The sequence below is a fragment of the Cupriavidus sp. 05N38 genome (assembly GCF_056397345.1).
This window is the reverse complement of sequence record NZ_JBFTNF010000052.1, coordinates 1-50,117: the sequence shown is the minus strand read 5'-3', so window position 1 is coordinate 50,117 and position 50,117 is coordinate 1. Positions and strand designations below refer to the sequence as shown.

At 68.6% G+C, this 50,117-nt stretch carries 54 protein-coding genes; 17 read left to right on the top strand and 37 right to left on the bottom strand.

Translation table 11 applies throughout. The annotated features are described in order from the left end of the window. The 3 genes from AC1DK4_RS29720 to AC1DK4_RS29710 form a co-directional block, all read right to left on the bottom strand. A partial coding sequence (locus tag AC1DK4_RS29720) for an acyl-CoA dehydrogenase family protein (RefSeq protein ID WP_441621202.1) occupies positions 1–208 on the bottom strand: 208 nt, incomplete at its 3' end. A gap of 45 nt (positions 209–253) precedes the next feature. Continuing rightward, a complete protein-coding gene (locus AC1DK4_RS29715; RefSeq protein WP_441650321.1) occupies positions 254–733 on the bottom strand; it encodes a PaaI family thioesterase in 480 nt (159 codons plus the stop codon). A gap of 116 nt (positions 734–849) precedes the next feature. Continuing rightward, on the bottom strand, positions 850–1,287 hold the full coding sequence (locus AC1DK4_RS29710; protein ID WP_441621205.1) for a MerR family transcriptional regulator: 438 nt from the start codon (positions 1,285–1,287) through the stop codon (positions 850–852). Between the two features lie 215 nt (positions 1,288–1,502). Between AC1DK4_RS29710 and AC1DK4_RS29705 the strand changes: the two genes are divergently transcribed. Next, a complete protein-coding gene (locus tag AC1DK4_RS29705; protein WP_441650322.1) occupies positions 1,503–2,576 on the top strand; it encodes an MBL fold metallo-hydrolase in 1,074 nt (357 codons plus the stop codon). 33 nt (positions 2,577–2,609) lie between these two features. Here AC1DK4_RS29705 and AC1DK4_RS29700 read toward each other — a convergent pair whose 3' ends face one another. The 5 genes from AC1DK4_RS29700 to argS form a co-directional block, all read right to left on the bottom strand. Continuing rightward, positions 2,610–3,446 carry a helical backbone metal receptor gene (locus tag AC1DK4_RS29700; RefSeq protein ID WP_441650328.1) on the bottom strand — a complete coding sequence of 279 codons (837 nt, stop codon included), beginning with the start codon at positions 3,444–3,446 and terminating at the stop codon, positions 2,610–2,612. Positions 3,447–3,454: 8 nt separating this feature from the next. Next, positions 3,455–4,255, bottom strand: coding sequence for an SDR family oxidoreductase (locus AC1DK4_RS29695; RefSeq protein WP_441650323.1), 801 nt, complete (start codon positions 4,253–4,255; stop codon positions 3,455–3,457). A 155-nt stretch (positions 4,256–4,410) separates the two neighbouring features. Further along, positions 4,411–5,049, bottom strand: a complete 639-nt coding sequence (locus AC1DK4_RS29690; RefSeq protein ID WP_441621211.1) for a thiol:disulfide interchange protein DsbA/DsbL — start codon at positions 5,047–5,049, stop codon at positions 4,411–4,413. Positions 5,050–5,128: 79 nt separating this feature from the next. Then, the gene (locus AC1DK4_RS29685) at positions 5,129–5,899 is read right to left on the bottom strand and encodes an SPOR domain-containing protein (RefSeq protein WP_441650324.1); all 771 of its coding nucleotides are present in this window, start codon (positions 5,897–5,899) and stop codon (positions 5,129–5,131) included. 124 nt (positions 5,900–6,023) lie between these two features. Continuing rightward, entirely contained in the window at positions 6,024–7,817 is a 1,794-nt protein-coding gene (argS, locus tag AC1DK4_RS29680) for an arginine--tRNA ligase (RefSeq protein WP_441621215.1), read from the bottom strand. A 214-nt stretch (positions 7,818–8,031) separates the two neighbouring features. On the opposite strand from argS, the gene AC1DK4_RS29675 reads away from it, so the two are divergent. Beyond that, on the top strand, positions 8,032–8,352 hold the full coding sequence (locus AC1DK4_RS29675; protein ID WP_441621217.1) for a DUF1840 domain-containing protein: 321 nt from the start codon (positions 8,032–8,034) through the stop codon (positions 8,350–8,352). A gap of 272 nt (positions 8,353–8,624) precedes the next feature. Here the strand turns inward: AC1DK4_RS29675 and AC1DK4_RS29670 are convergent, their stop codons facing one another. From AC1DK4_RS29670 to AC1DK4_RS29655, 4 genes are all read right to left on the bottom strand, one after another. Then, positions 8,625–9,221, bottom strand: coding sequence for a ferritin-like domain-containing protein (locus AC1DK4_RS29670; protein ID WP_441621219.1), 597 nt, complete (start codon positions 9,219–9,221; stop codon positions 8,625–8,627). 159 nt (positions 9,222–9,380) lie between these two features. Next, on the bottom strand, positions 9,381–9,818 hold the full coding sequence (locus tag AC1DK4_RS29665; RefSeq protein ID WP_441621221.1) for a glycine zipper domain-containing protein: 438 nt from the start codon (positions 9,816–9,818) through the stop codon (positions 9,381–9,383). A 92-nt stretch (positions 9,819–9,910) separates the two neighbouring features. Next, positions 9,911–10,072, bottom strand: coding sequence for a DUF1328 domain-containing protein (locus AC1DK4_RS29660; protein ID WP_020206329.1), 162 nt, complete (start codon positions 10,070–10,072; stop codon positions 9,911–9,913). A gap of 85 nt (positions 10,073–10,157) precedes the next feature. Then, complete coding sequence (locus tag AC1DK4_RS29655) at positions 10,158–10,331, bottom strand: DUF1328 family protein (RefSeq protein ID WP_441621223.1); 174 nt, start codon at positions 10,329–10,331, stop codon at positions 10,158–10,160. Between the two features lie 312 nt (positions 10,332–10,643). On the opposite strand from AC1DK4_RS29655, the gene AC1DK4_RS29650 reads away from it, so the two are divergent. Then, complete coding sequence (locus AC1DK4_RS29650; RefSeq protein ID WP_441621225.1) at positions 10,644–12,113, top strand: CHASE3 domain-containing protein; 1,470 nt, start codon at positions 10,644–10,646, stop codon at positions 12,111–12,113. Positions 12,114–12,280: 167 nt separating this feature from the next. Here the strand turns inward: AC1DK4_RS29650 and AC1DK4_RS29645 are convergent, their stop codons facing one another. The 6 genes from AC1DK4_RS29645 to AC1DK4_RS29620 all read right to left on the bottom strand — a co-directional run bounded on the left by AC1DK4_RS29645 (position 12,281) and on the right by AC1DK4_RS29620 (position 18,412). Next, on the bottom strand, positions 12,281–12,424 hold the full coding sequence (locus AC1DK4_RS29645) for an entericidin A/B family lipoprotein (protein WP_441621227.1): 144 nt from the start codon (positions 12,422–12,424) through the stop codon (positions 12,281–12,283). A gap of 116 nt (positions 12,425–12,540) precedes the next feature. After that, complete coding sequence (locus AC1DK4_RS29640; protein WP_441643557.1) at positions 12,541–12,948, bottom strand: response regulator; 408 nt, start codon at positions 12,946–12,948, stop codon at positions 12,541–12,543. Positions 12,949–13,060: 112 nt separating this feature from the next. After that, on the bottom strand, positions 13,061–13,693 hold the full coding sequence (locus tag AC1DK4_RS29635) for a response regulator (RefSeq protein ID WP_477131951.1): 633 nt from the start codon (positions 13,691–13,693) through the stop codon (positions 13,061–13,063). Positions 13,694–13,959: 266 nt separating this feature from the next. Beyond that, entirely contained in the window at positions 13,960–14,301 is a 342-nt protein-coding gene (locus AC1DK4_RS29630; protein WP_441650325.1) for a hypothetical protein, read from the bottom strand. 239 nt (positions 14,302–14,540) lie between these two features. Continuing rightward, positions 14,541–17,288, bottom strand: a complete 2,748-nt coding sequence (gene metH / locus AC1DK4_RS29625) for a methionine synthase (protein ID WP_441650326.1) — start codon at positions 17,286–17,288, stop codon at positions 14,541–14,543. 35 nt (positions 17,289–17,323) lie between these two features. Continuing rightward, the gene (locus AC1DK4_RS29620; protein ID WP_441621237.1) at positions 17,324–18,412 is read right to left on the bottom strand and encodes a homocysteine S-methyltransferase family protein; all 1,089 of its coding nucleotides are present in this window, start codon (positions 18,410–18,412) and stop codon (positions 17,324–17,326) included. Positions 18,413–18,590: 178 nt separating this feature from the next. On the opposite strand from AC1DK4_RS29620, the gene AC1DK4_RS29615 reads away from it, so the two are divergent. Next, entirely contained in the window at positions 18,591–18,983 is a 393-nt protein-coding gene (locus tag AC1DK4_RS29615) for a rhodanese-like domain-containing protein (RefSeq protein ID WP_441621239.1), read from the top strand. Positions 18,984–19,120: 137 nt separating this feature from the next. Here the strand turns inward: AC1DK4_RS29615 and AC1DK4_RS29610 are convergent, their stop codons facing one another. From AC1DK4_RS29610 to AC1DK4_RS29595, 4 genes are all read right to left on the bottom strand, one after another. Then, on the bottom strand, positions 19,121–19,378 hold the full coding sequence (locus tag AC1DK4_RS29610; RefSeq protein WP_017227282.1) for a BTH_I0359 family protein: 258 nt from the start codon (positions 19,376–19,378) through the stop codon (positions 19,121–19,123). A gap of 239 nt (positions 19,379–19,617) precedes the next feature. Beyond that, on the bottom strand, positions 19,618–20,460 hold the full coding sequence (locus AC1DK4_RS29605) for an alpha/beta fold hydrolase (protein WP_441621241.1): 843 nt from the start codon (positions 20,458–20,460) through the stop codon (positions 19,618–19,620). A 66-nt stretch (positions 20,461–20,526) separates the two neighbouring features. Beyond that, on the bottom strand, positions 20,527–21,603 hold the full coding sequence (locus tag AC1DK4_RS29600) for a DUF3108 domain-containing protein (RefSeq protein WP_477131953.1): 1,077 nt from the start codon (positions 21,601–21,603) through the stop codon (positions 20,527–20,529). Then, on the bottom strand, positions 21,563–22,399 hold the full coding sequence (locus AC1DK4_RS29595; RefSeq protein WP_441621243.1) for an IclR family transcriptional regulator: 837 nt from the start codon (positions 22,397–22,399) through the stop codon (positions 21,563–21,565). Before AC1DK4_RS29595 ends, AC1DK4_RS29600 begins: the two co-directional genes overlap by 41 nt. A 344-nt stretch (positions 22,400–22,743) precedes the next feature. Here AC1DK4_RS29595 and AC1DK4_RS29590 point away from each other — a divergent pair, with 344 nt between their 5' ends. The 7 genes from AC1DK4_RS29590 to rfaE2 all read left to right on the top strand — a co-directional run bounded on the left by AC1DK4_RS29590 (position 22,744) and on the right by rfaE2 (position 29,792). After that, positions 22,744–23,700: a Bug family tripartite tricarboxylate transporter substrate binding protein gene (locus AC1DK4_RS29590; RefSeq protein WP_477131952.1), complete on the top strand. Its 957-nt coding sequence runs from the start codon at positions 22,744–22,746 to the stop codon at positions 23,698–23,700. 67 nt (positions 23,701–23,767) lie between these two features. Further along, the gene (locus AC1DK4_RS29585) at positions 23,768–24,751 is read left to right on the top strand and encodes a fumarylacetoacetate hydrolase family protein (protein ID WP_477131950.1); all 984 of its coding nucleotides are present in this window, start codon (positions 23,768–23,770) and stop codon (positions 24,749–24,751) included. Positions 24,752–24,933: 182 nt separating this feature from the next. Continuing rightward, the gene (locus AC1DK4_RS29580) at positions 24,934–25,791 is read left to right on the top strand and encodes an enoyl-CoA hydratase/isomerase family protein (protein ID WP_441621247.1); all 858 of its coding nucleotides are present in this window, start codon (positions 24,934–24,936) and stop codon (positions 25,789–25,791) included. Between the two features lie 114 nt (positions 25,792–25,905). Beyond that, positions 25,906–26,817 (top strand): PhaM family polyhydroxyalkanoate granule multifunctional regulatory protein, encoded by a 912-nt coding sequence (locus tag AC1DK4_RS29575; protein WP_441650254.1) that lies wholly within the window; start codon positions 25,906–25,908, stop codon positions 26,815–26,817. A gap of 40 nt (positions 26,818–26,857) precedes the next feature. Further along, the gene (locus AC1DK4_RS29570; protein WP_441650253.1) at positions 26,858–28,108 is read left to right on the top strand and encodes a patatin-like phospholipase family protein; all 1,251 of its coding nucleotides are present in this window, start codon (positions 26,858–26,860) and stop codon (positions 28,106–28,108) included. Between the two features lie 225 nt (positions 28,109–28,333). Continuing rightward, positions 28,334–29,197 carry a ferritin family protein gene (locus AC1DK4_RS29565; RefSeq protein WP_477131949.1) on the top strand — a complete coding sequence of 288 codons (864 nt, stop codon included), beginning with the start codon at positions 28,334–28,336 and terminating at the stop codon, positions 29,195–29,197. A 100-nt stretch (positions 29,198–29,297) separates the two neighbouring features. Next, the gene (gene rfaE2 / locus AC1DK4_RS29560) at positions 29,298–29,792 is read left to right on the top strand and encodes a D-glycero-beta-D-manno-heptose 1-phosphate adenylyltransferase (RefSeq protein ID WP_441621323.1); all 495 of its coding nucleotides are present in this window, start codon (positions 29,298–29,300) and stop codon (positions 29,790–29,792) included. A gap of 275 nt (positions 29,793–30,067) precedes the next feature. On the opposite strand, the gene AC1DK4_RS29555 is transcribed toward rfaE2, so the two are convergent. The 3 genes from AC1DK4_RS29555 to AC1DK4_RS29545 form a co-directional block, all read right to left on the bottom strand. Further along, on the bottom strand, positions 30,068–30,817 hold the full coding sequence (locus AC1DK4_RS29555; protein ID WP_441650252.1) for an SPOR domain-containing protein: 750 nt from the start codon (positions 30,815–30,817) through the stop codon (positions 30,068–30,070). A gap of 67 nt (positions 30,818–30,884) precedes the next feature. Continuing rightward, positions 30,885–31,748, bottom strand: a complete 864-nt coding sequence (locus tag AC1DK4_RS29550; protein WP_477131948.1) for a type III pantothenate kinase — start codon at positions 31,746–31,748, stop codon at positions 30,885–30,887. Beyond that, on the bottom strand, positions 31,745–32,623 hold the full coding sequence (locus AC1DK4_RS29545) for a biotin--[acetyl-CoA-carboxylase] ligase (protein ID WP_441650250.1): 879 nt from the start codon (positions 32,621–32,623) through the stop codon (positions 31,745–31,747). The genes AC1DK4_RS29550 and AC1DK4_RS29545 overlap by 4 nt, the downstream gene beginning before the upstream one ends. A gap of 253 nt (positions 32,624–32,876) precedes the next feature. Here AC1DK4_RS29545 and AC1DK4_RS29540 point away from each other — a divergent pair, with 253 nt between their 5' ends. From AC1DK4_RS29540 to AC1DK4_RS29520, 5 genes are all read left to right on the top strand, one after another. Continuing rightward, positions 32,877–34,004, top strand: a complete 1,128-nt coding sequence (locus tag AC1DK4_RS29540) for an MlaE family ABC transporter permease (protein WP_441621324.1) — start codon at positions 32,877–32,879, stop codon at positions 34,002–34,004. Then, the gene (locus AC1DK4_RS29535; protein WP_441621261.1) at positions 34,001–34,855 is read left to right on the top strand and encodes an ABC transporter ATP-binding protein; all 855 of its coding nucleotides are present in this window, start codon (positions 34,001–34,003) and stop codon (positions 34,853–34,855) included. The genes AC1DK4_RS29540 and AC1DK4_RS29535 overlap by 4 nt, the downstream gene beginning before the upstream one ends. Further along, entirely contained in the window at positions 34,855–35,796 is a 942-nt protein-coding gene (locus AC1DK4_RS29530) for an MlaD family protein (protein WP_477131947.1), read from the top strand. Before AC1DK4_RS29535 ends, AC1DK4_RS29530 begins: the two co-directional genes overlap by 1 nt. A 108-nt stretch (positions 35,797–35,904) precedes the next feature. Further along, positions 35,905–36,468: an ABC-type transport auxiliary lipoprotein family protein gene (locus tag AC1DK4_RS29525; RefSeq protein WP_441621326.1), complete on the top strand. Its 564-nt coding sequence runs from the start codon at positions 35,905–35,907 to the stop codon at positions 36,466–36,468. A gap of 10 nt (positions 36,469–36,478) precedes the next feature. After that, positions 36,479–37,705: a VanZ family protein gene (locus tag AC1DK4_RS29520; RefSeq protein ID WP_477131946.1), complete on the top strand. Its 1,227-nt coding sequence runs from the start codon at positions 36,479–36,481 to the stop codon at positions 37,703–37,705. A 94-nt stretch (positions 37,706–37,799) separates the two neighbouring features. Here AC1DK4_RS29520 and pcp read toward each other — a convergent pair whose 3' ends face one another. The 9 genes from pcp to AC1DK4_RS29475 all read right to left on the bottom strand — a co-directional run bounded on the left by pcp (position 37,800) and on the right by AC1DK4_RS29475 (position 45,618). Then, on the bottom strand, positions 37,800–38,483 hold the full coding sequence (gene pcp, locus AC1DK4_RS29515) for a pyroglutamyl-peptidase I (RefSeq protein WP_477131945.1): 684 nt from the start codon (positions 38,481–38,483) through the stop codon (positions 37,800–37,802). Between the two features lie 13 nt (positions 38,484–38,496). Continuing rightward, positions 38,497–39,447 carry a DUF979 domain-containing protein gene (locus AC1DK4_RS29510; protein WP_441650247.1) on the bottom strand — a complete coding sequence of 317 codons (951 nt, stop codon included), beginning with the start codon at positions 39,445–39,447 and terminating at the stop codon, positions 38,497–38,499. A 3-nt stretch (positions 39,448–39,450) separates the two neighbouring features. Next, on the bottom strand, positions 39,451–40,197 hold the full coding sequence (locus tag AC1DK4_RS29505; RefSeq protein ID WP_441650246.1) for a DUF969 domain-containing protein: 747 nt from the start codon (positions 40,195–40,197) through the stop codon (positions 39,451–39,453). Between the two features lie 113 nt (positions 40,198–40,310). After that, the gene (pxpA, locus tag AC1DK4_RS29500) at positions 40,311–41,051 is read right to left on the bottom strand and encodes a 5-oxoprolinase subunit PxpA (protein ID WP_441621273.1); all 741 of its coding nucleotides are present in this window, start codon (positions 41,049–41,051) and stop codon (positions 40,311–40,313) included. A gap of 77 nt (positions 41,052–41,128) precedes the next feature. Beyond that, positions 41,129–42,151, bottom strand: coding sequence for a 5-oxoprolinase subunit C family protein (locus tag AC1DK4_RS29495; RefSeq protein WP_477131944.1), 1,023 nt, complete (start codon positions 42,149–42,151; stop codon positions 41,129–41,131). 43 nt (positions 42,152–42,194) lie between these two features. After that, positions 42,195–42,845: a 5-oxoprolinase subunit PxpB gene (gene pxpB / locus AC1DK4_RS29490; protein ID WP_441621277.1), complete on the bottom strand. Its 651-nt coding sequence runs from the start codon at positions 42,843–42,845 to the stop codon at positions 42,195–42,197. A gap of 479 nt (positions 42,846–43,324) precedes the next feature. Beyond that, positions 43,325–44,320, bottom strand: coding sequence for a lipoyl synthase (gene lipA, locus AC1DK4_RS29485; protein ID WP_441621279.1), 996 nt, complete (start codon positions 44,318–44,320; stop codon positions 43,325–43,327). A gap of 43 nt (positions 44,321–44,363) precedes the next feature. Next, entirely contained in the window at positions 44,364–45,095 is a 732-nt protein-coding gene (lipB, locus tag AC1DK4_RS29480; RefSeq protein ID WP_441621281.1) for a lipoyl(octanoyl) transferase LipB, read from the bottom strand. 163 nt (positions 45,096–45,258) lie between these two features. Further along, entirely contained in the window at positions 45,259–45,618 is a 360-nt protein-coding gene (locus AC1DK4_RS29475) for a DUF2917 domain-containing protein (protein ID WP_441621283.1), read from the bottom strand. A 219-nt stretch (positions 45,619–45,837) separates the two neighbouring features. Between AC1DK4_RS29475 and AC1DK4_RS29470 the strand changes: the two genes are divergently transcribed. Then, complete coding sequence (locus AC1DK4_RS29470; RefSeq protein ID WP_441621285.1) at positions 45,838–46,803, top strand: transcriptional regulator GcvA; 966 nt, start codon at positions 45,838–45,840, stop codon at positions 46,801–46,803. Positions 46,804–46,809: 6 nt separating this feature from the next. On the opposite strand, the gene AC1DK4_RS29465 is transcribed toward AC1DK4_RS29470, so the two are convergent. From AC1DK4_RS29465 to rodA, 3 genes are all read right to left on the bottom strand, one after another. Further along, a complete protein-coding gene (locus AC1DK4_RS29465) occupies positions 46,810–47,907 on the bottom strand; it encodes a tyrosine recombinase XerC (protein ID WP_441621287.1) in 1,098 nt (365 codons plus the stop codon). Between the two features lie 39 nt (positions 47,908–47,946). Then, on the bottom strand, positions 47,947–48,615 hold the full coding sequence (locus AC1DK4_RS29460) for a DUF484 family protein (protein ID WP_441621289.1): 669 nt from the start codon (positions 48,613–48,615) through the stop codon (positions 47,947–47,949). 192 nt (positions 48,616–48,807) lie between these two features. Next, positions 48,808–49,950: a rod shape-determining protein RodA gene (rodA, locus tag AC1DK4_RS29455; RefSeq protein ID WP_441621291.1), complete on the bottom strand. Its 1,143-nt coding sequence runs from the start codon at positions 49,948–49,950 to the stop codon at positions 48,808–48,810. Between the last annotated feature and the right edge of the window lie 167 nt (positions 49,951–50,117).

Here is a 50,117-nt window from a genome sequence, read left to right as displayed (position 1 = left end):
TGTTGGCGCCGCCGTATTCCTCGGCCACCGTGATGCCCAGCACGCCCAGGTCGCCCATCTTCTTCCAGGCGTCCATCGGGAACTGGTCGGTGCGGTCGATCTCGGCGGCGCGCGGGGCCAGTTCGGCCTGCGCCCAGTTGCGCACGCTCGCGCGCAGCATGTCGATGTCTTCGCCGAGGCGGAAATTCAGGCCGGGCAACTCAGTCATGGCGGTCTCCTTGTCGTTATCCGTGCGATCCGTTGTGTCTTGATCTCATACGTGGCCGAGCGTGCGAACGACGCACAGCGTCATCAGCATGGTGGCCACCTGCTTGCGCACGCCGCCCTTCTCGCAGAAGACTTCGCCCTGCGCCACGATCAGGGTGCGGCCCGGCTTGAGCACGCGGCCCACGGCGATCAGGCGCTCGCCCTGCGCGGGCGACAGCAGGTTGATCTTGTACTCGGCGGTGAGGCCGGCCTCGCCGTCGGCCACCATCGACAAGGCCGCGTAGCCGCAGGCACTGTCGGCCAGCGCGCCCACCGCACCGCCATGGAAAAAGCCATGCTGCTGGGTCACGCCCTCGGACCACGGCATGGCGATCTCCACCTCGCCGCGCTCGACCCGCGTCAGCGCCGCGCCGAACGCGGTCATCAGGCCCTGGCGCGAGAAGCTGGTGGCGATGGCGTCCATGCGGGCGGCGCCGAGCGTTGTTTCCGAAGCGTGATCGATGGTGGGGTCGGAGGCTGCGGGCATGGATTCTCCTCTGTTTTGCCGGGGCATTGCCGGTGCCGGGCGGGTTGCGAAGCTATTTTATTTACGTTTACGTAAACGTCAACTAAATCCGGCGGCAGCGCCGCGAAAACAGCGCATCAGGCACTTTTCACACCGATTGCTGCGTCGTCCGCACCGGACTGGGCGGCGAGCAAGGCGCGGCATTGCTGCTCGTGCTGGTCGATCTCGGCCAGCTGGGCCTGCAGGTCTTCGAGCTGGCGCTCCAGCGTGCCGCGGTGCAGGGCCAGGGAATGCAGGAAGCGCTCGAGCTGCGGCGCGGTGTCGCGCGGCGATTCGTACAGATCGAGGATCTCCCGGATCTCGTTGAGCGTCAGGCCGAGGCGCTTGCCGCGCAGCGTGAGCTTGAGGCGGGTGCGCTCGCGGCCGTTGTAGACACGCTTGCGCCCGCCCGGCCCTTCGCGCTCGGGCGAGAGCAGCCCCTGGTCCTCGTAGAAGCGGATGGCGCGGGGCGTCACATCGAACTCGCGGGCAAGATCGGTGATGGTGTAGGTCGGCGTGGCTGGCGAAGCTGGCATGGGGGCCCGGTAAAAAGTGAACGATCGTTCGGTGCAGAATGAAGTTTTCGCTTAAGATGGCAGAAGCCCGTTTTGGTTGACGTTAACGTTAGCGTCAATCAAATCGGCTGGCAACCATGCCGTGCGGCCGACCTCCGCGGCTGCCGGCACGACGACAAGAAAGCCCGCCTGCGCGCCGCGCCGCGCGCACAGGGCTTCGGACCAGAGAGACTCCCATGAACGCACTCGAACACCAGCTCCAATACCCGTTTGGCGAAGCCATGCCCACTGCCGGCTCCCGCATGGAAGTCGCGCCCGGCGTGTTCTGGCTGCGCATGCCGCTGCCTTTTGCCCTGGACCATATCAACCTGTGGCTGCTGCGCGACCGGCTCGACGGCCGCGAGGGCTGGACGGTGATCGACTGCGGCATCACCAACGACACCATCAAGGCGCACTGGGAAACCATATTCGCCAACGAACTCGAGGGCCTGCCCGTGCTGCGCGTGCTGGCGACGCACTGCCACCCGGACCACATCGGCCTGGCCCACTGGCTGTGCAAGCGCTGGGACGTGCGGCTGTGGATGAGCCTGGGCGACTACATGAACGCGCGCGTGATGGGCAGCGGCACCGGCGCCGGCTCCAACGCCGGCGGCGACTTCGCCGCCAGCCATTTCGCCCGCCACGGCCTGACCGACCCCGACAGCCTGGAGAAGCTGCGCGCGCGCAAGAGCTACTACCCGTCGCTGGTGCCGGACCTGCCCACCCAGTACCGCCGCCTGATGGAAGGCGACACCGTGCATATCGGCACCGACGCGGCGCGCTCCGGCTGGCGCGTGATCACCGGCTTCGGGCACGCGCCCGAACACGTGGCGCTCTACAACGCCGCCAGCAACGTGCTGATTTCCGGCGACATCGTGCTGCCGCGCATTTCCACCAATGTCAGCGTGTTCGACATGGAACCGGAAGCCAACCCGCTCAAGCTGTATCTGGATTCGCTCGGCAAGTACGAGCCGCTGCCCGAAGACGTGCTGATCCTGCCTTCGCACGGCAAGCCGTTCCGCAACCTGCACACCCGTATCCGGCAACTGCGCGAGCACCACGTGGACCGCCTGGCCGAAACGCGCGCGGCGTGCGCGCAGAAGGCATGCAACGCGCATGACATCGTCGGCGTGATCTTCAACCGGCAGTTCGATATCCACCAGATGACCTTCGCCATGGGCGAGGCGCTGGCGCACCTGCACCTGCTGTGGCATGCCGGGGAGGTGCGCAGGGAAACCGGCGACGACGGCGTGGTGCGCTTCAGGGCCTGACGCCATGCCGCCGGGCCCGGCCGGGCGGGCGCGCTAGCGCTGCCCGGCCAGCTCCGTCAGATAGCGCACGCCGTCCACGGCCCGGCTGCCGTACCAGGACACCATCTCGCCATCCACCAGCAGGACCTCCTTGCCGAGCTGGCGCTCCAGCGCATCGACATGCGCCTCGGTGAAGCGATAGGGCTCGGTGGACAACAGCACCAGGTCGGTCTCGCGCACCAGCGCGTCGCTCCAGCGGAAGCTCGGATAGCGCGTCCCGGGCGCATTGGGCCGGCTGCAGTCGCCATCCACGCAGGCTTCCGGCAGCGTGTCGGCCGCAGGCCAGGTCTGCCAGTTGACCAGCGCCAGCATCCTGCTGATATAGGTATCGCGCGACACCGTCATCCAGGGGTCCTGCCAGATCGCGTAGAGCACCCGGCGCGCGGGCCATTGCCTGGCCTGCACCTGCGCCAGCACCGACCGCAGCGCGCCGCACAGTGCTTCGGCTTCGGCGGCGCGGCCGAAGATGCCGCCCAGCAGCCGGTACAGCGCGAGGTTGTCCTCGGGCGCGCACGGGTGGGTGACGATCACGCCGGGCACGAAGGCGCGGATCTCGTCGACCGTCTCGCGGCGGTTCTCGTCGATATTGACGATGACGTGGGTGGGCGCCAGCGCACGCAGGCGCTCGAGCCTGACGTCCTTGGTGCCGCCCACCTTGGCGACGGCGCGCACGGCCGGCTCCGGGTGGATGCAGAAGCCGGTGCGCGCCACCATCTGCGGCCCGAGCCCGAGCGCGAACAGCAGTTCGGTCACCGACGGCACCAGCGAGGCGATGCGGGCCTCGCCGCCGGCCGCGCCGTGCCATGCGCCGGCGGCGTCCTGCCAGGCGATGGCTGGGGTCACGGCTGGCGGCCCTGCCCGCGCGGCTTGCGCGGCGCGCGGGCGAACAGCGCGTCGTACAGCCAGCGCGGCATCAGGTGCAGGATGGAGGCGACCACGCCCATCTGCCACGGCACCACGGCGAAGCGCCGGCCCGCGGCGATGGCGCGCACGGCCTTGCGGGCGAAATCGTCGGCATCCATCAGGAAAGGCATGCGATAGGGATTGTGCTCGGTCATCGGCGTGCGGATGTAGCCGGGCGCAATGGTGACCACGCGGATACGCTCGCGGCGCTGTTCCAGGCGCAGGCTCTCCAGCAGCTTGATGACGGCGGACTTGGACGCGCTGTAGGCGCCGCCCCCGGGCAGGCCGCGCACGCCAGCCACGCTGGCGATGCCGACCAGCGTGCCGCGCCAGCCGCCGGCGCCGGGCTCGCGCGCGCGCATGGGCTGCATGAAGGGCTGGAAGGTGGTGAGCACGCCGAACCAGTTGGTGTCCATCACCATGCGGAAGGCTTCGAGATCCTCGCGCTCGCTGGCAACGGTACCCACCGATACGCCGGCGTTGGCGATCACCACGTCAGGGCAGCCGAAATGATCGAGGAAATCCTGCGCGGCCGCCCGCATGGAGGCGGCGTCGCGCACATCCGCGGCATAGACGCGCACCGCATTGGGATTGGGCAGGCTGGCGGCCAGCTCGCGCAGCGCGTCTTCGCGCCGGCCAACCAGCCCGAGGATGGCGCCTTGCGCGGCGTACTCGCGCGCCAGGGCCTGGCCGAGTCCGCTCGACGCGCCGGTGAGGAAGACTTTCAATGCTCGCATCGGGATGGGGAGGGGTCCAGGGAAAACCGCAACATCGTCATGCCGGCAGACCCGCCCCGACGCAGTCCGGACGCCGTTGCGCCAAGCCGGCGCCGGCGCTGCCGGTCGAACGCGCGGCGCGCCGGCCGCCTGGCCCGCGCGCGCCGCAACGGGTATTACAGTTTCTTGTCGCGCACCTGGCCGACCAGGAAGTCCATGGTCTGGATGGCGGCGGCCTTGGTGCCGGCGACGGACGGCGAGGTCACGTACTTGCCCTGCACGACCACGGTCGGCACGCCGTCGATCTTGTAGGCGTCGGCGATCTTGTTGGCGCGCTGCGTGTTGGTGGTCACCGAGAACGAGTTGTAGGCATCGAGGAAGGCCTTGCGGTCGATGCCGTTCTTGGCCATGAAGTCAGCGATCTCGTTCGGGTCGAGCATGCGCTTGCGGTCCACGTGGATGGCGCTGAAGACCTTGCCGTGCATGGCGTCGAGCTTGCCCATGGCTTCCAGCGCGTAGAAGATCTTGGTGTGCGGCAGCAGGTCGTCGCGGAAGGCGACCGGCACGCGCTTGAACACCACGTCCTTGCCCTGCTTGCTCACCCATGCCTCGAGCTCGGGTTCGAAGTCGAAGCAGTGCGGGCAGCCGTACCAGAAGAATTCGGTGACTTCGATCTTGCCCTGAGTGACGGGCTGCGGTGCCTTCAGGACCTGGTATTCCTTGCCCGCGGTGGGTGCGGCCGCCTGCGCGGGCGCGTTCATCAGGAAACCGGTCACGGCGACCAGCGTGGCGAACAAGGTGGCGAGTTTCTTCATATGACGCGACTTTCGAGGATGGGCGATGAGCGTATGACAGCGGCGGGGCGTTCCGGTTCAGCGGACGCCCCGGGTTGTATTACTGCTTGGTAAAGCGGATGACCGACGCTTCGAAACCCGACGATTGCAGGCGGTCGCGCGAACGGTTCATGTCTTCGATCTTGTTGAACGGCCCCAGGCGCACGCGATACAGCTTCACGCCGTTGACATCGCGCTCGGTGACCTTGGCTTCGAAGCCCTGCATGGCCAGGTTGGCCTTCTGGCGGTCGGCGTCGTCCTGCGAGCGGAAGGCACCCACCTGCAGCAGGTAGCCCACCTTGTTGGCATCGGCCTGCGCGATCTCGGCGATGGGATCGGCGACCGGCTTCTCGGCGGGTTTTTCCGCCGGTTTGTCGACGGGCTTCTGCGCAACCTTGTCGGCCGGCTTCTCGGCGGGCCTTTCAGCCGGCTTGTCGGCGGGCCGCTCGGCGGGCTTGTCGGCCGGACGGGTCGCGACCACGGGCGGCTGCGGGCGCTCGGCCGGCCTGGCCGTGGGCGCCGGCCCGGCGGGCTGCTCGGGTTCGGCGGCGGGGCCGACCGGCTTGGCCGGCGTCTTGCTCCACAGCGGCTTGTTGGGATCGCTCGGCGCGTCCTGCGCCGGCGTGGGCAGGCTGCTGACGACATTGCCGGGGTCGGCCGGCTTCTGTCCGTTCTTCTGCTGGAATGGCGCGGGGGAGCGGGTGATGTACAAGGCGACCACCACCGCGATCGCCAGGCCGATGATCAGGCCCAGCACCAGTCCCAGGAACGTACCTCCGCGCTGCGGCGCGCGGCTGGCATTGCGCGGGGCGCGCTTGCGTTGCTGTTGCATGAATTCCTCTAGCGTGATGGCGCGATTATAGAGCCTGCGCCGGTCCGCGCATCACTGTCTGTGGTCAGGGCGACACGCGTGGCCACGCCGGGCGGTGCCCGGCGCGGCCGCGGTCCGCGTGCGCTTACATGCGCTGCGGCGCGGAGACGCCGATCACCGCCAGACCGTTGCGCAGCACCTGGCGCGTGGCGGCCAGCAGCGCCAGGCGCGCCAGCTTGACCGGTTCGTCATCCACCAGCACGCGGTCAGCGTTATAGAAGGCATGGAAATCCCCGGCCAGGTCGCGCAGGTAGAAGGCGACCGCATGCGGCGCCAGCTCGGTTGCCGCCGCGGCCAGCATGTCAGGGAAGTCGGCCAGGCGCTGCCCCAGGGCGAGCGCCTGCGGGCTTGCGCCGGCGCCCGTCACCGGCGCCAGGTCGGTGCCGGCCAGCGTGGCGAGCTTCGCTTCCCAGTCCGCGCCGCCCCACGATTCGAAGATCGAGCAGATGCGGGCGTGCGCGTACTGCACGTAGTACACCGGGTTCTCGTCGTTTTGCTTGAGCGCGAGGTCGACATCGAACACGAACTCCGTATCCGCCTTGCGCGACAGCAGGAAAAAGCGCACCGCGTCGCGCCCGCGCGTGAAGTGCGACGGCCAGTCGGCCACGCCCGCGTCCAGGCAGCCGCGGATGGTCTCGCCGCCCTCGGCGCCGTTGCTCCACTCGATCAGGTCGCGCACGGTCACGTAGGAGCCGGCGCGCTTGGAGATCTTGACCTCCTCGCCGTTCTTCATCACGGTGACCATCTTGTGCAGCACATAGTCGGGGTAGCCCGCCGGAATGCCGATCTCCAGCCCCTGCAGGCCGGCGCGCACGCGCGCGATGGTGCCGTGGTGGTCGCTGCCCTGCACGTTGATGACCTTGGCGAAGCCGCGATCCCACTTGGTGGTGTGGTACGCCACGTCCGGCACGAAGTAGGTGTAGGTGCCGTCGCCCTTGCGCATGACGCGGTCCTTGTCGTCGCCGTCGTCGGTGGTGCGCAGCCACAGCGCGCCTTCGTTCTCGTAGGTCTTGCCCTTGGCGATCAGCGACTGCACGGCGGCTTCGACCTTGCCGTCGGTGTACAGCGACGATTCCAGGTAGTAGCGGTCGAACTTGACGCCGAAGGCGCGCAGGTCGATGTCCTGCTCGTTGCGCAGGTAGGCCACGGCGAACTTGCGGATCGAGTCGATATCCTCGGCGTTGCCCGATGCCGTCACCTCGTCGCCATCGGACGCGCGCACGCGCTTGCCGGCCAGGAAGTCGGCGGCGATGTCGGCGATGTAGTCGCCGTTGTAGGCCGCTTCGGGCCAGCCGGCGTCGCCCGGCTTGACGCCGCGCGCGCGCGCCTGCACCGAGACCGCCAGGGTCTGGATCTGCACGCCGGCGTCGTTGTAGTAGAACTCGCGGTGCACGTCGAAGCCCTGCCAGTCCAGCAGGTTGGCCAGGGCGTCGCCCAGCGCCGCCTGCCGGCCGTGGCCCACGTGCAGCGGGCCGGTCGGGTTGGCCGAGACGAACTCCACCAGCACCTTGCCGTGCACGCCCTGCTCCTGGGCGCCGTAGCGGTTGCCCTGCTCCAGCACGGCGCGCAGCACGTCGGCCTTGGCCGCCGGTGTCAGGCGCAGGTTGATGAAGCCGGGGCCGGCGATCTCCATGCCGGCCACCAGGTCCGCGGTGCGCGCATCGGCCTTGACGGCATCGACGATCTGCTGGGCCAGCTCGCGCGGGTTGCGCTTGAGCGCGCGGGCAACCTGCATGGCCAGGTTGCAGGCAAGGTCGCCGTGGGCGGCGGACTTGGGGCGCTCGAAGGTCACGGCGGGCAGCGTGGCGTCGGCCGGAGCGAGGGCGCGCACGGCGTCAAGGAACGCAGCGGCGAGATTGGAGGTCTGAACAGGCAGCATGAATGTCGTGGCCCTGGGGCGGTTGTCCGGCGCCGGCGCGGCATGTGGATGCGGCGTCGCGTGGCAGGCAATGAATTGCAGAACGCGGAATTTTATCAGGTGCTATGCTGACATCATGCAGCGAGCCCGAAACCGGCCGTTGCGCGCCCCCGCCCGAATCCCGGACATGCCGCGCGATCTTGTCACTTCGCTGTAGTCAAGGAAAGGAAATATCATGCTGATCACCTTCAAATCCCATGCGGCGCAAGACCTGATCATGATGAGGGATCTGGCTGTCACGCTCCTCGGGATTATCGGCAAGCACCTGGGAGAGCGCGGGGTGATCACCGCCGAAGAAATGCCGCGCGCCATCCACAAGCTCGAAGCCGCCGTGACGGACGCCAAGCGGGTGCACCCGGCCGAATCGTCGGTAACGCCGGGCAAGCAGGACGAAGAGGAGGACGAGCCGCTGCACCTGGGCCAGCGCGCCTATCCTTTCCTCGATATGCTGCGCGCCTCCCAGCGCGAGAACACCGATGTACTCTGGGGCGTCTAGCGCGCCCCGCCCGCCGCGCAAAGCCCGCTGACGCGGGCTTTGTCGCATCTGGCCGCAGCCGACGCGGCCTGCCGCGGCCCAGGCCGGGACGCCGGAGCCCCGCGGGGATGCCCCGCACGTCGGCGGGCCAAAAAAAGAGCCCGGCGAGGATGCCGGGCCTGCCGGATCAGGGAGGGGATCCGCAAGGGGGAGAAATCAGCTTCGGTGCGGACAAGGAAGGCGCCGCCGCCACACGACGTGCTGCATGCGGCACTTTCATCCCGGCGCCGGGTTCAGCCCTTTTCCAGCATGTCCGACAGTTCGTCGGCATGCTCTTCCTCGACGGCGAGGATGTCTTCCAGCATCCGGCGCGTGGTCGGGTCGCGCTCGCCGATGTACTGCACCATTTCCAGGTAGCTCTCGATCGCGATCCGCTCGGCGACGAGGTTCTCCTTGATCATGTCTGTCAGCGACTTGCCTTCGACGTACTCGGAATGGCTGCGCGCCGACAGCGTGTCCGGCGCGAAATCGGGCGCGCCGCCAAGCTGCACGATGCGCGCGGCGATGCGATCCGCGTGGGCCTGCTCTTCATCGGAATGCACCTTGAATTCCGCGGCGACCGGCTCGGCGTGGATGCCCTTGGCCATGAAGTAGTGGCGGCGGTAGCGCAGCACGCAGACCAGCTCGGTGGCCAGCGCTTCGTTGAGCAGCTTGAGCACGGTGGCGCGGTCGGCGTCGTAGTTCTGCGTCACGGCGCCATCCTCGATGTGCTTGCGCGCGCGGTCGCGCAACGTCTTCACATCCGTCAGGAAGCCGCCGCTGGCGCCTTGCTCGTTGCGGGCCGGTGCCGCGCCCTTGCCGGCGGGTCTCTCGGTGACAGGGGTGTCCATGACTGTGATGCTCCTGTGGGAATGCGGCTGTGGGAAAGCGCGAAGGGGTCGAAGGGCTATTTGCGGCGGGCCTCTGCCTGGCGGCAACTTGCCGGCGCGCCCGCGGGCCCGAGGAAACAACGGCCGCCCCGCCAGGCGCAGGCGGCCGCGCGGGTAGCCTCAGTCGTTCCTGGCGCGGCCGTTGACCGCCAGCAGCAAGCCGACGAAGGCACCGACCGCCGCCGCGATGCCGACCGCCTTGAGCGGCGACTCCACTACGCGCTGCTGCACGCCTTCCACGGCGAAGTCGACCCGCTCGCGGGCGCGGCTGGCACCGTCGAGGGTGGCCTGGCGCAGATGCTCGGCCAGCGCGCGGGTACGATCCTGCAGCCGTCGTCCCGCCTGCACGGCTTCGGAAGACCCTTCGCGGCCAAGCACCTCCATGGTGTGCTCGAGCTGCGCGATCAGGGACCGCACCTCCTCGGCCACGGGACTGGCAGCATCGCGGGCGGCGCTGCGGGTGTCGCGCGCGGCGAGCCGCATCTGGCGCACCGTGTTCCCGGCGCTGTCGGCCAGGTGCGTGAATTCTTTCTTCACCTTCGGGTTGTGGGTCAGCATAGGTTTATCTCCATGTCTGTCTTCATTCACGGTTTCATCTCCGGTCCGGTCCGGCCCGCGGCCAGCCGGCCGCGGCACCGCCCGGTTCTCGGCTATCGCCTGACCAGGCTGATCACGAAGGTCACGAGGGCGACCACCAGGAAGATGAAGAACAGGATCTTGGCGATCTCCACCGCCCCCGCGGCAATGCCGCCGAAGCCGAACAGCGCGGCGATCAGGGCGATGACGAAAAATACGAGTGCGTAGTGCAACATGATGGCAACTCCCTAGATTGGCTTGCCTGTCGCGCCAGCGGGCGCAGCGCGCCGGCAGCAGCAGGACCCCGGCGATGGCGACCGGCTATTTCACCGCCTTGAACACGGTCGCGCCCAGGACAAGGAACAGCACGAACAGCACCAGGAAAATAAAGAACAGGACCTTGGCGATGCCGGCCGCGCCAGCGGCAATACCGGTAAAGCCGAGCAGGCCGGCAATCAGGGAAACCACGGCAAAAATCAGCGCCCATTTGAGCATCGACGTTCTCCTCTCGTTTCGCTGGCTGACTTGCGCAGGGGGCGCAAGCTCGTGACTAGCTGATGGCTCAATGGTAGAAACCGGGTCACGGGGCAGGCACCGCTGGCCCACCGATTCAGATGTCAGTGGATTCCTACAGCACCCGCGCGGGCCCGGGCTGGCGGGCGCCGCCGGCCGTGCCGCAGGTTGACCGGGGGCCGCCGATGTGCTTCCATCGTCGCAGACAGGGTGCGCGACAACCGGCCCCATCGCATGGCGCCGCGACGTGGCCGGCGAGCGGTGTCGGACCGCGCCCCACATCGGGAACTGACAATGCTCAAGCAATCCATGTTGCGCTCCACGCTGCTGCTGGCGGGCGGCATCTTGCTGACGGTGGTGGTGCTGATGGCATCCGAGGCAGGCAACATCCGCCTGCGCCAGGGTTATACGCAAGTGATCCAGTCGCAGCAGGTACAGGGCCAGATCACTTCGCTGATCGGCGAGCTGGTCAATGCCGAGGCCGGCCAGCGCGGCTTCCTGCTGACCGGCAAGGAAAGCTACCTGCAGCCGTACTACCAGGCCTTGCCGCATATCAATGCGCTGATGGCCGCGCTGCGCAGCCGCTATGCCGACGACCCGGAAGCGCTCAAGCTGTTCACCGCGGCATCCATCGCGGTCAACCGCAAGCTCACGGAAATGGACCTGACGCTGATCTATGGCAAGCGCGACGTGGAAGTGGCGCTCGACCTGGTGCGCACGGACTTCGGCAAGCAGACCATGGACAACGCCCGGCGCGGGCTCGAATCCCTGCTCGCACGCGAATCCGGCTCCGTGTCGCGCAGCCTGGAGTATGCCGACCGCGACCTGGCGCTGTCGCGCTACGGCATCGGCCTGCTGACCGCGATCAATATCGTGCTGCTGATCGTGGTCGGGCTGCAGCATTCGCGCCGCATGGCGGTGTCGGAAGCCGCGCGCAGCGAGCTCGAAGAAGAAAGCGCCCGGCTGGACCGCATGGTGCGCGCACGCACGCGCCAGCTGTCCGCACTCGCCTCCCACCTGCAGCGCGTCACCGAGGATGAGAAGACGCGCCTGGCGCGCGAGCTGCACGACGAACTCGGCGCCATCCTGACGGCCACCAAGCTCGACATGCACTGGGTGCGCCGCCGCGTGGAAGACTCGCATCCCGACGTGAAGGAAAAGCTCACGCGCATCATGCTGCATGTGGACCAGGGCATCCAGATCAAGCGGCGCCTGATCGAGGACCTGCGGCCCACGGTGCTGCTCAACCTGGGCCTGAAGGAAGCCATCGGCCAGCTCGCCGAGGAGGTGGCGGCGCGCAACCAGTGGGAGGCCGACGTACGACTCGGCGAGACGGTACCGCCGCTGCGCGACGACGCCGCCATCGCGCTCTACCGCATCGTGCAGGAATCGCTGACCAATGCCAGCAAGTACGCCGAAGCCCGGCTCGTGACCATCACGCTGGACAATATGGACGGCGTGCTGACGCTGCAGGTGAGCGATGACGGCCGCGGCCTGCCGCCCGATTTCGAAACACGCCGCGCGGTGGGACATCATGGCCTGCTGGGCATGGAGCAGCGCGTGATTGCGCTCGGCGGCACGATCGACATTGCATCCGAACCCGGCGCCGGCGTGACCATCCGCGTGGAGGTGCCGCTGACCGACGCCATCGTGGCGCCCGAGCGCCATGACGATGAGGCATCCGGCGACGCCCCCGCGCAAGTGCCGCCCCCCGCGGGCGAGGTCGCGCCGCCGCCCGCCGGGACGCCGAGCGGGCAAGGCTAGGCCCGCGCGACCGGGCCAGGCGACAGCGCAGGCACGAACGGAAACGGCGGACGTGCTTGCGTCCGCCGTTTCCGTTTACTCGTCCGCGGCAAAAATGCTGCGGTGAAAAGGCCACGGAAGCCGCGCGGGAGACGCCCTGGCGCCCGCCGCGACGGCACCGGCATGGCTTACATCTTCTGCTTTGTATCCTGGGCGGCACCCTGCATTTTTTCGCCGCCGCGTTCGATATCCTTGCCTGCGCCCGATACTGTGTTGCAGCCTGTCACCAGGACGACACCCGCCAGGCAAAACAGCGCCATTAGCTTTCTCATGTTTCTCTCCTTGCTCTAGGTTGACGCGGACTCGCCGCGGGAGGAACTGCTGGTAAAACGGTACGGCCGCCCGGGGCGGCCGGCCCCGCAAGCGATGACCGGAAGCCATGACAAGCTCAAGCGCCCGCTTGCGCGTACTCCTCGATCACGCGAAACACCTGCTCCAGCTCGAGTGACTTGTCGAAAAAATAGTCCGCCCCGGCCTCGGCGCACTGGCGCCGGTAGGTCGGCACCTGCGCATGGTTGGTGTACACGATGCGGATGCCCGAGGGCTCGGACTTCCGCATGCCGCGCAGCACATTGATGCCATTGCCTTGCCTGAGTTGCAGGTCGACGATGACGACCTCGTACCTGCCCGCCTCATAGAGGCGCAGTGCCGAGCTTTCGGTGTCCGCCCAATCCACGACCTCGACAAACGGAAACGCGTTCAGGTACTCGAGCAACATACCCCGCAGGACCGCCGAGTCCTCTATGAGCAGGACCCGCAGCGCACGATACGAGGGGGCCGCAGCTTGATCCAACATGATTCAATGGTAGCAACCGAATATAGAAACAGACTATCGGGGTCCGTCCTACAGGCGTGTCGGGCAATCGGCGTTTTCTCGCCGCGCTGGCCTCCCCGGCGCCTTGACCAAGTTACTCCACCAACCCGTTCTTGATCGCGTAGTAGGTCAGGTCCGCGTTGGTCTTCATGCCCATTTTTTCCAGGATGCGCGAACGGTACGTGCTGACCGTCTTGACGCTGAGGAACAGTTCATCGGCGATCACCGACACCGACTGCCCGCGCGAGAGCTTGCAGAAGATCTGGAATTCCCGCTTGGACAAGGTCTGGTGCAAGGGCTGGTCGGTGGGCTTCTCCAGCCCGCCGATCAGCAGGTCCGCGACCGTCGCGCTGACATAGCGGCGGCCCTGGGCCACGGTGCGAATCGCCTTGACCAGGTCGTCGGGCGCGCTCTCCTTGGTCAGGTAGCCGGAGGCGCCCGCGCGGATCAGGTTGATGGYGTACTGCTCTTCGGGGTACGTGGACAGGATCAGCACCGGCAGGGCGGGATGGCGCTGGCGCAGCATCTTGAGCACGTCGATGCCGTTGCGGTCGGGCATCGAGATATCGAGCACGATCACGTCGAATTCGCGCTCGCGCAGCCGGGTCATCACTTCATCGCCGCTGGCAGCCTCCCCTTCCACCCGGATATCGGGTTCATCGGAAATGAACTGGCGCAGACCGGCGCGCACGATCTGGTGATCGTCGGCGATCAGAACGCGAATCATGGTATCTCCCTGGGCTTGGATGCGCCGCTCTCCGGGAGGGCGGGCTGGCCCACTGGGCCAGTGGACAAAAACATTGTAGTGGTTACAAAGCCGCGAGACTGTCGGTGTAAGACTGACATGGCGCGGCTCTGGGGCAAAAGAAAAAAGGGACGGGGTGAAACCCGTCCCTTCGTCGCGTCGCCCCGTGGGCAGGTCCGCGCGCCGGCGTGGCCGCCGCAGACTGGCCAGCCGCGCGGGCTGGCCGGTCGCGCCATGCTTGCCGGTCCTTACTGGACCTTGGCCGCCGCGCCGGTGTCCGCTGCAGCGCTGGTGTCAGCGGCAGCCCCGCCCTTCTTCGCCTTGGCATGGCTGGCGTGCTTCTTGGTCTTGGCGGTGGCCTTGGCCTGCGCGTCGGCGCCAATCTTGGCATCCGCACCCGTGTCAGCGCCCACGCCCGCGTTCACACCTGCGCCGGCCGCTGCACCCTTGTCTGCGGGCGCGCTCATCGCGGGCGCCGCCATGGCGCCGGTGGCGCCTGCCTTCGCATCGACTCCGGTGCCTTGCGCCATGGCCAGCGAGGAAGCGGCAGCGATCGAGAGAGCGGAAAGGGAGATCAGCAGTTTGTTCATGGAGAGGCTCCTTGCAGTTAGCTCCGCGGCGAAACATTCGCTGCGGCGTTCACTTGATGTGAGCCCCCAGTCTATGGACGCGGCGCCGCGCGGTCTGTTAGGAGATGTAATGCCTTGTAAGGAGTAGTGAAGAACTTACAAAGCCGCGCGGTGCTGCCCGGCAGGCCGTTTGCCCTGCGTACCCAACGGCTTGCGGCGGCGCGGCAAGGCAAATTGCCGCCGCCGCCGGCCAGATGCGGTTACAGGTTTGGCGCGAGCGCGCGCTCGAGCACGCTGCGTTCCTCGCCGCGGCGCTCGACCATGTCGTCGAGCTGGTCCTGGCCGATCTTGCCCACCGAGAAATACGTCGACTCGGGATGCGCAAGATAGAAGCCGCTCACCGAGGCGGCCGGCGTCATGGCCAGCGAATCGGTGATGCCCATGCCGATCTCGGCGGCATTGAGGTACTCGAACATCGGCGCCTTGACCGTGTGCTCCGGACAGGCCGGGTAGCCCGGCGCCGGGCGCACGCCGCGATAGCGCTCTTCGATCAGCTGGTCGTTGGTGAGCACCTCGCCGGCGTCGTAGCCCCACAAATCCTTGCGCACGCGTTCGTGCAGGCATTCGGCGAAGGCTTCGGCCAGGCGGTCGGCGAGCGACTTCAGCATGATCGCGCTGTAGTCGTCGTGGTCGGCTTCGAACTGCGCTTCCTTCTTGTCCACGCCGATACCTGCGGTGACCGCGAACACGCCGATGTAGTCGGCGATGCCGCTGTCCTTCGGCGCGACGAAATCGGCCAGGCAGCGGTTGGGCCGCATCACGCCGTCGATCACCGGGCGCTCGCTCTGCTGGCGCAGGTTGTGCCAGGTCAGCGCGACCTGGCTGCGGCTCTCGTCGGTATAGATCTCGATATCGTCGTCGTTGACGGTATTGGCCGGCAGCAGGGCCAGCACGCCGTTGGCGGTCAGCCAGCGGCCCTGGATCAGGCGCGCCAGCATGGCCTTGCCGTCCGAGAACACGCGGCGCGCGGACTCGCCGACGATCTCGTCGTTGAGGATGTCGGGGAATTTGCCGGCCAGGTCCCAGGTCTGGAAGAACGGGCCCCAGTCGATGTAGTTGGCCAGCTCCGCCAGGTCGTAGTTGCGGAAGATGCGGCGGCCGACGAACTTGGGCCTGGGCGGCACGTAGGCGCTCCAGTCCACCTTCGTCTTGTTGGCGCGCGCCTGCGCCAGCGTCACCATCGGCGTGGCCTTCTTGTTGGCGTGCTGGTGGCGGATGCGCTCGTAGTCGGACTTCAGCTCGTCGAGGTAGCGCGCCGCGCCTTCATCGGACAGCAGGCTCGACGCCACGCTCACCGAGCGCGAGGCGTCCGGCACGTAGACCACCGGGCCTTCGTAGTGCGGCGCGATCTTGACCGCGGTGTGCACGCGCGAGGTGGTGGCGCCGCCGATCAGCAGCGGGATCTTCTTGATGCGGAAGTAGTCGTCGCGCTGCATCTCGGAGGCGACGTAGGCCATCTCCTCGAGCGAGGGCGTGATCAGCCCGGACAGGCCGACGATGTCCGCGCCCTCGACCTTGGCGCGCGCCAGGATCTCGTTGCACGGGACCATCACGCCCATGTTGACCACTTCGAAGTTATTGCACTGGAGCACCACCGACACGATGTTCTTGCCGATATCGTGCACGTCGCCCTTGACCGTCGCGATGACGATCTTGCCGCGCGCGCGCACGTCGCCGCCGGCCTCGGCCAGCAGGCGCTTTTCTTCCTCGATGTAGGGCAGCAGGTGCGCCACCGCCTGCTTCATCACGCGCGCGCTCTTGACCACCTGCGGCAGGAACATCTTGCCGGCGCCGAACAGGTCGCCCACGATGTTCATGCCGTCCATCAGCGGGCCTTCGATCACCTCGATCGGACGGCCGCCGCGCGCCTCCACGATCTGCCGCACTTCTTCCGTGTCTTCCACGATGAAGGTGGTGATCCCGTGCACCAGCGCGTGGGAAAGGCGGTCGCCCACCGGCACCGGGTTCTCGGGCGTGCCGCGCCACAGCAGGTTCTCTTCCTTCTTGGCGCCGCCGCCCTTGAAGCGGTCGGCGATTTCCAGCAAGCGGTCGGTGCTGTCCTCGCGGCGATTGAGCACCACGTCTTCCACGCGCTCGCGCAACTCCGGGTCAAGCTGGTCGTACACGCCGAGCTGGCCGGCGTTGACGATGCCCATGTCCATACCGGCCTTGATGGCGTGGTACAGGAACACGGTGTGGATGGCCTCGCGCACCGCGTCGTTGCCGCGGAACGAGAACGATACGTTGGACACGCCGCCGCTGACCTTGGCGTACGGCAGGTTCTGCTTGATCCAGGCGGTGGCCTCGATAAAGTCCACCGCGTAGTTGTTGTGCTCCTCGATGCCGGTCGCCACCGCGAAGATGTTCGGGTCGAAGATGATGTCTTCGGGCGGGAAGCCGACTTCATTGACCAGGATGTCGTAGCTGCGCTTGCAGATCTCGGTCTTGCGCGCGAAGGTATCGGCCTGGCCCTTCTCGTCGAAGGCCATCACCACGGAAGCCGCGCCGTAGCGGCGGATCAGCCCGGCGTGATGGCGGAACTGTTCCTCGCCTTCCTTGAGCGAGATCGAGTTGACCACGGGCTTGCCCTGCACGCACTTCAGGCCGGCCTCGATCACTTCCCACTTGGACGAGTCCAGCATGATGGGCACGCGCGCGATATCGGGCTCGGAGGCGATCAGGTTGAGGAACCTCACCATGGCGGCCTTGGAGTCCAGCATGGCCTCGTCCATGTTGATGTCGATGATCTGCGCGCCGTTCTCGACCTGCTGGCGCGCCACCACCAGGGCCTCGTCGAACTGGCCGTTGAGGATCATGCGGGCGAAGGCCTTGGAGCCGGTGACGTTGGTGCGCTCGCCGACGTTGACGAAGAGCGTGTCCTCGTCGATGGTGAAGGGCTCGAGGCCGGACAGGCGCATCGGGCGCGGCGGCAGGGTATCGTTGGTCATGGCTTGATCTTGTTCTGTAGGCTCGCGATGCATGTTCACGCCGCGATGTCGGCGTCACGGTACTGGCCGGGCCAGGCGCGCGGCTTCTTGCTGGCCACCCGTTGCGCGATGGCGGCGATATGGTCCGGCGTGGTGCCGCAGCAGCCGCCGACCAGGTTGACCAGGCCGGAGGCCGCGAACTCTTCCACCAGCGACGAGGTGACCTCCGGCGTTTCATCGAAGCCGGTCTCGCTCATCGGGTTGGGCAGGCCGGCGTTCGGGTAGCACGAAATGGCTGCGTCGCACACCTTGGCCAGCTCGGCGACGTACGGGCGCATCAGCGTGGCGCCGAGCGCGCAGTTCAGCCCGAAGGTGATCGGGCGCGCGTGGCGCAGGCTGTACCAGAATGCTTCCACGGTCTGGCCCGAGAGAATGCGGCCGGAGGCATCGGTCACGGTGCCCGAGATCATCACGGGCAGGCGCTCGCCGGTGTCCTCGAACAGCTGGTCGATGGCGAACAGCGCGGCCTTGGCGTTGAGCGTGTCGAAGATGGTTTCGACCAGGAACACGTCGGCACCGCCTTCGAGCAGGGCCTTGCCCTGTTCGTAGTAGGACTTGCGCAGTTCCTCGAAGGTGACGTTGCGCGCGCCGGGGTCGTTGACATCAGGCGAGATGCTGGCGGTCTTGGGCGTGGGGCCGAAGGCGCCGGCCACGAAGCGCGGCTTGTCGGGCGTGCTGTACTTGTCGCAGGCGGCGCGCGCCAGCCTGGCGGCCTCGACGTTCATCTCGTAGGCCAGGTCCGCCATCTTGTAGTCTTCCTGCGCGACCGCGGTGGCGCCGAAGGTGTTGGTCTCGATCAGGTCGGCGCCGGCGGCCAGGTACTGCTCGTGGATCTCGCTGATGACCTGCGGGCGGGTCAGCAGCAGCAGTTCGTTGTTGCCCTTGACGTCCACGTGGTGGCCTGCAAAGCGTTCGCCGCGGTAGTCGGCCTCGGACAGCTTGTAGCGCTGGATCATGGTGCCCATAGCGCCATCCAGGATCAGGATGCGCTCGCGCAGCAGGGCGGGCAGACTGGCCGCACGGGTGTAGGGGCGCGCCGGGGGGCGCGCGGCGGGCTGCGAGGCGGAACTTGGGGCGGCGCTCATGAGGGGCTTCTGCGGCAGGGAAAAGAGGTCGATTTTATCAGTTACATCAATGGTTTGCGGATTGGATGGGGCCGGCGCCAAAGGCCTCCTGCGTCGCCTGGCTGTTGCGGCCCGGCAGGGCACGGCCCTACACTGGGCAAACCCGTCCACCAACGCGATGCCAACGCAAACCCTGCCCATGCAACACCTCAGCCCCGGCGACGCGCAAGCCCTGCTTGCCGATTCGCCCGACGCACTCTTCATCGATTGCCGCAGCGAGATGGAATACCTGTTCGTCGGCCACCCCAAGGGCGCGCACAACGTGCCGTGGAACGACGGCCCGGACTGGGAAGTGAACCCGCATTTCGTGCAGGCGGTGAAGAAGCTGGCCGGCCAGGCGTCGGCGCGGCCGGTGCTGCTGATCTGCCGCAGCGGCAACCGCTCTTCGGCGGCGGCGCGCGCGCTGGAGGGCGCCGGCTTCACTACCGTCTTCAATGTGCTGCACGGCTTCGAAGGCGACCTGGACGCCGAGCGACACCGCAATACGCTCAACGGCTGGCGCCACGCCGGGCTGGCCTGGGAGCAGTACTAGGACGCCACCGCCACTCGCGGGTGGCCGAAAATCAAAAAGCCCGCGCTGTGCACGGGCTTTCCTGCCTGGCTCGGACCGGCTCCGGCACCACCTTGCGCAATGCAGAGGCAGCGGCCACGGCCGGGCGCATGATGCGTTTAGTGCATTACCAGCGGATGGGTCATCACCGTATCGAACTTTCCGAGGAAATCATCCACCTCTTCCACCGACGGCTCGCTTTCAATCAGACGCTTCACGTCCGCGCGAAAGCTCTCGGCCATCTGGCCGCCGAGAAAAATCTCGCGTTTCAGGTTCTTGTCGACGATTTCATAGCCGCCCGAGGCAAGAGGCGCATGCTCGACATCCGCACCAAACTCGACGATGCAATAATTGTCGCTGTTGTAGATCATTTGCATGGCACACCTCCGGGCTGTCATGGGTAAGCGGGGGGCCAACCATTGTTCAGTCTGCCGGCATGGTGCCCGGCTGCCCTCCGCGATTTCACCTCCAAGCTGAGGGTGTTCGCCTGGTTTTCAAGATTCTGCGTCGGCGAACCGCTTGAATGACCGCTCTAACTTCTCACAAGCGTTCCCTCACTATGTTGGGCAACGGCCGTCTGCGCAAGTTCTTAAGTTAGAGCGGAAAAGATATTTCCTCAGGGTGCGGCACACTGCGCACCGCACGCGGCGTTGCCCAGAAAGGCATCGAGCACGGCGTGGAAGCGCCCGGCCTGTTCGATATGCGACAGATGCGCGGCCTGCGGCAGGATCTCGAGGCGCGCGGCGGGAATGGCGCCGGCGATCTCCCGCGCCATCGCCGGCGGCGCGCTCTGATCCTCTTCTCCGGTCACCACCAGCGTGGGGCAATGGATGCGCGCGATCGCACCGGCCAGGTCGAAGGCCATGATCGCCAGCCCCGTGCCCACGTAGCCGTGCACTGGCGTTGCCAGCAGCATCTCGCGCACGCGTTGCGCCTCGTGCGCATGCGCGGCGCGGAACGGCGCGGTCAGCCAGCGCTCCAGCGTGCTGTCGGCCACGCCCGCCATGCCGTGCGCCTCCACATGCCCGATGCGGTCGTGCCACATCTGGTGCGCTTCGAGCGGCGTGCGGTTGACGGTATCGACCAGCGTCAGCGACAGCATCCGTTCCGGATACCGCAGCGCCAGGGTCTGGCCGATCATGCCGCCCACCGACACCCCCGCGAAATGCGCCTCCGGCACCGCCAGCGCGTCCATCAGGCCAGCCACGTCGTCGGCCATCCGGATCATCGAGTAAGCACCGATCGGCGCGTCGCTCTGGCCGTGGCCGCGCAGGTCGTAGCGCAGCACGCGGTAGCGCGGCGCAAGGTGCCGCGCGGTGGCGTCCCACAAGGTATGGTTGGCGCCCAGCGCATGCGCCAGAATCACCCAGGGGCCGTCGCCTCCGTCGATGCGCACGTGCAGGCTGACATCGCCCACGCGCACGCGGCGGGTTTCGGATGGTGGCTGGAGGGCATGCATGACGGATCTCCGGAAGTGGGTACGACACGGTGAACCACCTCGGCCCGCGGGCCGCGGCACGATGAATCAGCGCAGCGCTTCGCTGTCGCGGTAGACCAGTTCGATCTGCGTGCCGTCGGGCTCGGTCTGCCGCAGTTTCACCGGCATCCATTGCAATGATTGCGCCAGCCACACTTCCACGCGGCGCCGGTCGCCCGCATGCCGCGGCAGGCGCACGAAATGCTTGGCGCGCACCGAACCCTGCGCGGCTTCGACGTCCTCTTCCCCCACATACTGCACCTGCATGGGCTCCAGGTCACGCGTATCGCCCACGTCGAACGTCTCGGTCACGCCCGRCGATGCATAGCGCTGCGGCGTGCCGCGTACCATGCCCACCAGTTGCAGGAACACGCTGAAGCGGTCCTGCGCGTCAGGCGGCAGCGGCACCTGCTTGTTGCGGCCTTCGAATACCAGCGTCGCCCCCGCGCGGTCAAAGCGGGCCGCCTCCACGCGATTGCGCCGGCTTTCCTCGTAGCGTTCGGGCGCAAGGCCATGCTCGCCAAGTGCGCCGTTGCTGTGGAAGGCGAAGCGGAACCACAGCACGCGTGTCTCTACCGCCAGCTGGTAATGGCTGCCGTCATGCTGCCAGCGGATCAGCCCGTCCGGATTCTGGATGCCGTTGACGAAACTGGCGTAGTGCAACAGCATCGACGGCGGCGCCGCATAGCGAACGTTGTCGGCAGCCTCGGCGGCGGGCGCAGACGCCGCGGCGGAGGCAGGCGCCGAGGCGGCGCTGCCCGCCGTGCCGCCGGCGCTTGCCATGGCGGGGCCGGCCGGACCGGTCAGCAGCGCGGGGGCCTCGGCAGCTTCGGGCGGCGCCTCGGGTGGCGGGGTGGCCTCGGCCGGCGCCCGCACAGGACGGTGTTTCTGCGCGGCAGGCGCAGGCGGCCGCGCCTTTTCCAGGGGCGGCGCGGGCGGCGCCAGCAGGACCGCCTCGATGGGCGGCATGCCGGACGGGTCGATATGCGGCCCGCGGATGCCCATCAGGCCGGCCACCACGCCAAGATGCACGGCCAGCACCAATGCAAGCGCCGCCGCCCAGCGCAGGCGGCGCGAGACAGGTCTATCGCGAGAGGCCGTCTGGCCCGTGCGTCGGGCTGCCACCAAGATAACCAAGCTCCGAAGAAATCTGCCGCGCGATATCGCGCACGCGGCGGTCCACCGCCCCGCCCCATTCTGCATCGAATACGCTTTGCGCGCCGAGCACGATCAGGGCCATGGCGACATGCCCGTTGGCATCGAACACCGGCATCGAGAAAGCGTTGATGCCCGGCAGCACGCCACCCTTGATCCGCGCCGCGCCATTGGCCCGCACTTCGGCGCAGACCGCGTCGTAGTCGGCCTGCGAGCGCGGCAACTCCGGCAGCTCGTCATGGCCGCGCTCCGCCAGTTCCCGTTCGACCAGCGGCCGCGTTTGTTGTTTCGGCAGGTAGGCGCCGTAGAGACGGCCGGTGGCGGAGTTGAGCATGGGCATCACATCGCCCAGCCGCAGGCTCACCGTCACGGGGTGGCTGGACTCTTCCCAGTGCACGATGGTCGGGCCGTGGTTCCCCCACACGGCGATGCCGATGGTCTGGTCGATCTCGTCGCGCAGTTGCGACAGGATCGGGCGCGCCTTCTTGACCGGATCGAGCCGGTTCAGCCCGGCCAGACCAAGCTGCAGCGCGAAGGGCCCGAGGTCGTAGCGCCCGCCGACCGGATCCTGCACCACCATGCCCAGCCGCTGGAAACTGACCAGGTAGCGGTGGGCCTTGGCGGGGTTCATGTCGGCGGCGGCGGCCAGGTCGCGCAGCATCATGGCGCGCGGCGATACGGCCAGCGCCTGCAGCAGCTTGAAGCCGACCTCGATCGACTGGATGCCGGAGCGCAGCTTGGAATCGTCTTCTTCAGGTTCGGTCATGCGGCAACAAAGGGCTACTCAACAAAGGGCTACCAAGTGGCAAAGCGGATAAAGGCACGGCGCATCACACTGCCGGGAGCAACTCCGGGAAGCGCGGTGCCACCTTAGCCATAAATTTACTATAGCGAAATCGATTTACCAATTTTTAATCCGTGGGTAGACTTTGTGCGCACGACGAGCCGTCGCAGGCATGCGCCATGCAAAGTACATGGCGCGGCGCGGCCGCCTTCCAACCGGAGACAACCATGACCCGCCTTGCGCCCCGCGGCGATGCTGCCGCCAGCCTTTCCGCCCCACGTTCCGACTGCCGCCAACGCCGCTCCCCGCTGGCCCGTTCACTGCCCATGCTCGCCATGCTGGCGCTGGGCATCGCGACCGGCCAGCCGGCGCGCGCCGCGGACAACTGGYCGGGCCAGCCGGTGCGCTGGGTGGTGCCCTACCCCGCCGGCGGCGGCACCGACGTGGTGGCGCGCACGCTCGGCCAGGCCATCACGCCGGCGCTGGGCCAGCAGGTGGTGATCGACAACCGCCCCGGTGCCGCCACCATCGTCGGCGCCGACGCGGTGGCGCACGCCCGGCCCGACGGCTACACCCTGCTGACCGCCGACACCGCCACGCTGGCGGCCAACCCGTCACTCTACAAGAAGCTGCCCTACAACGCCGACAAGGACTTCGTGCATGTGGGCATGGTGGCGCGCTTTCCGCTGATCCTGGTCGCCACGCCGAACTTCCCGGCGCGCACGCTCAAGGAGGCGGTGGAGTATGCGCAGAAGAACCCGGGCAAGGTCAATTTCGCCTCGCCGGGCGCCGGCAGCCCGCATCACCTGGCCATGGAGCTGTTCATGGACCAGACCCACACGAAGATGACGCACGTGCCATACAAGGGCGCGGCACCGGCAGTGCAGGACCTGCTGGCGGGCCAGGTCGACCTGATGTTCCTGGACCTCGCGGCAGGCCAGCAGAACATCGTGGCAGGCAAGGTGCGCGCGCTTGGCGCGGCCACGCCCCGGCGCCTGCCGGCGCTGCCCACGGTGCCGACCGTGGCCGAGGCCGGCGTGCCCGGTTTCGAGGCCTACGCCTGGCAGGGCGTGGTGGCGCCGGCGGGCACGCCGCGCCCGGTGGTGACGCGCCTGAATGCCGAGCTGGTGAAGGCGCTCAAGAGCCCGGACGTGCAGAAGCGCTTCGAGGGCATCGGCGTGGAACCGGTGTCGGGCACGCCGGAGGAATTCGCGCAATATGCGCGCGCCGAGTCCGAGCGCTGGGGCAAACTGATCAAGGCCAAGGGCATCACGGTAGACTAGCGGGCCGCCGCGCCGGCCCCGCATGGCGCCGGCGCGGCACCCGCTTTGTCCCAATGTTCCCGAATACATGAAACTCGCCACCCTCAAGGACGGCTCGCGCGACGGCCAGCTCGTGGTCGTCTCGCGCGACCTCAAGACCGCGCACTACGTCAACGATATCGCCGGCACGCTGCAGGCCGTGCTGGACGACTGGAACTTCTATGCGCCGCAGCTGCAGGACGTCTACGACGCCCTCAACGCCGGCCGCGGACGCCATCCCTTCGCCTTCGATCCCCGTGCCTGCATGGCGCCGCTGCCGCGCGCCTACCAGTGGGCCGACGGCTCCGCCTACGTGAACCACGTCGAACTGGTGCGCCGCGCGCGCGGCGCCGAGATGCCGCCCGAGTTCTGGACCGATCCGCTGATGTACCAGGGCGGCTCCGACGACCTGCTCGGCCCGCACGACGATATCGTGTGCGCCAGCGAGGCCCACGGCATCGACTTCGAGGCCGAGGTGGCCGTCATCACCGGCGACGTCAAGGCCGGCRCCACGCCCGCGCAGGCCGCCGAGGGCATCCGCCTGCTGTTGCTGGCCAACGACGTGTCGCTGCGCAACCTGATCCCGGCCGAGCTGGGCAAGGGCTTCGGCTTCTTCCAGAGCAAGCCGGCCACGGCGTTCTCGCCGGTGGCGGTGACTCCGGACGAGCTGGGCGAAGCCTGGCGCGAGCGCCGCGTGCACCTGCCGATGACGGTGCACTGGAACAGCAAGAAAGTGGGCTGGCCCGATTGCGGCACCGACATGGTGTTCGATTTCGGCCAGCTGATCGCGCATATCTGCAAGACGCGCAATGTGCGCGCCGGCAGCATCGTCGGCTCGGGCACGATTTCCAACGTGGACCGCAGCAAGGGCTACTGCTGCATCGCCGAGAAGCGCATGCTGGAGATCATCGACGGTGGCCAGCCCGTCACCGGCTTCATGAAGTTCGGCGACGCGGTCAAGATCGAGATGTTCGACGCGCAGGGCCACTCGGTGTTCGGCGCCATCGACCAGCTGGTGTCGGCGCGCAGCTGAGACGACGCACGGCGGCCGCTGGCGGCGGCGCGGCCGACGTGCTTATAATTTACCGACCGCTCGGTTGGCGAATTGCCACCGGTTGCGCGATCACCGGATCCGCAGCCGCCGGCGGCGCCCCGGGCCGCCTGGCGCGGCCCGGCCCACGCTCCACTATGGAATGGCCAAGGCCATCGCAGCCCATGTCCGCACTCCCCCCGCAAGCCCCGCCCCCCGCTCCCGAAGGCACCCCGCCGCTTTCGCCGCGCTATGCCCGCTACAGCGCGCTGACCCTGCGCCAGCACGGGCCCATCCTCGAGATCGTGATGGGCGCGGACCAGTCGGCCAACCGCAAGCTGGCCACCGCCGACGCCAATATGCACCGCGAGCTGGCCGAGATCTGGCGCGACGTCTCCGCCGACCCCGACATCCGCGTGGCGCTGATCCGCGGCGAAGGCAAGGGCTTCTCGGCCGGCGGCGACCTCTCGCTGGTCGAGGACATGGCCAACGACTTCGCCACCCGCACGCGCGTATGGCACGAGGCGCGCGACCTGGTCTACAACGTCATCAACTGCGACAAGCCCATCGTGTCCGCCATGCACGGCCCGGCCGTGGGCGCCGGCCTGGTGGCAGGGCTGCTGGCCGATATCTCGATCGCCGCCAGGAACGCGCGCATCGTCGACGGCCATACCCGGCTGGGCGTGGCGGCCGGGGACCATGCCGCCATCGTGTGGCCCCTGCTGTGCGGGATGGCCAAGGCCAAGTACTATCTGATGCTGTGCGAGTCGGTGAGCGGCGAAGAGGCCGAGCGCATCGGGCTGGTGTCGCTGGTGGTGGACGAGTCGGAACTGGTCGAGCGCGCCTTCGACGTGGCGCGCCGGCTGGCCGCCGGCTCCCAGACCGCGATCCGCTGGACCAAGTACGCGCTCAATAACTGGCTGCGCATGGCGGGCCCGTCGTTCGACAGCTCGCTGGCGCTTGAATTCATGGGCTTTGCCGGCCCCGACGTGCAGGAAGGCGTGGCCAGCCTGCGGGAAAAGCGGCCGCCGCAGTTCGATTGAGGCAGTCCGCTTGTTGCAGTCCGTTGATGCAGTCCGCTTGATGCAATCCGATTAAAGTAGTTCGACCCCCGCAGCCGGCCATGCCGGCTGCCGACCCCTCGGAGGCGAGTGACCATGTTTGGCCAGATTCCTGATTTCACCAACGGCTTCGAGTTCCTGCGCAAGATGTGGGGCAGTGCTGCCGGCATGCCCGGCGGCCTGATGCCCGGCCTGCAGGCCATGACCCCACCGATGGACCTGGAAGAGCTGGAGAAGCGCATCCAGGACCTCAAGGCGGTGGAAGGCTGGCTGCAGCTCAATGTGAACCTGCTGCGCACCACCATCCAGGGCCTGGAAGTCCAGCGCGCCACCCTGGTGGCGCTGCAGACCTTCGGCAGCGCGCTCTCGCCCGAGGCCATGCAAAGCGCGATGGAAAACGTGGCGCGTGCCGCCAACGCGCCCAGCGCCGTGCCGCCGCACCAGCGCAAGGAGGAGCCGTCGCCGCCGTTCCGCGCGCGCCCCGAGCCCACGGTGGAAGAAAACGAGGACGAGGAAGACAACGGCCCCGAGGAAGGGCAGCCCGAAGCCGCCGATGCACCCGAGGCCGGGGCCGCCCAAGCCGGCAGCCACGAAGGCGCCGCGGCGCCCAACGCCGGCATCTGGTGGGACATGCTGCAGCAGCAGTTCAACCAGATCGCCGCCAGCGCCGCCACCTCCAGCCTGAATCCGTTCGGCAACCTCGGCAGCTTCGGCATGCCGGGCGCGGCCACGCCCGAGCCCGCACCGGCCACGCCGGCGACGGCGCCGCGCGGCGAGGCGGCGGCCGGCACGGCCAAGCCGGCAAAAAAGGCGCCCGCCGGGAAATCCGCTGCAAAGACTGGCGCAAAGACCGGCGCAAAGACCGGCACGAAAGCCGCGGCGGAACCCGCCGGCAAGGCGCCCGCCAAGCCCGCGAGCAAGACCCCGGCCAAGGCACCGGCCAAGCGGCCGGCAAGCAAGACACCCGCCACCGCCAAGCCGGACAGCTCGCCCGGCGACGAAAGCTGAGGCAGCGCCCGGCCTGTCCCCTGAACCCGCCCCAAAGCCCATGCCGTCACAGAAGACCACTTCGCTGATCATGCTGGGCGGCGGCGCGCGCGCGGCCTACCAGGCCGGCGTGCTGCGCGGCATCGCACGCATCGCCGCCCGGCACGGGCGCGATCGCGGCCGCATTCCCTTCGACATCATCTGCGGCACTTCGGCCGGCGCCATCAACGGCGCCGGCATGGCCATCAACGCCGCCAACTTCCGCGCCGCGGCCGACAGCCTGGGCGCGCTCTGGAGCGGCATCCACGCCGAGGACGTCTACCGTACCGGCCTGATGGGCGTGGGCGCCTCGGGCGCGCGCTGGCTCTCCGCGCTGGCCTTCGGGTGGGCAACCCGCCGCGCGCCGCGCGCGCTGTTCGACAACACCCCGCTGGGCAGCATGCTGAGCGAGCTGTTCGATCCCGAGCGCGTGCAGGACAGCCTGGATGCCGGCGACCTGCAGGCCTTTGCCGTGACCGCGCTGTCCTATACCACCGGCCGCCACGTCACCTTCTACCAGTCGCACCGCCGCATCCATCCGTGGAAACGCAGCCAGCGGCTGGCGGTGGAGGCAAAGATCGGCGTGGACCACCTGCTCGCCTCATCCTCGATCCCGTTCCTGTTTCCCGCGCTGCCGCTGGAACTGGAGGGCCACCACGAGTGGTTCGGCGACGGCACCATGCGCCAGATGTCGCCGCTCTCGCCGGCCATCCACCTGGGCGCCTCGCGCATCCTGGCCATCGGCGCGGCCTCGCGCCAGCGCCCGGGCTGGTTCGACACCGTGCCGGCGGGCGGCTACCCGTCGCTGGCGCAGGTGGGCGGGCAAGCGCTGGCGAGCATCTTCCTGGACGGTCTTTCCGCGGACCTGGAACGGCTGCAGCACATCAACAGCCTGCTGTCGCGGATGCCGGAAATCGCCAACGACCGCGAAGGCTGGCGCCCGATCCAGGTGATGACCGTCGCGCCCAGCGAACCCATCGAAGCCATCGCCGCCGAACACGTGCAACGGCTGCCGCGCACCGTGCGCGCGCTGCTGGCGCCGCTGGGCGGCACCGAGGCACGCGGCGCCGCCTTCGCCAGCTACCTGCTGTTCGAGCCGGAGTTCACCAAGGCGCTGATCGGCCTCGGCGAGCGGGACGCGATGGCGCAGCAGCACGAACTCGCCGCTTTCCTGTACGACGCCGTCGCGCCGGACACCGGCGGCAGGCCCGGGCCTGCCGACGCGCCCGCGGCTGCATTTCAGCGCGAACCACCGACAGGCGTGACGGCCTAACCTATATGGCCCGCGCCATGAGTGGCTTATTATTCCCTTTGTGCTTGTCGATCCTCCCGGAACGCGAACGGACGGGACCGGTAAGCGGCCACCCAGGCGCGATATTCGCCCACTAGTTTGCCTTGCGCGGGCCAAGGCGCAGGCAAGCTCTTGCTTTCGACACAAAAAGGGCGTTGGGAATAATTCGCATCTGGTAGAATCTGCGCGTAATTTCAAAGGCTTACCATGCTCTACCCCGAACTGTTCAAATCGCTGGAAGCGGTCCGTTGGCACATGGACAAGGACATCCCCTGGGATTCCTTCGACCCGAGCCTGCTCACCGACGACCAGGCCAAGACGATTCGCATGAATGCCATCACGGAATGGTCGGCCCTGCCCGCCACGGAGATGTTCCTGCGCGACAACCGCCACGATTCCGACTTTTCGGCCTTCATGAGCATCTGGTTCTTTGAAGAACAGAAGCACTCGCTGGTCCTGATGGAATACCTGCGGCGCTTCCGCCCGGACCTGGTGCCGACCGAGGAAGAACTGCACGCCGTGCGCTTCGAGTTCGACCCGGCCCCGCCGCTGGAAACCCTGATGCTGCATTTCTGCGGGGAAATCCGCCTGAACCACTGGTATCGCCGTGCCGCCGAATGGCACACCGAGCCGGTCATCAAGCAGATCTACCGCACCCTGTCGCAGGACGAAGCCCGCCAYGSCGGCGCCTACCTGCGCTACATGAAGAAATACCTCAACCAGTTCGGCGACAGCGCGCGCTCGGCGTTTGCCAAGATCGGCGTGCTGATGGCCTCGGCGCGCCGCACCGACAAGCCGCTGCACCCGACCAACCTGCACGTCAACAAGAACCTGTTCCCGAACGACACCATCCAGTCGCGGCTGCCGGATCCGGACTGGCTCGAGCACTGGCTCGACGAACAGATCCGCTTCGACGAAGGCTGGGAGAAGAAGGTGATCGAGCGGATCCTGCACAATATGTCGCTGCTGTTCGAGCGCACTTTCGAGACGGTGCAGGACCTGAACCGCTACCGGAAGGAACTGAATGCCCGGTTGCAGGCCGCAGGTGGCGCGCAGCCCGCGCAGGCCTGAGCCCGCCCTTTGCGCCGGAGGTTGCCTAGCGCCTTCGGAGTGACGAGCCCCATCCGATGATGGGGCTTTGTTTTTTCAAGCCAACCCGCCGCCCATCGCCATGCTCCCCGCCTCCTTCGAGTCCAAACTGGTCCCGCCCGACAACGCCGCAGCGCTGGCGGAGCATCTGGCCGCGCTGCCGCGCCCCATGGTCTTCACCAACGGCGTCTTCGACATCCTGCACCGCGGGCATGCCACCTACCTCGCGCAGGCGAGGGAGATGGGCGCCAGCCTGGTGGTGGGCGTCAACAGCGACGCCTCGGTCCGCATGCTCGGCAAGGGCGACGACCGCCCGCTCAATCACGAGACGGACCGCATGGCACTGCTGGCCGCGCTGGCATCGGTGGACCTGGTGGTGATGTTCCGCGAAAAGACGCCGGTGGAGCTGATCCGGCTGGTGCGCCCGGACATCTACGTCAAGGGCGGCGACTACGACATCAATACGCTCGAAGAAACGCGGCTGGTGCGCAGCTGGGGCGGGCAGGCGCACGCCATCGCGTTCCGGCACGACCGCTCCACCACCAAGCTGCTGGCCAAGGTGCGCCAGGGCGGCTGAGCCCCTGGCCCAAGCCGCGCAACGACAGTACAACCGGTACGGCAAGGCCGCGCAACGACGCCAGGATCTTTTTGAAGCAGCCCCCTGAGGCTGTTTCAAAATGAAGCGAAGCGGTCCTGGCTAGGGCGGAGCAGGGAATTCGGATCACGCAGTGATCCGCCTGCGCAGCGGTGCGCGCCTGCCAGCGCGCATGCGCCCTGCAAGGGCGCGGCCGCAGACAGTACAACCGGTACGGCAAGGCCGCGCAACGACGCCAGGATCTTTTTGAAGCAGCCTCAGGCGCAGGTCAGCATGGCCTGGACGCCATAGCGGCGGCGCACCTCATCAAGGCGCGTGCGCAGCGCGGCATCGACGTTGCGCACACGCAGCCACTGGCGCGTGAGCGGATGCGGCGCGTCGCTCAGCAGCGCGGTGCGCACGCCGTGTTCGCGCAGGTTGTCGAGGAAGTGCTCGGCATGCTCGCGCTCCTGGAACAGGCCAAGCGATACCGTATAGGTTTCCGGCGAGCCGCCGCTGACCACCGCCACATCGGTGATATTGCGCCGGCGCAGCTCGCCCAGCTTGCGCTCCAGGTTTTCACGCGAAGCCTGCGGCGGCAGGTGGATCCACCAGCGCGCCTGTTCCTGCCGCTCGAACTGCTCGACCCGCCAGCCCCCCGGCGGCGCGCCGGCCAGCTCGTCGGCCACGCGCCGCACCAGTTCCCCGTTGAAGCCCCCAATCTCCACGCAGGCCGCGGCGGGCGCGGCTGCCTGCACGGCGCTGGCGCCTGGCGCGTCCGGCGCGCCCTGGCCCGGTTCGAGCTGCTGCAGCGCAGCCGCCGGCGCGGGCGCGGAGGCCGCATGCGCGCCTTCTTGCCGCGCCAGCTGGCGGAAACGTTCGGCGCGCGTCTGCTGGGCGGCGCGTTCGGGCTCGCGCGGGCTTTCCAGCCATCCTGACAAAGGCCGGGGGCCGAAGGCGCCGAGCACGGCGGCCAGCAACAGGGCGTTGAGCAATGCCAGCAGGATGAACAGGTTTCGCAGGAGCATGGGGGCGATGCGGGGCGGAACGCCGGGTCGGGCGTGAAGGAGTTGGGAAAATCCGGACAACGCGGGCTCAGCCCGGCAAGGTATCGAGTCCGCTCTGCGTGGCCATGACATGCAGGCCGAGCAGCACGAGATTATCGTGCATCTCGAACGGCATGGAGAGCGCGTTGGCGAGTATGTGGCGAGCGCCGCCCGAGAGCAGGCAGCGCACCGGCCCCCGTTCGGCCAGGGCGCGCCAGGTGCGCTCCACGGCACCGGCCTGCGCCGCCAGGCAGCCGGCGGCGATGGCGTCGCGCGTATTGTCGGCCCAGGGCGCGGCAAGGCCGGCATCGCCGGCCCCCAGCGCGGGCAACTGCGCGGTGTTGCGCGCCAGCGCGCCCAGCATCAGGTCCAGCCCGGGCAGGATCAGGCCGCCCTCGAAGCGGTCCTGCGCGCTCACCACGTCGAGCGTGGTGGCGGTGCCGGCGGTGACGATCAGCAAGGCACCATGCGGGCGGTAGCAACGCGCGCCGATGCTGCCGATCCAGCGATCCACGCCGAGCWGGCCGGGATCGCGGTAGCCGTTGACCAGGCCACCGAAGCGCGGCGCCGAGCGCACCCAGTTGGCCTTGGTGCCGGCGCCGAACTCCGTATCCAGCGCGGCCTGCAGGCTGGCCGCCAAGGCCGCGCCGGCCACGTTGCTGACCCACACCAGCGGCCGCGTGCCGGCGGGCATGGTCTCGCGCAGCGCGCCCCACTGCGCCAGCAGGGTGGCAAGTTCGTCGTGGGCCACCGCGCCCCAGTGCTGCCACGGCGCGGGCAAGGGGCCTTCCGCGACCGCGCCGGGCCAGGCTTGCTGGCACCAGGCCCATTTCAGGCGGGTGTTGCCGATATCGATCAGCAGTTGCGGCACGGCCGCCGTGCCCGCGGATGCGCTGGCCACGTCGATGCTCATGCCTGCGCTCCGCCGGTGCCGGGCTGCGCCGGCCGCAGCGAGACCTCGCCGCTGGAAACACGCTCCAGCCCGGCAGCCGTTTCAAGCAGCAGGTGGCCTTCGCCATCCACGCCGCGCGCCAGCCCTTCGGCCTGCACCTGGCCATCGTGCAGCAGCCGCACGGGCTGGTCGCGATAAGCGTCGCGCGCAGACCAGCGCTGCGCCATCGGCGCGAAGCCGGTGGCGATGAACTGCACGCGCATCGCCGCGAGCCGGTTCAGCACGGCAGCCAGCAGCGCGGTCGGGTCGGCCGCCGGCAGGTACTCGCCCACGCCGGCCAGGCTGCGCCCGAGCGCGACTTCCATCTGCGCATCGCGCACCAGGTTCAGGCCGATGCCGATCACCGCCCACACCCGCTGCGGTCCCGCGGGCACCGATTCGATCAGGATGCCGGCCAGCTTGCGGCCGTCGATCTGCAGGTCGTTGGGCCATTTCAGGCCGACGGCGGCGCCAAGCCGTGCATCGCAGTCGGCCAGCGCCTCGGCCAGCGCCAGGCCGACGGCCAGGCTCAGCCCGCTGAGCCGCGACGGCGCCAGCGGCAACGGCAACGCGACCGAGAAGGTCAGTCCGGCCTGGCCTTGCCAGGGACGGCCCTGGCGCCCGCGCCCGGCGGTCTGGCGATAGGCCAGGCGCAGCGCGCCGGCCTCGCCCCACGCAGCGCTGCGGCTGGCCAGCGTCAGGTCGGCATTGGTGGAGCCGGTCTCGTCGACCACGTCCAGCGCCCAGTCGCGCGCGGCGCCGTCCAGCGCGGCGCGCAGGCGCCCGGTGTCGATACGCCAGGCGGGTGCCGGCGGCGAAGGCGAGGACGGCGGGAGCGAAGGCTGGTCAGAGGACATGCGGAGCAATGTAGACGGAAAGCAGGGGAAACACGGGAAGCACGGAGCACAATGGGCGCAAGGGCCGCGCACGGCGTCCCCCCTGCGGGGCGGGCCAGCCCGCATTGTAGCCGCGCCCATCGCTCACGGATCGGGTGATGGATCGGGTGATGGATCGGGTGACGGATCGGAGAGGCGCGGGCGCTTGCGCCCCGCCAGGCGCCCGCTGGCCCTGCGGGTGGCTTAGAATCGGGACTTGCCCATCACTTCCCCCATCCTCTTGGAAAGCCTAAGCACGCCTGCGATTGAAGTGACGCGCGCGGACGGAGCGGCAACGGCGCACCTGCGCGGCGACTGGACCGCGCTCGCGCTGTCGGACTGCCATCACGCCCGTGCGCTGCGCCATGAGCTGCACCTGGTTGGCGCCGACGCGCAATGGTCCCTGGCGGGCCTGGGCCGGCTCGACCATATCGGCGCCCAGCTGATGTGGCAGGCGTGGGGCAGCAAGCTGCCCGCGCGGCTCGAGGCCAACGAGGCGCAGCGCCGCGTGTTCGGCCGCATCGCCGGGCTGCGCCGCGAAAACTGGAAGAAGCACATGGTGGACCGCTTCAACCCGGTGACGCTGCTGGGCGCCTCGATCCTGTCGATGATCGCGCAGATCGGCAATGGCGTGACCATGCTGGGCCAGCTTGCCTTCGACCTGCTGCGCTTCCTGCGCGCGCCGCAGCGCGGCCCCTGGCGCGAGATCTCGGCCAATATCCACAACGCGGGCTACAAGGCGCTCGGCATCACCGCGCTGGTCGGATTCCTGATAGGCATCGTGTTGTCCTACCTCTCGGCCAACCAGCTGCGCACCTTCGGCGCCAGCATCTTCATCGTCAACATCCTCGGCATGGCGGTGATCCGCGAGCTGGGGCCGGTGCTGGCGGCGATCCTGGTCGCGGGGCGCTCGGGCTCGGCCATCACCGCGCAGATCGGCGTGATGCGCGTCACCGAGGAGCTCGACGCGATGCGCGTGATGGGCATCTCGCACGGCTTTCGCCTGATCATGCCGCGCGTGATCGCGCTGGCCGTGGCCATGCCGCTGCTGGTGGCCTGGACCGACGTGATGGCGCTGGCCGGCGGCATCCTCGCCGCGCGCCTCCAGCTCGGTCTCAGCGCAGCTTTCTTCCTGCGCGCGCTGCCGGACGCAGTGCCAGTAGCCAACCTCTGGCTGGGGCTGGGCAAGGGCGTGGTGTTCGGCATGCTGATCGCGCTCACGGCCTGCCACTACGGCCTGCGCATCCAGCCCAACACGCGCAGCCTGGGCGAAGGCACCACCGCCTCGGTGGTGACCTCGATCACCGTGGTGATCGTGGCCGATGCGATCATCGCCATCCTTTTCAAGGACATCGGCATATGAGCACAGCCATCGTTCCCGCCGCGGCGGACAGCGTGGGGCACGACAAGCGCACCACCGTGGTCGAGGTCCGCAACCTGGTCAAGCGCTTCGGCGAGGCGGTCGTGCACGACGGCCTGAACCTCGACGTCTACCGCGGCGAAGTGCTCTCCATCGTGGGCGGATCGGGCAGCGGCAAGACCGTACTGCTGCGCCAGATCGTCGGGCTCGAGCGCCCCACCTCGGGCACCATCCGCGTGTTCGGCGAAGACCTGCGCAAGCTCGGCACAGCCCGCCTGCAGGCACTGCGCAACCGCTGGGGGCTGCAGTTCCAGCGCGGCGCGCTGTTTTCCGCGCTCTCGGTGATCGACAACATCGCACTGCCGCTGCGTGAACTTCGCACCCTGCCCGACGATCTGATCTGCCAGGCTTCGCTGCTCAAGCTGCAACTGGTGGGGCTGGGCGCGCGCGACGCGGACAAGATGCCGTCCGACCTGTCGGGCGGCATGATCAAGCGCGTGGCGCTGGCGCGGGCGCTGGCCCTGGAGCCCGAACTGGTGTTCATGGACGAGCCCACGGCGGGGCTGGACCCGATGGCTTCCGACGACTACGTGGCGCTGATCCGCGAGCTGCGCCACGAGCTGGGCCTGACCGTGGTGATGGTGACGCACGATCTCGATACCCTGGTGGCGCTGTCGGACCGCGTAGCGGTGCTGGCCGACCACAAGGTGCTGGCGGCGCAGCCGATCCGCGAACTGGTGCATATCGACCACCCGTTCATCCGCGAGTATTTCCTCGGCGAGCGCGGGCGGCGCGCCATGCAGGCCCTGCCCCCGGCGCCGGCCGCGGCGGGCCCGCATTCTGGAGAAGCATGATGGAAAACAAATCACACGCCTTCCTGGCCGGCGTGTTCACGATCGGCCTGGTGATCCTGGTGCTGTTCTCGATCTTCTGGTTCAGCAGCGACCACGCCGTGCGCGTGCCGTACGACCTCATCACCCGATCCACCGTCAACGGCCTCGGGCCGGAGGCCGACGTCAAGTACCGCGGCCTGGACGTGGGCAAGGTGGTGTCGATCCGCTTCGATCCCGCCGTGCCGGGGCAGATCATCGTGCGCATCAGCGTCAACCAGGACGCGCCCATCACCACCACCACCTATGCCACGCTGAACTTCCAGGGCGTGACCGGGATCGGCTACGTGCAGCTCGACGACGCCACCGCGCAGAACGGCAGCGGCCAGCCCTCCCCGCACCTGCGTACCTCGGCCAAGTCGGTGGCGCGCATCGCCATGCGCGCGGGCTTCTTCGAAGAGCTGGAGAAGCGCGGCGACACCCTGCTGACGCAGCTGGAAACCATCATGGACTCGCTCGGCGACATGTTCCAGGCCAACAACCGGCGCGACCTGATGGAGGCGATCCGCTCGGTGCACACCACCGCCGACGACTACTCGCGCCTGGCGCACTCGCTCGAGCCGGCGGTGCGCCAGCTGCCGCAGGTGACCGATAACCTCAACGCCACACTGGCCTCCGCCCGGCGCCTCACCCAGGAGCTGGCCAGTCCCGACGGCACGGTGCTGCGCACCGTCGACCGTGTCGGCCGCGACCTCCAGGGCGTCGCCGATTCGGTGCAGGCGGCCRCCGGCGGCGTCACGCAGGACACGCTGCCGCAGGTCAACGGCCTGACCCGCGACGCGCGCCAGACCATGCGCAGCATCGACCGTGCCGCCAGCCAGTTCAACGACAGCCCGCGCAGCGTGCTGTTCGGCGGCCCGGCGGCCGCGCCGGGCCCGGGCGAGCCGGGCTTCAGCGCACCCTGAGGATCAGGGAAAGCCACCATGCCGCGTACCCACGCCAATCCCCCGAGGCAATCCATGATGCGCACCGTCTCCCTGTTCCGGCCCCGCTTCGGGCCCTGCTTCAGCGGCATGGCGCTGGCCGCCCTGCTGCTGGGCGGCTGCGCGCTCTCGCCCTCCGCGCCCACCATCACCTATGACCTCGGGCCGCCCGCCGGCGCCGCGCCGGGCGCCACGCCGCTGCCCAGGCTGCGCGTGGCACAGACCGACGGTCCCACCTGGATGGACGGCAACGGGCTCTACTACCGCCTTCACTACGCGCAGGCCGAGCGCCTGCAGCCGTACGCCACGCAGCGCTGGGTGATGTCGCCGATACGCTTGTTCGACGAGCGCCTGCGCGAGGCCGTTGCCTCGCGTGGCGCGCTGACCTGGTACGCCGACACCACCGCGCCCTCGCTCAAGGTGGACATGCTGGAATTCGAGCAGGTCTTCGACGCCGCCAGCGCCAGCCGCGGCGTGATCCGCGTGCGCGCCACGGTGTTCCGCAACGGCCTGATCGGGCAGAAGACCTTCGTGGCGGAGCAGCCCGCGCCCAGCGCGGACGGCGCCGGCGGGGTCAAGGCGCTGGCCGCGGGCAGCGATGCCGTGATCGCGGCGATCCTCGACTGGGTGGCGGCGCTGCCGCCGCAGCAATAAGCGATACCGCATGGCATCGGCTCCCCCGCCGCCTTCCCCGCCACCTACGCTGCCGCCGGCGCAGCGCCACTCTCCGCTGGCGCGGGTAGGCCTGCTGTGCTTCACCTTGCTGATCGTCTACGGCAGCCTCTATCCGTTCAGCGGCTGGACCGACAACGGCATCTCGCCGCTGGCCTTCCTSACCGCGCCCAAGCCGCGCTACMTGACCGAGTTCGACATCATCACCAATGTGCTGGGCTACTGCCCCTTCGGCGCGCTGGTGGTGCTGGCCCTGCATCCGCGCGTCTCCGGCGCGCGCGCCACGCTGCTGGCGCTGGCGGCGGGCGCGGTGCTGTCGGGCACCATGGAGGCGCTGCAGACCTGGCTGCCCAACCGCATTTCGTCCAATATCGACCTCATCACCAATGCGCTGGGCGCCCTGCTCGGGGGCGCCGTGGTGGCACCGTTCTCGGCCGCGCTGATCGACCGCGGCTCGCTGCGCCAGCTGCGCATGGCGTGGTTCGAGCCGCATGCCAGCTTCGCCATCATCCTGATACTGCTGTGGCCGTTCGCGCAGATCTTCCCGCAGGACTACCTGTTCGGCATGGGCGGCATCGTGCGCGAGTGGCTGACCGATCCCGACTCATGGCCGGTGCAGTGGCTGCAGGGCGTACTGCCGGGGCTGCCCGGCCTGATCGAAGGCATCGGCCTGCTGCGGCCCGAGGACGCCCAGGGGCAGCAGTTGCTCGAATCCCTGGTGACGGCGTGCGGCTGGGTCGGCACCGGCTTGTTTGCCTCCGCCGCCATGCGCCGCCAGGCGCCGATGCTGCGTATCCTGGCAGGGCTGCTGGCCGCCACGCTGCTGCTCAAGGCGGTGGTGGCGGAAGTGCAGTTTCCCGATGACAACGCCTTCAACTGGCTGTCAGATGCCGGCCGCTTCGCGCTGCTGACCGGCTCGCTGGTGCTGGTGCTGCTGCTGCGCCTGCCGCGCTGGCTGCGCGGCGCGCTGGCGCTGGCCACGCTGATGGTGCTGCTGGTGTTGTGCAACCTGCTGCCGGCCAACCCTTATTCCTGGATTTCGGAGCAAGGCTGGCGGCTCGGGCGCTTCATCCACTTCAACAGCCTGTCGCAATGGCTGGGCTGGATGTGGCCGTTCCTGGCGCTGTTCTACCTGATCTGGCGTTTCGAGCAGTTCCAGCTGGACCGCCGCAGCCTGCGGCGCGCGCGGCGCAAGGCGCAGCGCCAGGCTGGCGGCTAGGAAAGGACACCGCCGCCGGCCTGGGCGCGCGGCGGCTTTTTCCCGCGGCCGCCGCCCCGGGGTTCGCCCTGTTCGGCCGGTTCGCCCGGCACGCTCAGTGCGTCTGGCCGCCCTGCTCGCAGATGTCGGTCGTTGTCGCGAGGGCGGTCGCCACCGCGCGGCGGATGCCGTCGATCATCGTGGCCAGTGCCAGGCTGGGCTGGCCCGGATGGCGCGCGGCCTGCTCCGGCAGGTAGGGAATATGGATAAAGCCGCCTCGCACGCCCGCGGGTACGCCCTGCGTGGCCAGCAGGTGCATCAGGCCATAGAAGACATGATTGCAGACGAAGGTGCCCGCGGTCTGCGACACCGAGGCGGGCACGCCGGCCGCGCGCATGTCGCGCACGATCGCCTTGATCGGCAGGCTGGCGAAGTACGCGGCGGGGCCGTCTTCGGCAATGCGGACATCGACGGGCTGCRCACCGGCGTTGTCGGCGATGCGCGCATCGTCCACATTGATCGCCACGCGCTCCACCGACATTTCCGGGCGCCCGCCCGCCTGCCCCACCGCGATGACCAGCACCGGCCTGAGCGCGTCGAGCAGGTCGGCCATGGCGTCGTTGGCGGCGCCGAACACGCAGGGCAGCTGGCGTGCCACGACGATGGCCGCATCGGGGCCGTCGGGATCGCCGGGGGCGCTGCCGAAGCGCTCGCCGTCGAGCGCGCGCACCGCCTCCCAGGATGGATTGACGGGTTCGCTCTCGAACGGCTCGAACCCGGTCAGCAGCACGGTGCGCATGGCGGCCACTCCCTTACATCAGGAAATACAGCAGGGCGATATTGGCGACCAGTATCATCAGCGCGGTCGGCACCTGCGCGCGGATCACGGCGTTCTTGTCGTCCAGCTCCAGCAGCGCKGCSGGSACGATGTTGAAGTTGGCCGCCATCGGCGTCATCAGCGTRCCGCAGTAGCCSGAGAACATRCCRATKGCCGCCATCACYGCCGGGTTGCCGTGGAAAATGTTCACCAGGATGGGCACGCCCACGCCGCCGGTCATGACCGGGAAGGCCGCGAAGCCGTTGCCCATGATCACCGTGAACAGCGCCATGCCTACGCAGTACACCACCACGGCCACCAGCCTGTAGTCCATGTTGATGTAGGCGGTGGTCAGATGGGCCACGGCCTTGCCCACGCCGGCGTCGGCGAACACCAGGCCCAGCATGGCCAGCATCTGCGGCAGCACCAGCGCCCAGCCGAGCGACTCGGTCAGCCGGCGCGATTCGCGCACGCCCTGCACCACGCTGTCGCGGGTGAGCCAGCACGCCACGGCCAGCGCCACCAGGCAGCCGATGCCGAGCGAGACGAAGGTCACGTTCTTCGGATCGAGCAGCGCCAGGCCGGCGATCTTCACGTCCTTGAACAGCACAGTGCCGATCACGGTCACCAGCGGGATCAGCAGGGCCGGGATGAACAGCTTGTTGCCCAGGCGCTTGGCCGAGGCACGGCGCTCGCCCTCCGGCAGCGTGCCGTGCTTGCCGTGGCCCACGCCGCCGAAGCCGGCGATCAGCGCCATCACCACGGCGCCCACACCGACCACGGCCGGCGGCAGCTTGTCGCCGATCAGGAAGACCAGCGCATAGAGCGCCCAGAACAGGCCGGTGCTGAAGCGGCGCGGATGCTCGCGGTCGGCGAAGGTCATCAGCGCGGTGATGGCCAGCACCAGGCCGGCCAGCCAGAAGAGATAGTTGATGGATACGATCATGGCTTACTCCCCGCTCTTCACGTTGGCGGCGGTGCCGGCACCGGTGGCACCGGCGGCGGCGCGGCCGCCCATCTCGCGTGCCAGCCAGCCATCCAGGCGCTTGAGGCGCACCGCGTGGATCAGGAAGGCGCAGACCGCGGTGGGAATGCCCCACACGGCGATATGCAGCGGCTCTACGTCGATGTTGGACGACAGCAGGAAGGTGTGCATCAGCGCGATGGCGCCGAAGGCCACGAAGATGTCCTCGCCGAAGAACAGGCCGACGTTGTCGGTGGCGGCGCAGAAGGCCAGCACACGCTGGCGCACCGGTTCGGGCAGCTTGCCGAAGCGGGTCTCGGCCGCGCCTTCGGCCATCGGCGCGAGCAGCGGGCGCACCATCTGCGGATGGCCGCCGAGGCTGGTCAGGCCAACCGCGGCGGTCAGCTCGCGCACGCCGAGGTAGACGATCAGCAGGCGCCCGACCGTGGCCGAGGCGATGCGCGAGATCCACGCCTGCGCGTGCTCGCGCAGGCCGTGCCGCTCGAGCAGGCCGATCACCGCCAGCGGCAGCAGGATGATCAGCGGCAGGTTGCGCGTCTTGACGAAGGCGGTGCCGATCGCGGTGAAGATCTGCGTGACCGGCATGCTCGCCGCCAGGCCCGTGGCGATGGCGGCAAGTGCCACCACCATCATGGGATTGAAGCGCAGCACGAAGCCGAGGATGATGATACCGACCCCGACTAGGGGCCAGAGGTTGACTGCCTGTTCCATGGGAGACACCAATAGAGTGTGATGGAGGCGAGTGCCCCGCGCCGCGTCATGTTGCTCGACGTCCCGCGGGGCACGGTAATGCCGGGGCCTGAGGCACGCGCGCGGCGCGCCCCTCAGGCTCCGGCGCGGATTGCGATGCCTTCGGCGCCGAGCCGCTCGCGGATGCGGCGCGCAAAGGCAAGCGCGTGTGCGCCGTCGCCGTGCAGACACACGGTTTCGGCGCGAATCGGTACCCAGGTGCCGTCGATGGCGCGCACGCGCTGCCCGCGCACCATGTCCAGCGTCTGGCCCAGGGCCACGTCTTCGTCCTCGTGCAGCGCGCCGGGCGTGCCGCGCTTGACCAGCGAGCCGTCCGGGTTGTAGCCGCGGTCGGCGAAGACCTCTTCCTTCACCTTGAGGCCGGCCTCGCGCGCGACCTTGACCATGACGCTGCCGGCCAGGCCGAAGAAGACCAGGTCGGAATCGAAATCGCGCACGGCGCGCACGATGGCGTCGGCCAGCACGGGATCCTTCGCGGCCTGGTTGTAGAGCGCGCCGTGCGGCTTGACGTGGGCAAGCTGCCCGCCCTGCGCGCGCACCAGCGCCGCCAGCGCGCCGATCTGGTAGAGCACGTCGGCGTACACGGCGTCGGGCGCCAGTTGCATCTCGGTGCGGCCGAAGTTCTCGCGGTCGGGGTAGCTCGGATGCGCGCCGATGGCCACGCCGGACTCCAGCGCCCAGCGCACGGTCTGCAGCATGGTGGCGGCGTCGCCGGCATGCCAGCCGCAGGCCACGTTGGCCGAGCTGATCAGGGCCAGCAACTCGCGGTCGTTGCCGCAGCCTTCGCCGAGGTCGGCATTCAAGTCGATATGCATTGCGTTACTCCTCGTTCTGTCTTTGCCGGGGATGCGGCCGTGGCCGTGTGGGTCTGTCCTGGATTGCGGCGGGCGGCTCAGCCCACCGCGACGCGCGTGCGGRTGCGCCGCCGCGCCGCGATCATCAGGCCATCGCCCTGCCATTGCAGGGCCTGGTCAACCTGTTGCAGGTAGCGGTCCAGTTCTGCCTGCGCCGCGGCGGCCTGTTCGAGCGAAACGCGCACGAAGCGTACCGGCGCGCCCAGCGGCACCTGCGCCAGGCGCCACAGGTCAGCGCCGATCACCACGCCGATCTTCGGATAGCCGCCGGTGGTCTGTGCGTCGGCCATCAGCGCGATGGGCTGGCCGGCCGGCGGCACCTGCACCACGCCGGGCAGCACACCGTGCGACAGCAGGTCCGCCGCGCGCGCGGGGTCGCGCGCCAGCGCCGGGCCCTGCAGGCGCAGGCCCATGCGATTGCTGTTGGGCGTGATCACCCACTCGGACTGCCACAGCGCATCGCGCGAGGCAGGGTCGAAATCGTCGTACTCCACGCCGGGCAGCATGCGGATCGGCACGGCGTTGCCAAGCTTCGTCACCGGCAGCGCCCAGGCCGGCGCCTGCACGCCGAGCCAGTCGCTGCCGTCGGCCACGCCGGGACGCCCGGCGCCGAGCCGGTCGCCCTCGCGCAGCGCGCGGCCGCCGAGCCCGCCAAAGCCGGCCTTGAGATCGGTGCTGCGCGAACCCATCACCGGAGCCACGTCGATGCCGCCGGCCACGCACAGGTAGCTGCGCGTGCCGCCCTGCGCAGCCGACAAGGTCAGCGTTTCGCCGCGCCGCACGTCGAAGGCATGCCATGACCACACCGGCACGCCATCCAGGTTGGCCTTGCATTCGGCGCCGCTGAGGGCCACCCGCATATCGGCGTGGAAGCGCACGGACGCGCGGCCGAGCGTGAATTCGATGGCGGCATCGCCGGCAGCGTTGCCGAGCAGGCGGTTGCCGATGGTGAGGGCGACGCTGTCGAGCGCGCCCGTGGTGCCCACGCCGAAACGGCGAAAGCCGGGACGGCCGAGGTCCTGGACCGAGGCGAGCGCGCCTGGACGGATGATCTCAATCACGCGAAGGTCCTCCGCGCGAATGCGCCGGAACGTGCAGTACGGTTCATGCCACCAGCTCCTCGACCACGAAGCGCACCGTGTCACCGGGCGCGAACAGCGAGGGCGGATCGCGGTCGGCCACGAACAGTTCGCTGGCCGTGCGCCCGATCAGCTGCCAGCCGCCCGGCGCCGCGGCCGGGTAGATGCCGGTCTGCTCGCCGCCGATGCCGACCGAGCCGGCCGGCACGGACAGCCGCGGCTCGCCGCGGCGCGGCGTGGCCAGCGCCGGGTCCAGCCCGCCCATATAGGCGAAGCCGGGCTGGAAGCCGAGGAAGTACACCACGTACTCTGCCTCGCTGTGGCGGCGCACCACTTCCTGCGCGCTCAGCCCGGTGTGCGCGGCGACCTCGGCCAGGTCGGGGCCGTGTTCGCCGCCGTAGCGCACCGGGATCTCGACCAGCTTGCCGGTGGCGGCGCTCGCCTCGCCGGAGGCCCAGGCGAGCCTGAGGTTGCGCTCGAGCGCTTCGGGATCGGCCTCGCGGTCGAACACCACGGTGAGGTTGTTCATGCCCGGCACCGCGTCCACCACGCCGCGCCATTCGGCCGCGCGCTGGGCCATGGCCCAGATGCGGCGCTGTACGTCGAGCGAGGCAGGCGGCGGCACGCTGCAAAGCAGCGCGCGTTCGGCCAAGCGGTGAACGGAACATCGGGACATGGGCGGCACCGGGAAGGGACCTGCCTTGCAGTGTAGGCGGGCGCACCGGACTCGTCAGGCGCGGCGCCGGCCAGGAGGCGGTCCGTGAGTACAATCTATTTTCATCGACAATTTGTCGATAAATTCATGATAACTAAACAAGGAGATGATGGGGCTAGGGGTAGACCCTAGGAAGCCGGTGACGCTACCGGTGGTGTTTGCCGGACGTCACGCCATCCTGGTGCATCCGGCACCGGGGCGGCGCACGCCCGGGTCCCGCCGCATGCCGTGCGGACCCGGCCCGGGCCACGGCGGTGCAGGAAGGGCGATCCGGCCGCATCCGCCCGGGAGATCGGCCAGATCCGATTTTCTTGCGCCGGTTGCCGGTATCGTGGCGCGCCTGCAACGCCGGGACACACGCCTCGCGCGTTCCGCGCGGACGAAAAAAAACCGGCCGGTGGAAACCGGCCGGTCTGCGCAGCTGGGCGAACGCCCCGGGCTCAGGCGAAGCCGGCCTGGTGCGCCTGCTCGTCGGCGTGATAGGAGCTGCGCACCATGGCGCCAACGGCAGCATGGGTGAAGCCCATCTTGTAGGCCTCTTCCTCATACATCTTGAAGACGTCCGGATGTACGTAGCGCATCACCGGCAGGTGGTGGCCCGACGGCGCCAGGTACTGGCCGATGGTCAGCATGTCGATGTCGTGGGCGCGCATGTCGCGCATGACTTCGAGGATTTCCTCGTCGGTCTCGCCCAGGCCCACCATCAGGCCGGACTTGGTGGCCACGTGGGGATTGCGGCGCTTGAACTCCTGCAGCAGCTTGAGCGAGTGCGCGTAGTCCGCGCCCGGGCGCGCCTGCTTGTACAGGCGCGGCACGGTTTCCATATTGTGGTTCATCACGTCGGGCGGGCCCGATTGCAGGATGTCCAGCGCCTTGTCCAGGCGGCCGCGGAAGTCCGGCACCAGCACTTCGATGCGGGTCGCGGGGGACAGCTCGCGCGTGAGCGTGATGCAGTCCACGAAATGCTGGGCGCCGCCGTCGCGCAGGTCGTCGCGGTCGACGCTGGTGATCACCACGTAGTTCAGGCGCAGCTGGGCGATGGTGCGGGCCAGGTTGCCCGGCTCGTTGGCGTCGAGCGGGTCGGGGCGGCCGTGGCCCACGTCGCAGAACGGGCAGCGGCGCGTGCACTTGTCGCCCATGATCATGAAGGTGGCCGTGCCCTTGCCGAAGCATTCGCCGATATTGGGGCAGCTCGCCTCTTCGCACACCGTGACCAGGTTGTTCGCGCGCAGCACATCCTTGATCTCGTAGAAGCGCGAGTTGCCGGTGGCCGCCTTGACGCGGATCCACTCGGGCTTCTTGAGCTTCTCGGCCGGCACGATCTTGATGGGGATGCGCGCGGTCTTGTCAGCGGACTTCTGCTTGCGGGTCGGATCGTACTGCTCCGCCTGGGGTTGCGGGGCTTCGCTGGAAGAGGCGATCAGGGCGTCGCTCATAGTTTTCTCCGCACGCGCGATGCGTGCATGTTCGGCTGGATAGCTAGTTAACCAGAGCCGCGGCGGGTTTCGGGCCGGCAGCCGCGGCGCGCTCTTGCGCCGCTGCCAGTACGTCGCCCAGCGCCGCCGCGAGGCGCCGTGCGATATCGGCTTGTTGGGCCGCGGTCACGGGCAGGCGAGGCGCGCCCGGCGCATCGGCCACCGCGTAGGTGGCGCCCGCCGTGGCCATGTCGACCGTTTCCAGTCCGGCATAGCCGCAGGGGTTGATGCGCAGGAAGGGCGCGAGGTCCATCTGCACGTTGAGGCTGACGCCGTGATAGCTGCAGCCGTTGCGGATCTTGAGTCCGAGCGCGGCGATCTTGGCGCCCTGGTGCTCACCTTCGGAAAGGTAGATGCCAGGTGCGCCGGGCTTGCGTTCGGCTGCGAGATTATACGCCGCGAGCGTGTCCAGCACGGCCTGCTCGATCGCATTAACCAGCTCGCGCACCATCAGGTGGCGCCGGCGCAGGTCCAGCAGCAGATAGGCCACGACCTGGCCCGGGCCGTGATAAGTGACCTGCCCGCCACGATCGATGCGCACCACCGGAATGGCCTCGTCGGGTGCGAGCAGGTGCGCGGGGTCGCCGGCCTGGCCGAGCGTGTAGACCGGGGGATGTTCCACCAGCCAGATCTGGTCGGGGGTTTCGGCGGTGCGGGCGGCGGTATAGGCACGCATCGCGTCGAAGCACGGCTCGTAGTCCTGGCGGCCCTGCTCGATGACTTGTATCGATTGCATCCCGCCAGTTTAACGAAAATAAGGAAAAGGGGCGGATCGCACAGGATGCCGCCCCTTTCTGCCTTCACGCTGTCATCACGTCCCGCCGCCGTCCGCGGGCTCGCCCGGCCGGCGCGAGTGCACCAGCCGCAGGTGGCTGCGCCCGGATGCGCCGGCCCCGGCCTCAGGAGGCCGTGATCTGGTCCTGGTTAGGCGTCCATTCCGTCCCTCGAACCAGGCGCCGCGCCATGCCCGCCACCAGGTGCCCCATGCTCACGACCGGCCGGCGTGCTTCGGCGATCAGCGCCAGGCGTACGCCTTGCGCGGCGCGCGGATCCACGCTGAGGACGATCTCGTCGCCACGTTCGAGCAGGATGCTGCCGCCGCAGCGCAGCCAGTGGTCCGCCGAGTCGCCTTCACGGGTGACCCAGAGATCGGTGCCGGAGGCTTCTTCCACGTGCAGCCGCTGGGCCACGTGGATGGAAAGCGAGGTGACTTCGCCCGGGCTCAGGGTGAACAGGGTCGTTGTGAGCAATGTTTTCATGTTGGGCATCCTTCACTGACATCGGCAATTGTGCGCACCCGCCTGCCCGGAATGGGCCGCCGCTTCGTACACTCCCCTTGATGGGCCTGGCGGTGTCTGAAACGGAACCGGTGCGGGCGCAGCGCCGATGCATTGCATTCTAGTGATTGCCGAAGCCCTTCCAAAACGATATATTTTCCCGGTTCTTGCTAAATAAACTCACATGCGACGGGACTGGTCATGGCGCTGAAAGGGGCATTGGAGAAAGATCTGCCGCGCGGCTGGCACCGCGAGCTACCGCGCCTGCCGGCGCTGACCGCGCTGCGCGCGTTCGAGGCCGCGGCCCGCCACGAGAGCTTTTCGCGCGCCGCCACCGAGCTGTTCGTGACGCATGGCGCGGTCAGCCACCAGATCCGCGCGCTCGAGGAAGAGCTGGGACAGCCGCTGTTCGTGCGCAACGGCAAGCGCGTCAGCCTCACGCCCGGCGGGCGCGCCTACGCCATGCGCGTGCGCGAGGCCCTGCTGGAAATCGCCGATGCCACGCGCACGCTGCAGGCCGGCAGCCGCGACAAGCGCCTTACCATCAGCACCATGGCCTCGTTTGCCGCGCGCTGGCTCACGCCGCGCATCGGCAGCTTCATCGAGCGGCATCCCGAACTGGACGTGGAGCTGTTGTCGTCCAACACCCTGGTGGACTTCGCACGCGAGGAAGTCGATATCGCACTGCGCATGGGCAGCGGCGACTATCCCGGCCTGTACGTGGAAAAACTGCTCGACGATGTGTTCTTCCCGGTCTGCTGCCCCGCCTTCAACGGCGGCAAGCTGCCGGCACACCCGCAGGACATGGAGGGCATGCCGCTGCTGCGCGGCGAAGGCGATCCATGGAAACCGTGGTTCGAGGCCGCCGGCCTGGACTGGCCCGAACCGCGCAAGGGCCTGCTGCTCGAAGACTCTTCGCTGCTGCTGCAGGCCGCCGCCGCGGGACACGGCATTGCGCTGATCCGCTCCTCGCTGGCCTACAACGACCTGCTGTCGGGGCGTGTGGTCAGGCTGTTCAATGTCAGCATCCCCTGCCCGTGGCTGCTCTACTTCGTCTGCTCGCCCGGCATGCTCGAATCCCCGAAGGTGAAGGCGTTCCGCGCCTGGATGCTGCCGGAAATGGAAGCGTTCCGCGCCATCCTGGCGCAGTGGGAAGGCAAGCCGTAGCCGCGCTCAGTCGTCCCCGGGCGCCGCGGCGGGCTTAGCCGGCCCGGCCGCGGGCGACGAGGCGTTCGCGTCGGGTTCCGGCGCAGGCGCGGCATGCGCCCTGCCCGCGCGCGGGTGCGCCTTGTCGTAGACCTTGGCCAGGTGCTGGAAATCCAGCGCGGTATAGATCTGCGTGGTGGCCACGCTGGCATGGCCCAGCATTTCCTGCACCGCGCGCAGGTCGCCGGAGGATTGCAGCACATGCGTGGCGAAGGAGTGCCGCAGCATATGCGGATGCACGTCCGCCGGCACGCCCGCGCGGATCGCCTGCTGCTTGATGCGCAACTGCACCGTGCGCGCCGGCAGGCGCCGGCCGCGCGGATTCAGGAACATGGCATGCGCATCCTGCGGCGCCGCGCCGGGGCGCAGCATCTGCGCGCGCACCGCCAGCCAGGCGCGCAGCGCTTCCATGGCCTTGCTGCCGACCGGCACGGTGCGCCGGCGCGAGCCCTTGCCGATCACCGTGACCTCGGCGCTGTCCATGTCGATCCAGCCTTCCGAGCGGTACGCGCCATCCTCGGTGTAGCGCTGGTCCAGCTGCACCAGCTCCGACAGGCGCAGGCCGCTCGAATAGAACAGCTCATACACGGCGCGGTCGCGCACGTCCTCCGCGCCCTCGCCCGTGCTGTGCGAAACCAGCGCCACAGCGTGCTCGACCGACAAGGCCTTGGGCAGCCGGTGGCCCGACCTGGGCGCGCGCACGCCCTCGACCGGATTGGCCTCGACGCCGAGGCCATGGCGCGCGGCCCACAGGTAGAAGCCGCGCCACGCCGACAGCGTGCGGGCAATGCTGGTGCCAGCCAGCCCGCCGCCATGCAGGCGCGCGGCAAAGCCGCGAATGTGATGGGTCTGCAGCGACAGCAGGGCACAGCCCGGCGCGAAGCGCGTGGCGTATTCCTGCAAGACGGCGAGATCGCGCCCGTAGCTGGACAGCGTGTGGGCGGCCAGCTTGCGGCCGCTGGCGAGCCATTCGAGATAGCGCAGCACCAGCGGATCCGGTGCCGGCTTGTCGGCGGCAGCGGTGGCGGGTGCGGGCGATGACCCGGGATTCCGGCCGCGCGTCATGACCGGGCCATTGCGATCGCGCCGTGGCGCATGGCAGCCTCAGTCGCGCAGGCGGTTCAGCGCGGCGCCCGCCACTTCGCCGATCTGCGACAGGTAGGCCGTGCCCATGCCCTCGTGGAAGCGGCGCGCCTCCGGCGAGCCCAGCACCAGCAGGCCGAACGCGGCGCCCAGCGTGCCCGGCTCCCGCGCAGGCACGCGCAGCGTCACCATGGCCAGCGACGCGATATCGTCGCGCTCCAGCCATGCCGCCGCCTCGAAACCGCTGTTCGCGCCGCAATAGGGTGCGCGCAGGCCTTCGGCGAACAGGCGCACGTCCTCGCTCACGCCGCGCGTGACTTCCATGTGCGCGTAGCCCTCGGCCACCTGCCAGAGCTTGAGCGTCACCGCCGGCACCTCGAACACCTGCTGCAGGCCATCCTGCACCGCGTAGGGCAGCGCGTGCGAATCCACCTCCGCCAGCAGGCGCAGCTGCCACGCATGCATGCGCTGCTGCGTGCGGTCATTGTCGTGGCCGTGACGGACCAGGTCGGCCAGCTTCAGCTCCAGGCCCTTGTTCTTCTCGCGCAGGATCTCCATCTGGCGCTCCTGCAGCGACACCGCGCGGTGGCTGTGCGGGCTGGTCAGCTGCACGGCGGCGAGCAGCTCGGCGTGGTCTTCGAAGAACTGGGGGTTGGTCTGCAGGAAAGTCGCGACGTCTTGGGCGTTCATTGGCTTCAACCGGGATGTTTGGGGGGCAGTTTAGCAAAGAGGTGATGCCTGTACGCCATTGGTTTTGCGCGCCGGGCTCCGAAGTGATGCATCCACCTTCAGCGACGAAGGCTGCTCCGTCTCCCGGGCGAGGAGCCGGAACAGCCTTCGGCGTGTGCATGGAGCGGAGGTGCGCAGCCGCGTCGTCTCCGCCTAGGTCTGGATCAGCCTTTTCTGCCGCGAAATGCTCATCAGGATCCCGATCCCCATCCCCAGCGTCACCAGCGCCGTGCCGCCATAGCTCATCAGCGGCAGCGGCACCCCCACCACCGGCAGGATGCCGCTCACCATCCCCATGTTGACGAAGGCGTAGGTGAAGAAGATCAGCGTGATCGAGCCCGCCAGCAGGCGCGAGAACAGGGTCGGCGCATTGGCCGCGATATACAGCCCGCGGAAGATCAGCAGCAGGTAGAGCACCAGCAGCACGGCATTGCCGATCAGGCCGAACTCTTCCGAGAAGACCGCGAAGATGAAGTCGGTGTGCTTTTCCGGGATGAACTCGAGGTGCGTCTGCGTGCCCTTGAGCCAGCCTTTGCCGAACACGCCGCCCGAGCCGATGGCGATGATCGACTGGATGGTGTGGAAGCCCTTGCCGAGCGGGTCGGTGGTGGGGTCCAGCAGCGTGCAGATGCGGTGCTGCTGGTAGTCGTGCAGGACCGGCCAGTTCACGCCGGGCGCGCACATATCGCTCTCGAAGGTGACCAGCGCGGTGACGGCCACCACCAGCGCCATCAGCAGCGGCAGGATAATCTTCCACGACAGCCCGGCGAAATAGATCACATAGAGGCCGGCGGCCAGCACCAGCAGGCCGGTGCCCAGGTCGGGCTGCTTGGCGATCAGGCCCACCGGTACGCCCAGCAGCAGCAGCGCGGTCACGAAATCGAACCACCTGACCGAGCCCTCCCGCTTCTGGAAGTACCACGCCAGCATCAGCGGCATGGCGATCTTCATGATCTCGGAGGGCTGGATGACCATGCCGACGTTGAGCCAGCGGCGCGCGCCCTTGCGGATCAGGCCGAACATCGCCACGCCGATCAGCAAGGCCACGCCCAGCGTGTAGAGCGGCACCGCGACCCGCATCAGGGTCTGGGTCGGCAGGTAGGCGATCACCCACATCACCGCGTAGGAGAGCAGGATGTTGCGCAGCTGGTCCTCGACCCGGCCGGGCATGTCGATGGCGGCCGAATAGAGCGCCACGATGCCGGTGGCGAACAGCAGGAAGACGATCAGCGCCAGCGGTTTGTCGAAACCGGTGAGTGCCGTCTTGATGAATGACAGGACGCGGCGTCGATCCATGGCGCGTCTCCTTCAGCGTGTAGCGTTGGCGCCGCCCGCGCCGGGAGCGGCGGCGGGCTTGGCGCGTGGTTTCGGAGCGGCGGCGGCGACCGGGGCCGCAGCGGCCTGGGCGGGCGCGGGCGCCGGGTGGCTGTGGCCGAGCGCCTGGGCCATGCGCTGGTCCAGCG

What these genes read in the sequence shown, in the direction of transcription:
- AC1DK4_RS29715 (WP_441650321.1), bottom strand. Translation starts at nt 733, where the DNA reads ATGCCCGCAGCCTCCGACCCCACCATCGATCACGCTTCGGAAACAACG.
- AC1DK4_RS29710 (WP_441621205.1), bottom strand. Translation starts at nt 1,287, where the DNA reads ATGCCAGCTTCGCCAGCCACGCCGACCTACACCATCACCGATCTTGCC.
- AC1DK4_RS29705 (WP_441650322.1), top strand. Translation starts at nt 1,503, where the DNA reads ATGAACGCACTCGAACACCAGCTCCAATACCCGTTTGGCGAAGCCATG.
- AC1DK4_RS29695 (WP_441650323.1), bottom strand. Translation starts at nt 4,255, where the DNA reads ATGCGAGCATTGAAAGTCTTCCTCACCGGCGCGTCGAGCGGACTCGGC.
- AC1DK4_RS29690 (WP_441621211.1), bottom strand. Translation starts at nt 5,049, where the DNA reads ATGAAGAAACTCGCCACCTTGTTCGCCACGCTGGTCGCCGTGACCGGT.
- AC1DK4_RS29685 (WP_441650324.1), bottom strand. Translation starts at nt 5,899, where the DNA reads ATGCAACAGCAACGCAAGCGCGCCCCGCGCAATGCCAGCCGCGCGCCG.
- argS (WP_441621215.1), bottom strand. Translation starts at nt 7,817, where the DNA reads ATGCTGCCTGTTCAGACCTCCAATCTCGCCGCTGCGTTCCTTGACGCC.
- AC1DK4_RS29675 (WP_441621217.1), top strand. Translation starts at nt 8,032, where the DNA reads ATGCTGATCACCTTCAAATCCCATGCGGCGCAAGACCTGATCATGATG.
- AC1DK4_RS29670 (WP_441621219.1), bottom strand. Translation starts at nt 9,221, where the DNA reads ATGGACACCCCTGTCACCGAGAGACCCGCCGGCAAGGGCGCGGCACCG.
- AC1DK4_RS29665 (WP_441621221.1), bottom strand. Translation starts at nt 9,818, where the DNA reads ATGCTGACCCACAACCCGAAGGTGAAGAAAGAATTCACGCACCTGGCC.
- AC1DK4_RS29660 (WP_020206329.1), bottom strand. Translation starts at nt 10,072, where the DNA reads ATGTTGCACTACGCACTCGTATTTTTCGTCATCGCCCTGATCGCCGCG.
- AC1DK4_RS29655 (WP_441621223.1), bottom strand. Translation starts at nt 10,331, where the DNA reads ATGCTCAAATGGGCGCTGATTTTTGCCGTGGTTTCCCTGATTGCCGGC.
- AC1DK4_RS29650 (WP_441621225.1), top strand. Translation starts at nt 10,644, where the DNA reads ATGCTCAAGCAATCCATGTTGCGCTCCACGCTGCTGCTGGCGGGCGGC.
- AC1DK4_RS29645 (WP_441621227.1), bottom strand. Translation starts at nt 12,424, where the DNA reads ATGAGAAAGCTAATGGCGCTGTTTTGCCTGGCGGGTGTCGTCCTGGTG.
- AC1DK4_RS29640 (WP_441643557.1), bottom strand. Translation starts at nt 12,948, where the DNA reads ATGTTGGATCAAGCTGCGGCCCCCTCGTATCGTGCGCTGCGGGTCCTG.
- AC1DK4_RS29630 (WP_441650325.1), bottom strand. Translation starts at nt 14,301, where the DNA reads ATGAACAAACTGCTGATCTCCCTTTCCGCTCTCTCGATCGCTGCCGCT.
- metH (WP_441650326.1), bottom strand. Translation starts at nt 17,288, where the DNA reads ATGACCAACGATACCCTGCCGCCGCGCCCGATGCGCCTGTCCGGCCTC.
- AC1DK4_RS29620 (WP_441621237.1), bottom strand. Translation starts at nt 18,412, where the DNA reads ATGAGCGCCGCCCCAAGTTCCGCCTCGCAGCCCGCCGCGCGCCCCCCG.
- AC1DK4_RS29615 (WP_441621239.1), top strand. Translation starts at nt 18,591, where the DNA reads ATGCAACACCTCAGCCCCGGCGACGCGCAAGCCCTGCTTGCCGATTCG.
- AC1DK4_RS29610 (WP_017227282.1), bottom strand. Translation starts at nt 19,378, where the DNA reads ATGCAAATGATCTACAACAGCGACAATTATTGCATCGTCGAGTTTGGT.
- AC1DK4_RS29605 (WP_441621241.1), bottom strand. Translation starts at nt 20,460, where the DNA reads ATGCATGCCCTCCAGCCACCATCCGAAACCCGCCGCGTGCGCGTGGGC.
- AC1DK4_RS29595 (WP_441621243.1), bottom strand. Translation starts at nt 22,399, where the DNA reads ATGACCGAACCTGAAGAAGACGATTCCAAGCTGCGCTCCGGCATCCAG.
- AC1DK4_RS29580 (WP_441621247.1), top strand. Translation starts at nt 24,934, where the DNA reads ATGTCCGCACTCCCCCCGCAAGCCCCGCCCCCCGCTCCCGAAGGCACC.
- AC1DK4_RS29575 (WP_441650254.1), top strand. Translation starts at nt 25,906, where the DNA reads ATGTTTGGCCAGATTCCTGATTTCACCAACGGCTTCGAGTTCCTGCGC.
- AC1DK4_RS29570 (WP_441650253.1), top strand. Translation starts at nt 26,858, where the DNA reads ATGCCGTCACAGAAGACCACTTCGCTGATCATGCTGGGCGGCGGCGCG.
- rfaE2 (WP_441621323.1), top strand. Translation starts at nt 29,298, where the DNA reads ATGCTCCCCGCCTCCTTCGAGTCCAAACTGGTCCCGCCCGACAACGCC.
- AC1DK4_RS29555 (WP_441650252.1), bottom strand. Translation starts at nt 30,817, where the DNA reads ATGCTCCTGCGAAACCTGTTCATCCTGCTGGCATTGCTCAACGCCCTG.
- AC1DK4_RS29545 (WP_441650250.1), bottom strand. Translation starts at nt 32,623, where the DNA reads ATGTCCTCTGACCAGCCTTCGCTCCCGCCGTCCTCGCCTTCGCCGCCG.
- AC1DK4_RS29535 (WP_441621261.1), top strand. Translation starts at nt 34,001, where the DNA reads ATGAGCACAGCCATCGTTCCCGCCGCGGCGGACAGCGTGGGGCACGAC.
- AC1DK4_RS29525 (WP_441621326.1), top strand. Translation starts at nt 35,905, where the DNA reads ATGGCGCTGGCCGCCCTGCTGCTGGGCGGCTGCGCGCTCTCGCCCTCC.
- AC1DK4_RS29505 (WP_441650246.1), bottom strand. Translation starts at nt 40,197, where the DNA reads ATGGAACAGGCAGTCAACCTCTGGCCCCTAGTCGGGGTCGGTATCATC.
- pxpA (WP_441621273.1), bottom strand. Translation starts at nt 41,051, where the DNA reads ATGCATATCGACTTGAATGCCGACCTCGGCGAAGGCTGCGGCAACGAC.
- pxpB (WP_441621277.1), bottom strand. Translation starts at nt 42,845, where the DNA reads ATGTCCCGATGTTCCGTTCACCGCTTGGCCGAACGCGCGCTGCTTTGC.
- lipA (WP_441621279.1), bottom strand. Translation starts at nt 44,320, where the DNA reads ATGAGCGACGCCCTGATCGCCTCTTCCAGCGAAGCCCCGCAACCCCAG.
- lipB (WP_441621281.1), bottom strand. Translation starts at nt 45,095, where the DNA reads ATGCAATCGATACAAGTCATCGAGCAGGGCCGCCAGGACTACGAGCCG.
- AC1DK4_RS29475 (WP_441621283.1), bottom strand. Translation starts at nt 45,618, where the DNA reads ATGAAAACATTGCTCACAACGACCCTGTTCACCCTGAGCCCGGGCGAA.
- AC1DK4_RS29470 (WP_441621285.1), top strand. Translation starts at nt 45,838, where the DNA reads ATGGCGCTGAAAGGGGCATTGGAGAAAGATCTGCCGCGCGGCTGGCAC.
- AC1DK4_RS29465 (WP_441621287.1), bottom strand. Translation starts at nt 47,907, where the DNA reads ATGACGCGCGGCCGGAATCCCGGGTCATCGCCCGCACCCGCCACCGCT.
- AC1DK4_RS29460 (WP_441621289.1), bottom strand. Translation starts at nt 48,615, where the DNA reads ATGAACGCCCAAGACGTCGCGACTTTCCTGCAGACCAACCCCCAGTTC.
- rodA (WP_441621291.1), bottom strand. Translation starts at nt 49,950, where the DNA reads ATGGATCGACGCCGCGTCCTGTCATTCATCAAGACGGCACTCACCGGT.